The sequence below is a fragment of the Roseovarius sp. genome (assembly GCF_027019125.1).
Classification (GTDB): Bacteria; Pseudomonadota; Alphaproteobacteria; order Rhodobacterales; family Rhodobacteraceae; genus Roseovarius.
Window position 1 is genome coordinate 56,175 of the sequence record NZ_JALUXE010000014.1, and the last position, 55,629, is coordinate 111,803.

At 63.2% G+C, this 55,629-nt stretch carries 56 protein-coding genes, 1 tRNA gene and 1 riboswitch (2 of these 58 running past the window's edge); of the genes, 26 read left to right on the forward strand and 31 right to left on the reverse strand.

The annotated features are described in order from the left end of the window. Positions 1–630, reverse strand: partial view of a TRAP transporter small permease subunit gene (locus MVC20_RS06325; protein WP_297539500.1) — the 5' portion only. The gene continues 261 nt to the left of window position 1, outside the view; only the first 630 of its 891 coding nucleotides appear in the window; the start codon lies at positions 628–630; its stop codon lies off the left edge, out of view. Positions 631–732: 102 nt separating this feature from the next. After that, complete coding sequence (locus MVC20_RS06330; RefSeq protein WP_297539502.1) at positions 733–1,818, reverse strand: TRAP transporter substrate-binding protein; 1,086 nt, start codon at positions 1,816–1,818, stop codon at positions 733–735. A gap of 244 nt (positions 1,819–2,062) precedes the next feature. On the opposite strand from MVC20_RS06330, the gene MVC20_RS06335 reads away from it, so the two are divergent. The 3 genes from MVC20_RS06335 to MVC20_RS06345 are packed head-to-tail and all read left to right on the forward strand — an operon-like array spanning position 2,063 to position 5,432. Beyond that, on the forward strand, positions 2,063–3,313 hold the full coding sequence (locus MVC20_RS06335; RefSeq protein WP_297539504.1) for a SulP family inorganic anion transporter: 1,251 nt from the start codon (positions 2,063–2,065) through the stop codon (positions 3,311–3,313). Between the two features lie 47 nt (positions 3,314–3,360). Then, complete coding sequence (locus tag MVC20_RS06340) at positions 3,361–4,788, forward strand: cache domain-containing protein (RefSeq protein ID WP_297539506.1); 1,428 nt, start codon at positions 3,361–3,363, stop codon at positions 4,786–4,788. Next, positions 4,785–5,432 (forward strand): response regulator transcription factor, encoded by a 648-nt coding sequence (locus MVC20_RS06345; RefSeq protein ID WP_297539508.1) that lies wholly within the window; start codon positions 4,785–4,787, stop codon positions 5,430–5,432. Before MVC20_RS06340 ends, MVC20_RS06345 begins: the two co-directional genes overlap by 4 nt. Before the next feature lie 30 nt (positions 5,433–5,462). Here MVC20_RS06345 and MVC20_RS06350 read toward each other — a convergent pair whose 3' ends face one another. Then, on the reverse strand, positions 5,463–7,343 hold the full coding sequence (locus tag MVC20_RS06350; RefSeq protein WP_297539510.1) for a PhoX family phosphatase: 1,881 nt from the start codon (positions 7,341–7,343) through the stop codon (positions 5,463–5,465). A 353-nt stretch (positions 7,344–7,696) separates the two neighbouring features. On the opposite strand from MVC20_RS06350, the gene MVC20_RS06355 reads away from it, so the two are divergent. The 4 genes from MVC20_RS06355 to MVC20_RS06370 all read left to right on the forward strand — a co-directional run bounded on the left by MVC20_RS06355 (position 7,697) and on the right by MVC20_RS06370 (position 11,548). Beyond that, positions 7,697–9,451, forward strand: a complete 1,755-nt coding sequence (locus MVC20_RS06355) for an acetolactate synthase 3 large subunit (protein WP_297539512.1) — start codon at positions 7,697–7,699, stop codon at positions 9,449–9,451. 53 nt (positions 9,452–9,504) lie between these two features. Next, complete coding sequence (gene ilvN / locus MVC20_RS06360; RefSeq protein WP_297539513.1) at positions 9,505–10,065, forward strand: acetolactate synthase small subunit; 561 nt, start codon at positions 9,505–9,507, stop codon at positions 10,063–10,065. A 116-nt stretch (positions 10,066–10,181) separates the two neighbouring features. Continuing rightward, positions 10,182–11,339: an aromatic ring-hydroxylating dioxygenase subunit alpha gene (locus tag MVC20_RS06365; protein ID WP_297539514.1), complete on the forward strand. Its 1,158-nt coding sequence runs from the start codon at positions 10,182–10,184 to the stop codon at positions 11,337–11,339. After that, a complete protein-coding gene (locus tag MVC20_RS06370) occupies positions 11,336–11,548 on the forward strand; it encodes a hypothetical protein (RefSeq protein ID WP_297539515.1) in 213 nt (70 codons plus the stop codon). Before MVC20_RS06365 ends, MVC20_RS06370 begins: the two co-directional genes overlap by 4 nt. A gap of 21 nt (positions 11,549–11,569) precedes the next feature. Here the strand turns inward: MVC20_RS06370 and MVC20_RS06375 are convergent, their stop codons facing one another. The 4 genes from MVC20_RS06375 to MVC20_RS06390 all read right to left on the reverse strand — a co-directional run bounded on the left by MVC20_RS06375 (position 11,570) and on the right by MVC20_RS06390 (position 15,551). Next, positions 11,570–12,379: a DUF2189 domain-containing protein gene (locus tag MVC20_RS06375; protein ID WP_297539517.1), complete on the reverse strand. Its 810-nt coding sequence runs from the start codon at positions 12,377–12,379 to the stop codon at positions 11,570–11,572. Positions 12,380–12,478: 99 nt separating this feature from the next. Then, on the reverse strand, positions 12,479–12,940 hold the full coding sequence (locus MVC20_RS06380; protein ID WP_297539519.1) for a TspO/MBR family protein: 462 nt from the start codon (positions 12,938–12,940) through the stop codon (positions 12,479–12,481). Further along, entirely contained in the window at positions 12,937–13,986 is a 1,050-nt protein-coding gene (gene crtB, locus MVC20_RS06385) for a 15-cis-phytoene synthase (protein WP_297539521.1), read from the reverse strand. The genes MVC20_RS06380 and crtB overlap by 4 nt, the downstream gene beginning before the upstream one ends. Then, positions 13,983–15,551, reverse strand: a complete 1,569-nt coding sequence (locus MVC20_RS06390) for a phytoene desaturase (RefSeq protein WP_297539522.1) — start codon at positions 15,549–15,551, stop codon at positions 13,983–13,985. The genes crtB and MVC20_RS06390 overlap by 4 nt, the downstream gene beginning before the upstream one ends. Positions 15,552–15,621: 70 nt before the next feature. Here MVC20_RS06390 and crtA point away from each other — a divergent pair, with 70 nt between their 5' ends. From crtA to bchO, 4 genes are read left to right on the forward strand one after another with little or no spacing between them, the layout of a single operon-like run. Further along, the gene (gene crtA, locus MVC20_RS06395; protein WP_297539524.1) at positions 15,622–16,368 is read left to right on the forward strand and encodes a spheroidene monooxygenase; all 747 of its coding nucleotides are present in this window, start codon (positions 15,622–15,624) and stop codon (positions 16,366–16,368) included. Next, entirely contained in the window at positions 16,365–17,369 is a 1,005-nt protein-coding gene (bchI, locus tag MVC20_RS06400; protein WP_297539526.1) for a magnesium chelatase ATPase subunit I, read from the forward strand. Before crtA ends, bchI begins: the two co-directional genes overlap by 4 nt. Next, the gene (locus MVC20_RS06405; RefSeq protein ID WP_297539528.1) at positions 17,366–19,024 is read left to right on the forward strand and encodes a magnesium chelatase subunit D; all 1,659 of its coding nucleotides are present in this window, start codon (positions 17,366–17,368) and stop codon (positions 19,022–19,024) included. Before bchI ends, MVC20_RS06405 begins: the two co-directional genes overlap by 4 nt. A 3-nt stretch (positions 19,025–19,027) precedes the next feature. After that, positions 19,028–19,900, forward strand: coding sequence for an alpha/beta fold hydrolase BchO (gene bchO / locus MVC20_RS06410; RefSeq protein WP_297539530.1), 873 nt, complete (start codon positions 19,028–19,030; stop codon positions 19,898–19,900). Positions 19,901–20,064: 164 nt separating this feature from the next. On the opposite strand, the gene MVC20_RS06415 is transcribed toward bchO, so the two are convergent. Further along, a complete protein-coding gene (locus tag MVC20_RS06415) occupies positions 20,065–21,075 on the reverse strand; it encodes a diguanylate cyclase (protein ID WP_297539532.1) in 1,011 nt (336 codons plus the stop codon). Then, positions 21,072–21,674 (reverse strand): heme NO-binding domain-containing protein, encoded by a 603-nt coding sequence (locus MVC20_RS06420; RefSeq protein ID WP_297539534.1) that lies wholly within the window; start codon positions 21,672–21,674, stop codon positions 21,072–21,074. The genes MVC20_RS06415 and MVC20_RS06420 overlap by 4 nt, the downstream gene beginning before the upstream one ends. Before the next feature lie 127 nt (positions 21,675–21,801). Continuing rightward, a riboswitch (TPP riboswitch) is annotated at positions 21,802–21,901 on the forward strand. 42 nt (positions 21,902–21,943) lie between these two features. Here MVC20_RS06420 and MVC20_RS06425 point away from each other — a divergent pair. The 3 genes from MVC20_RS06425 to MVC20_RS06435 are packed head-to-tail and all read left to right on the forward strand — an operon-like array spanning position 21,944 to position 24,078. After that, positions 21,944–22,669, forward strand: a complete 726-nt coding sequence (locus MVC20_RS06425; RefSeq protein ID WP_297539536.1) for an ABC transporter ATP-binding protein — start codon at positions 21,944–21,946, stop codon at positions 22,667–22,669. A 12-nt stretch (positions 22,670–22,681) separates the two neighbouring features. Then, entirely contained in the window at positions 22,682–23,338 is a 657-nt protein-coding gene (locus MVC20_RS06430) for a TenA family protein (RefSeq protein WP_297539538.1), read from the forward strand. Beyond that, positions 23,335–24,078 carry an ABC transporter permease gene (locus tag MVC20_RS06435; RefSeq protein WP_297539540.1) on the forward strand — a complete coding sequence of 248 codons (744 nt, stop codon included), beginning with the start codon at positions 23,335–23,337 and terminating at the stop codon, positions 24,076–24,078. The genes MVC20_RS06430 and MVC20_RS06435 overlap by 4 nt, the downstream gene beginning before the upstream one ends. A gap of 97 nt (positions 24,079–24,175) precedes the next feature. Here MVC20_RS06435 and MVC20_RS06440 read toward each other — a convergent pair whose 3' ends face one another. Continuing rightward, a complete protein-coding gene (locus MVC20_RS06440) occupies positions 24,176–24,646 on the reverse strand; it encodes a VOC family protein (RefSeq protein WP_297539542.1) in 471 nt (156 codons plus the stop codon). Positions 24,647–24,926: 280 nt separating this feature from the next. Between MVC20_RS06440 and MVC20_RS06445 the strand changes: the two genes are divergently transcribed. Continuing rightward, positions 24,927–25,655 (forward strand): NYN domain-containing protein, encoded by a 729-nt coding sequence (locus MVC20_RS06445; RefSeq protein ID WP_297539544.1) that lies wholly within the window; start codon positions 24,927–24,929, stop codon positions 25,653–25,655. A 129-nt stretch (positions 25,656–25,784) separates the two neighbouring features. On the opposite strand, the gene MVC20_RS06450 is transcribed toward MVC20_RS06445, so the two are convergent. The 4 genes from MVC20_RS06450 to MVC20_RS06465 all read right to left on the reverse strand — a co-directional run bounded on the left by MVC20_RS06450 (position 25,785) and on the right by MVC20_RS06465 (position 29,299). Further along, a complete protein-coding gene (locus tag MVC20_RS06450; protein WP_297539546.1) occupies positions 25,785–27,347 on the reverse strand; it encodes a trimethylamine methyltransferase family protein in 1,563 nt (520 codons plus the stop codon). Between the two features lie 100 nt (positions 27,348–27,447). Continuing rightward, entirely contained in the window at positions 27,448–28,335 is an 888-nt protein-coding gene (locus MVC20_RS06455) for a DMT family transporter (RefSeq protein WP_297539548.1), read from the reverse strand. Beyond that, on the reverse strand, positions 28,332–29,024 hold the full coding sequence (locus tag MVC20_RS06460; protein WP_297539550.1) for an HAD family hydrolase: 693 nt from the start codon (positions 29,022–29,024) through the stop codon (positions 28,332–28,334). The genes MVC20_RS06455 and MVC20_RS06460 overlap by 4 nt, the downstream gene beginning before the upstream one ends. Continuing rightward, positions 29,021–29,299 carry a DUF3572 domain-containing protein gene (locus tag MVC20_RS06465; protein ID WP_297539552.1) on the reverse strand — a complete coding sequence of 93 codons (279 nt, stop codon included), beginning with the start codon at positions 29,297–29,299 and terminating at the stop codon, positions 29,021–29,023. Before MVC20_RS06465 ends, MVC20_RS06460 begins: the two co-directional genes overlap by 4 nt. Positions 29,300–29,391: 92 nt before the next feature. On the opposite strand from MVC20_RS06465, the gene MVC20_RS06470 reads away from it, so the two are divergent. Next, on the forward strand, positions 29,392–30,777 hold the full coding sequence (locus MVC20_RS06470; RefSeq protein WP_297539554.1) for a diguanylate cyclase: 1,386 nt from the start codon (positions 29,392–29,394) through the stop codon (positions 30,775–30,777). Here the strand turns inward: MVC20_RS06470 and MVC20_RS06475 are convergent, their stop codons facing one another. Continuing rightward, complete coding sequence (locus MVC20_RS06475) at positions 30,778–31,692, reverse strand: AraC family transcriptional regulator (protein WP_297539556.1); 915 nt, start codon at positions 31,690–31,692, stop codon at positions 30,778–30,780. A 129-nt stretch (positions 31,693–31,821) separates the two neighbouring features. On the opposite strand from MVC20_RS06475, the gene MVC20_RS06480 reads away from it, so the two are divergent. The 4 genes from MVC20_RS06480 to MVC20_RS06495 all read left to right on the forward strand — a co-directional run bounded on the left by MVC20_RS06480 (position 31,822) and on the right by MVC20_RS06495 (position 34,707). Continuing rightward, the gene (locus tag MVC20_RS06480) at positions 31,822–32,634 is read left to right on the forward strand and encodes a cysteine hydrolase (RefSeq protein WP_297539558.1); all 813 of its coding nucleotides are present in this window, start codon (positions 31,822–31,824) and stop codon (positions 32,632–32,634) included. 139 nt (positions 32,635–32,773) lie between these two features. Next, the gene (locus MVC20_RS06485; protein WP_297539560.1) at positions 32,774–33,649 is read left to right on the forward strand and encodes an S-methyl-5'-thioadenosine phosphorylase; all 876 of its coding nucleotides are present in this window, start codon (positions 32,774–32,776) and stop codon (positions 33,647–33,649) included. A 77-nt stretch (positions 33,650–33,726) separates the two neighbouring features. Next, positions 33,727–34,107 carry a hypothetical protein gene (locus tag MVC20_RS06490; RefSeq protein ID WP_037270865.1) on the forward strand — a complete coding sequence of 127 codons (381 nt, stop codon included), beginning with the start codon at positions 33,727–33,729 and terminating at the stop codon, positions 34,105–34,107. A 60-nt stretch (positions 34,108–34,167) separates the two neighbouring features. Further along, positions 34,168–34,707, forward strand: coding sequence for an adenine phosphoribosyltransferase (locus MVC20_RS06495; RefSeq protein ID WP_297539563.1), 540 nt, complete (start codon positions 34,168–34,170; stop codon positions 34,705–34,707). Between the two features lie 66 nt (positions 34,708–34,773). Here the strand turns inward: MVC20_RS06495 and MVC20_RS06500 are convergent, their stop codons facing one another. The 6 genes from MVC20_RS06500 to ruvC form a co-directional block, all read right to left on the reverse strand. After that, positions 34,774–35,796, reverse strand: coding sequence for a transporter substrate-binding domain-containing protein (locus MVC20_RS06500; RefSeq protein ID WP_297539565.1), 1,023 nt, complete (start codon positions 35,794–35,796; stop codon positions 34,774–34,776). Positions 35,797–35,800: 4 nt separating this feature from the next. Next, entirely contained in the window at positions 35,801–36,883 is a 1,083-nt protein-coding gene (locus MVC20_RS06505) for a transporter substrate-binding domain-containing protein (RefSeq protein ID WP_297539567.1), read from the reverse strand. Positions 36,884–36,971: 88 nt separating this feature from the next. Further along, a complete protein-coding gene (locus MVC20_RS06510) occupies positions 36,972–37,643 on the reverse strand; it encodes a hypothetical protein (protein WP_297539569.1) in 672 nt (223 codons plus the stop codon). Positions 37,644–37,723: 80 nt separating this feature from the next. Further along, entirely contained in the window at positions 37,724–38,752 is a 1,029-nt protein-coding gene (ruvB, locus tag MVC20_RS06515; RefSeq protein WP_297539571.1) for a Holliday junction branch migration DNA helicase RuvB, read from the reverse strand. A gap of 3 nt (positions 38,753–38,755) precedes the next feature. Then, positions 38,756–39,421, reverse strand: a complete 666-nt coding sequence (ruvA, locus tag MVC20_RS06520; protein WP_297539574.1) for a Holliday junction branch migration protein RuvA — start codon at positions 39,419–39,421, stop codon at positions 38,756–38,758. Beyond that, a complete protein-coding gene (ruvC, locus tag MVC20_RS06525; protein ID WP_297539576.1) occupies positions 39,418–39,924 on the reverse strand; it encodes a crossover junction endodeoxyribonuclease RuvC in 507 nt (168 codons plus the stop codon). Before ruvC ends, ruvA begins: the two co-directional genes overlap by 4 nt. Before the next feature lie 310 nt (positions 39,925–40,234). Here ruvC and MVC20_RS06530 point away from each other — a divergent pair, with 310 nt between their 5' ends. Next, the gene (locus MVC20_RS06530) at positions 40,235–40,432 is read left to right on the forward strand and encodes a DUF1127 domain-containing protein (protein ID WP_297539578.1); all 198 of its coding nucleotides are present in this window, start codon (positions 40,235–40,237) and stop codon (positions 40,430–40,432) included. Positions 40,433–40,510: 78 nt separating this feature from the next. Here MVC20_RS06530 and MVC20_RS06535 read toward each other — a convergent pair whose 3' ends face one another. The 4 genes from MVC20_RS06535 to MVC20_RS06550 all read right to left on the reverse strand — a co-directional run bounded on the left by MVC20_RS06535 (position 40,511) and on the right by MVC20_RS06550 (position 45,397). Continuing rightward, a complete protein-coding gene (locus MVC20_RS06535; protein ID WP_297539579.1) occupies positions 40,511–40,855 on the reverse strand; it encodes a hypothetical protein in 345 nt (114 codons plus the stop codon). A 92-nt stretch (positions 40,856–40,947) separates the two neighbouring features. Beyond that, the gene (locus MVC20_RS06540; protein WP_297539581.1) at positions 40,948–41,835 is read right to left on the reverse strand and encodes a 50S ribosomal protein L11 methyltransferase; all 888 of its coding nucleotides are present in this window, start codon (positions 41,833–41,835) and stop codon (positions 40,948–40,950) included. A 26-nt stretch (positions 41,836–41,861) separates the two neighbouring features. Then, on the reverse strand, positions 41,862–43,094 hold the full coding sequence (locus MVC20_RS06545; protein WP_297539583.1) for an MFS transporter: 1,233 nt from the start codon (positions 43,092–43,094) through the stop codon (positions 41,862–41,864). A 101-nt stretch (positions 43,095–43,195) separates the two neighbouring features. Further along, entirely contained in the window at positions 43,196–45,397 is a 2,202-nt protein-coding gene (locus MVC20_RS06550; protein ID WP_297539585.1) for a primosomal protein N', read from the reverse strand. Between the two features lie 92 nt (positions 45,398–45,489). Between MVC20_RS06550 and fsa the strand changes: the two genes are divergently transcribed. Together fsa and MVC20_RS06560 are read left to right on the forward strand one after the other, a co-directional pair. Next, entirely contained in the window at positions 45,490–46,143 is a 654-nt protein-coding gene (fsa, locus tag MVC20_RS06555; protein ID WP_297539586.1) for a fructose-6-phosphate aldolase, read from the forward strand. Between the two features lie 127 nt (positions 46,144–46,270). Then, a complete protein-coding gene (locus MVC20_RS06560) occupies positions 46,271–46,741 on the forward strand; it encodes a copper chaperone PCu(A)C (RefSeq protein ID WP_297539588.1) in 471 nt (156 codons plus the stop codon). A gap of 330 nt (positions 46,742–47,071) precedes the next feature. On the opposite strand, the gene MVC20_RS06565 is transcribed toward MVC20_RS06560, so the two are convergent. The 6 genes from MVC20_RS06565 to pdxH form a co-directional block, all read right to left on the reverse strand. Next, positions 47,072–47,605 carry an ImmA/IrrE family metallo-endopeptidase gene (locus MVC20_RS06565; protein ID WP_297539590.1) on the reverse strand — a complete coding sequence of 178 codons (534 nt, stop codon included), beginning with the start codon at positions 47,603–47,605 and terminating at the stop codon, positions 47,072–47,074. An 11-nt stretch (positions 47,606–47,616) separates the two neighbouring features. Then, the gene (locus tag MVC20_RS06570) at positions 47,617–51,291 is read right to left on the reverse strand and encodes a vitamin B12-dependent ribonucleotide reductase (RefSeq protein ID WP_297539592.1); all 3,675 of its coding nucleotides are present in this window, start codon (positions 51,289–51,291) and stop codon (positions 47,617–47,619) included. Positions 51,292–51,795: 504 nt separating this feature from the next. Beyond that, a tRNA-Pro gene (locus MVC20_RS06575) sits at positions 51,796–51,872 on the reverse strand. A 64-nt stretch (positions 51,873–51,936) separates the two neighbouring features. Continuing rightward, positions 51,937–52,401: a DUF192 domain-containing protein gene (locus tag MVC20_RS06580; protein WP_297539594.1), complete on the reverse strand. Its 465-nt coding sequence runs from the start codon at positions 52,399–52,401 to the stop codon at positions 51,937–51,939. Beyond that, positions 52,401–52,913, reverse strand: a complete 513-nt coding sequence (locus MVC20_RS06585) for a cold shock domain-containing protein (RefSeq protein WP_297539724.1) — start codon at positions 52,911–52,913, stop codon at positions 52,401–52,403. The genes MVC20_RS06580 and MVC20_RS06585 overlap by 1 nt, the downstream gene beginning before the upstream one ends. Positions 52,914–53,056: 143 nt before the next feature. After that, entirely contained in the window at positions 53,057–53,659 is a 603-nt protein-coding gene (gene pdxH / locus MVC20_RS06590) for a pyridoxamine 5'-phosphate oxidase (protein WP_297539596.1), read from the reverse strand. Positions 53,660–53,825: 166 nt separating this feature from the next. On the opposite strand from pdxH, the gene fabI reads away from it, so the two are divergent. The 3 genes in view from fabI to MVC20_RS06605 are tightly spaced (at most 11 nt apart) and all read left to right on the forward strand, a layout consistent with a single transcriptional unit that may run on beyond the window. After that, a complete protein-coding gene (gene fabI / locus MVC20_RS06595) occupies positions 53,826–54,653 on the forward strand; it encodes an enoyl-ACP reductase FabI (RefSeq protein WP_297539598.1) in 828 nt (275 codons plus the stop codon). Then, positions 54,653–55,267 carry a LysE family translocator gene (locus MVC20_RS06600; protein ID WP_297539600.1) on the forward strand — a complete coding sequence of 205 codons (615 nt, stop codon included), beginning with the start codon at positions 54,653–54,655 and terminating at the stop codon, positions 55,265–55,267. Before fabI ends, MVC20_RS06600 begins: the two co-directional genes overlap by 1 nt. 11 nt (positions 55,268–55,278) lie before the next feature. Then, positions 55,279–55,629: the 5' portion of a LysE family translocator gene (locus MVC20_RS06605; protein ID WP_297539602.1), read on the forward strand. It continues 255 nt past the right edge of the window; only the first 351 of its 606 coding nucleotides appear in the window; its start codon is at positions 55,279–55,281; its stop codon lies beyond the right edge, outside the window.

Genomic DNA, 55,629 nt, shown 5'->3' on the forward strand with positions numbered 1-55,629 from the left:
GCTGGCCGACGGGTTGGGCACAATCAGGTGTCGCCACATGAAGAACCAGCCGTACATCCACGTCAGAACCGCCATCGGCATCATGAAAATCAGGCTGCCCGCCATGTCGATGATCTTTTTGGTGGCATGGCTTACCGGCGCATAGATCAGGTCGACCCGCACATGCCCGCCTTGCACAAAGGTGTATGTGGCACAGAGCGTGACGATCAGCGCGTTGTAGAGCTTGAGTTCTTCGGAATACCAGCTGATGTCGAACTGGAGCGGAATGCCGATGCCGAACACCATGTCGGGTCGGGCAAAGATCCGCTGGATAAAGACGATGAGTATCTGCTGGATCACCATGATCAGCCCGGCCCAAGCGAAAAAACGGCCGACCGTGTTGGCCATTCCCTCCAGCCCGCGCACACACCCCCACATAAATTCGTTTTTCCACATGCCCACGGCGGTAAGCACCAGAAACACCGTGAAGGCCACAAAGAAGAACTCGACCGAGCCGCCGTAGTAAACGACGCGCATGATCGCCTCTTTGTCAGACCAGTTCAGCCAGCTTGCGGGATGGCTGAGGGCATAGGCCAGATTGTAAAAGGCCATGCCGATGTTCTGGAAAATCCAGAGAATTGCGTCCAGCATCCTGTCCCCCTGACGCGCGGTGCTGCGGGTCCGCGCGGCCCTTCATTCGATTGCGGCAGGCCCCGGAATCCGGGACCTGCCAATCAAGCCTTTGTCCGAGGATCAGCCCAGAACGCGGTCGCGCTGCGCGGTATAGGCACCGTCCGACTTGTTGATCCAGGCCGACGAGGATCTCAGGGACGCCATGTAGCTGTCATAGACGCGCTTGTAGATCTCGTCGCCCATGTTCTCCTGATGCACGGCATCGGAGGCCTGCCCGAACGCATCCCAGACGCTGTCGGGGAATTCCAGCGTCTTGACGCCGTTCGATTGCAGACGCTGCAGGGCCGACGAGTTGTTGGACAGGAACTGGGCGAGGTTCCACTGATGCGCCTCGGCGCAGCCGATCTCGACCATCTTCTGCTGGGCAGGGGTCAGGCTCTCGAACACTTCGCGGTTCATGCCGATCGACAGACCCGCACCCGGCTCGTGGAAACCGGCGGTGTAATAGAACTTGGTGATCTCCTGGAACCCGGCCTTTTCATCGGCCCAGGGACCGATCCACTCGGTGCCGTCAATCGCGCCGGATGCAAGCGCCTGATAGACTTCGGCACCCGGAATGTTCTGAACCGATGCGCCCAGCTTGCCCAGCGCCTTGCCGCCCAGACCGGGCATGCGGAATTTGAGACCGTTGAAATCCTCGGGTCCGTTGATCTCTTTCGAGAACCAGCCACCGGCCTGCGCGCCCGTGTTGCCCGCGAGGAAAGACTTGAGACCAAAGATCTGACCCAGCTCGTCATGGAACGCAGCACCGCCGTCGTGGTAGTACCAGTTCACCAGTTCCTGCGCGGTCATGCCGAAGGGCACCGATGTAAAGAACGCATAGGCAGGGTGCTGGCCAACGAAATAGTAATCGGCCCCGTGATACATATCAGCCTGACCGGCGGTCACGGCGTCGAACACCTCGAATGCACCCACCAGCTCACCGGCACCCTTGACGTCGATCACGATGCTGCCATCGGCCATGCCGTTGATGTTGTCGGCGACGCGCTGAGCGGCGTCAAACACACCCGCAAGGCCCCGACCCCATGTCGTGACCATGGTCAGATTGCGCACGCCTTGCGCATAAAGCGGCGCCGCCAGCGTCGACGCGGCAACTGCAGCCCCGCCACCCAAAGCGGTGTTTTTCAGAAAAGAGCGACGATCCATGTGGTTTCCTCCCCATTATTTGACAGTGCCGCCACCTCTCTGACAGCACCCGGATCCTGTGTAGTGGGCAGACCTTAACGGCGGGTCTCGCATCTGCAAATACCGATTACTGCGTAGAAACCGGCGTGAGGCACAAACTTTTCGTGATGATTTTCGGGGTCTGGACGGGTCTTTGCATACAATTGCGCACCCAGCACGCTCTTTGCACTTGAAACCAGATCGGCGCGGGTGTTGAGATTCGCGCATGACACCCAAAATCTTTTCCACCATGCCGGGCTATACCGGCGCCCTCCTTCGTGCGGACCTCTTCGCAGGCATCAGCGTGGCCATGGTGGCGCTGCCACTCAGCATCGCCATCGCCATCGCGTCGGGGGCAGACCCGGCATCGGGGCTGACAACGGCGATCATTGCCGGCTTTCTCATTTCGGCCTTGGGTGGCAGCCGGGTGCAGATCGGCGGCCCGACCGGTGCTTTCATCGTCGTGGTTTACGGCGTCATTTCCGAACACGGGCAGGACGGGCTGATCATCGCCACACTTATGGCCGGCGTGATCCTCGTGGTCGCGGGCCGATTGCGCGCGGGCAGCCTGGTGCGCCATATCCCCGAGGCGGTGATCAACGGCTTTACCATAGGCATCGCCATCATCATCGCCACCAGCCAGATCAAGGACTTTCTCGGCCTCAGCACCGAAAGCCTGCCGGCTGAATTTCTTGAGAAGATCGAAGCGCTCTGGCACGCCCGAGACACGTTCAACCCGCAAGCGCTGGTGATCGGCCTGGCAACCATGGTGCTCATCGTGGTTCTGCGCCGCGCAGCCCCGCGCTATCCGGGCCTGATCGTGGCGGTCGGCCTCACCTCCGCTGCCGTGGCGCTGTGGCACCTGCCGATTGACACGCTCCTGTCGCGCTTCGGGCCTCTGCCCAACACGCCCAACTTGCCCAGCATCCCGCATCTCAGCCTTGAGCGGATGATCGACCTGCTGCCGTCGGCCCTCATCATCGCCTTTCTGGCAGGGGTGGAATCGCTGCTCTCCGCGGCCGTTGCAGACCGGATGATCGGCGACACATCGCAACCCAACGCCGAGGTGATCGGCAATGGCGTGGCCAATATCGGCTCGGCGCTCTTTGGCGGGTTGCCAGCCACGGGCGCGATCGCCCGCACCGCCACCAATGTGCGCGCAGGCGGACGCACACCTGTGGCGGGGATGATCCACGCGCTCGTCATCCTGCTTGTCATGCTGCTCGCGGGCTATTTCGCCATGCCCGCCCTTGCCGGTCTCTTGATGCTGATCGCGTGGAACATGTCCGAGCCGCACAAATGGCGCGGCTATATGGCTGACCGCCCGTCGGATCGGGTGCTGCTCTTGCTCACGCTCGTGCTGACCGTGCTGGCAGATCTGACCGTCGCCATCGGGGTTGGTGTCGCCTTGGGCCTCGCCCTGCGCCTGCGCCGCCGCGATGCCCCCCCTGCCGAGTGGCACCCGCCCGAGCATTGAAACACGAGAGGCTGGAAATGCCGCGCGTTTGGGCCTATCGCTGATCCATGCAACGCTTGCTCGCTCGCATTCGGCTGAATTACGGCCAAAAGCTCTTTCTGGTCGCCACCCTGCCGCTGATCCTCACGGCACTGGCGATTTCGGTCGTGGTCACGTTGCAATCACGCCAATTGGCGGAACGCGAGATCGAAACGCTCGAGGCGCAACTGATCGAGGCCAAGCGCGCCGAACTCAAGAATTACCTCTCCATCGCCCGCACCGCCTTTGTGAACATCTACGGGCGGGCTGCGCCCAACGACGAGCGCGCCATGGAACAGGTCAGCCAGATTCTCGCGGGCATGCTCTACGGGCAGGACGGATATTTCTTTGTCTTCGACTATGACGGCACCAACCTTGTCAGTCCTAGACGCACGGAACTCATCGGCCGCAACTGGACGGGGCTCGAGGATGATGGCGGCCAGCCGATCACGGATGAATTGATCCGGCTCGCGCGCAGCGGCGGCGGCTATCACAGCTATGAATGGCCCAAACCCTCGACCGGCGAACGCGCGCAGATGGTGACCTATGTGATCGGGCTGCAGGATTGGCGCTGGGCCGTGGGCACCGGTGTGTTCATCGACGATGTGGTGGCCACCGTTGCCGCCTCGCGCCGACAGGTCGAGGCGCGGGTGGAACGCACCTTCTTCTACATCGGCGCGGCGATGCTGGCGGCGCTCTTGCTGGTGTTCGTGTCGGGCCTCTTCATCAATATCCGCGAGCGCCGCCTCGCCGATGCCAAGCTCAAGAAACTGACCCAACGCGTGTTTGACGCCCAGGAAGAAGAGCGCGGCCGCGTCGCGCGCGAGCTACATGATGGCATCAGCCAGATTCTCGTCGGCGTGCGCTACGCCCTCGACACCGCCAAGCGGCGATTGGCGGCGGGGGACGCGCGCGCCGCCGATACGCTGGAGCGCGGCATCACGCACCTGTCGGGCGCCATTCAGGAGGTGCGCCGCATCAGCCGCGACCTGCGCCCCGGCGTTCTTGATGATCTGGGCCTCGGCCCCGCACTCAAGACGCTGGCCGAAGAATTTGGCAAACGCACCGGCATCGTGACCGAATTCAGCACCGTGGTCTTTCGCAACCGGCTGGATGACGAGGCCAAGATCGCACTCTACCGCGTCGCGCAAGAGGCCTTTACCAATATCGAGCGCCACTCCGGTGCCACCCGCGTCACCGTCGATGTGCGCGGCCATGCGCGCGGCGCGACCTTGCGCATAGCGGACAACGGCTGTGGCCTCGACCGCGCCAAACCTTCGGGCACGCCCGGTGGCGGGCTTGGCCTGCGCAATATGCAGGAACGTGTCGAACAACTCGACGGAACCCTCACCGTGCTCTCGGGCAAGACCGGCACGACGATCGAGGCCACCGTGCCGCTCACCCACCTGTTGCCGCCACAAGAGCGGCTCAACCCCAAGGAAAAGGCCCGCGCATGAGCCCCAAACCCATCCGGATCGTGATCGTGGACGACCACCCTATGGTGGCCGAAGGCATCCAGTCCATTCTCGAAAGCTATGACGACGTGGAAATCCTCGCCACGCTGGGCAACGGTCAGGCCATCATCGACCGGGTCGAAGCGCTCTCCCCAGATGTGATCCTGCTCGACCTCAACATGCCGGGGCTGGGCGGGCTGACCACGACCGAAATCATCCTCGAAAAACGCCCCGACACCCGCATCCTGATCCTCAGCATGCACGACAGCCCCGAATATATCTCCTCGGCACTCAGTCACGGCGCCGCCGGCTATGTGCTCAAGGACGTGCCGACGGACGAAATCAAACGCGCCATTGACGCGGTGATGAGCGGTCAACGCTATCTCTGCACCGGGGCCAAGGGCTCGCTCGAACCCTATGAAAACCCGGACCGCGAACAACTGACCAACCGCGAGCAGACGATCCTGCTGCAACTGGCACAAGGCAAATCCAACAAGGACGTGGCGCAGGCGCTCGATATTTCCGTGCGCACGGTCGAAACCCATCGCAAGAACATCAAGCGCAAACTCGGCATCGCCTCGACGGCCGGTCTCACGCGCTATGCCCTGGAACATGGCGTGCTGCAGGGCACTGGCGTCCAGATCTGAAAGCAGGTGCCCCGCAGCCCGAAAAGCGCCTCAGCCCAGCACCGCGCCGTCGCGGCGGGTGATCACGACGATGGACGAGCGCGGCAAACGTCCCTCACCGTCCGGAAACGGCGCATCGGGATGCTGGATGCCCACGAACATCGCGCGCCGGTCGGCAGACCAGCACAGCCCCGTCACCTCGGAACCTTTCGGCCCCGTCATGAAACGCTCGATCCGGCCTGAAACCGGGTCGCCAACCAGCATCTGGTTGTTGCCCATGCCCGCGAAATCACCGTCGTTTCCATCGTCCCCATCGGTCTGAATCCACAGCAACCCGCTGCTGTCAAACGCCATGCCGTCAGGCGAGTTGAACAGATTTCCGGCATTGATATTGGCGCTGCCCGCCCGCGCATCCTGATGCAGCGCCGGATTTCCCGCCATGACGTAGAGATCCCAATCGAACGCCTCCGCGGCATGATCCGCCCCTTTGGGCCGCCAGCGCACGATCTGTCCATACAGGTTCTCGGCACGCGGATTTGGGCCGCCCACGGGTGTCTCATCGCCTCCCGCATTGGGCTTGATGCCGCGGTTCTTGTTGTTGGTCAGCGCGCAATACCCCTCTGCCATGACCGGGTTGACCGCAACCCATTCCGGCCGATCCATCGTCGTCGCCCCCACCTTGGACGCGGCTTGCCGCGTCAGAATGCAGATTTCAGGCAGGGTCATCCCCGTTGTCTCTGGCGTCAGCGGCAACCACCGCCCCGTGCCATCCTCGTGAAACTGCGCCACATGAAGCGTGCCCTCGTCAAGCAGAGCGGCGGTATCGCCGCCCGGCACATAGGCCGCATCCGAGACGAACTTGTACAGGAACTCGCCCCGCTCATCATCGCCCATATAGACCACGACGCGCCCGTCGCGAGCCAGCACAACTTCCGCGTTCTCATGCTTGAACCGACCAAGTGCGCTACGCTTCACCGGGACCGACTTTGGGTCTGCGGGATCGATTTCGACCACATAGCCGGCCCGGCGCGGCTCGCCGGGGTTTTTCGAGACATCGAACCGTGCATCGTACTTGTGATAGTCATAGCCCCGCCCCTCGGCCCGGATACCGTAGCGCGCGTAATCTTCCGCCAGGGCGGCGGCCTCATCGGTCGCACCGAAGTAGCCGTTGAAATTCTCTTCACACGTCAGATAGGTGCCCCAGGGCGTGCGCCCCGATCCGCAGTTGTTGAACGTGCCCAACGCCTCCGATCCGCTGGGATCGGCGTCTGTCCTCAACAGATCATGCCCTGCCGCCGGTCCGCTGATCCGCATCGGCGTCAACTGTGTGATCCGCCGCGTATAGGGGCTGTCCTTGACAACCTGCCAGCCGTCCGGCCCCTGCGATACCTCCATCACGGTGACACCCTGAAGGTTCTGCAACTTGCGCACATCCTCCAGTTTCTCGGGCACGCCATCCATGCGTTGTGGCAAATTCACGTCGCGGTTCACATACTCATGGTTCACCGCGATGAGATGCCGGTCGCCCACGGTAAAGAGCTCCATCCCGTCCGTATTCTCGCCGAATACCCGGTCGGCATCCCCCGCAGCCCCACCCACCGCATTGTCGAATGCCGCCACATCCTCGAACAGCGGGTCGCCCCACCGGACCAGAACCTGCCAGTCGTAGCCCTCGGGCACATGCACCGTGCCGTCGGTCTGCGCCGGGATCGGGGTGAACCCGAACCGCTCCGAAGCCTCTACCGCGCCCGGCAGGACCGCGCCGAACCCCATCGCAGCCGCCCCCGACCCAAATGCGACAACCCCGGACAAGAATCCCCGCCGCGACATGGCCAGAGCCACGACACGGTCGAAATCACAGTCCCCGGGGCGCGGGTCGTGCAATTCGTCCCACTCGTCCGCAGAGAGGGAAAGGACATCTGGATCATGCATGGCGGGCCTCCGTGGCTGGGTGAACTCTCATCACCACTCAAGATCGCTGATTCCTGTAACAGAGACGCATATCCGAGGGCTGCAACGAAAATCCTGCCACTTGCGCAATAAATGCAAAGAAATGCGCTGTCTCGCGACATTTTATCCACCAAATCGGCTTGACGCTCCCTGCCCCCGCACCTAATGTCCGCGCCACGCAGAACGGAGTCGCCCACGTGGACACACTAGTATTCATTGTAGGTCATTGGCGCATGGGCCGGTAACGGACACCCGTAGGGTCCCCCATGCGCCCCCGGAAAACCGGGGGCTTTTTTATGCGAACTGAATTGACGTCATATACGGAGCACGAGCACATGACACGTCAGATGACCGGAGCGAAAATGGTAGTCCAGGCCCTCAAGGATCAGGGCGTGGATGTCGTATTCGGATATCCCGGTGGCGCCGTGCTACCGATCTATGACGAGATCTTCCAGCAGAACGACATCCGCCACATCCTCGTGCGCCACGAACAGGCCGCCGTCCACGCGGCCGAAGGCTATGCGCGCTCGACCGGCAAACCGGGCGTTGTGCTTGTGACCTCCGGCCCCGGCGCAACCAACGCGGTCACGGGTCTCACCGATGCGCTGATGGATTCCATTCCGCTGGTCGTCCTGACAGGTCAGGTGCCGACCTTCATGATCGGCAATGACGCCTTTCAAGAGGCCGACACCGTCGGCATCACCCGCCCCTGCACCAAGCACAACTGGCTGGTGAGCGACACCGCGCGCCTGGCCGATACGCTGCATCAGGCCTTTCATGTCGCAACGACCGGCCGCCCCGGCCCGGTTCTGGTCGACATTCCCAAGGATGTACAATTCGCCTCGGCCACCTACACCCCGCCGCAACAGGCGCGCGTGTCGCATTACCAGCCGCAGGTGAAAGGCGACATAGAAGGCATCACCGATCTGGTGGCTGCGCTTGAAAAGGCCAAGCGCCCGATCTTTTACACCGGCGGCGGCGTCATCAACTCCGGACCGGAGGCCACCCGCCTCTTGCGCGATCTGGTCGAGGCCACGGGCATCCCAACCACCTCCACCCTGATGGGGCTCGGGGCCTATCCCGCCAATGGCGCGAACTGGATCGGCATGCTCGGCATGCATGGGCTCTACGAGGCGAACATGGCCATGCATGGCTGTGACCTCATGATCAACATCGGCGCACGGTTTGACGACCGCATCACCGGGCGTCTCGACGCGTTCAGCCCCGACAGCATCAAGGCCCATATCGACATCGACCCCTCGTCGATCAACAAGGTCGTGCGCGCCGACATTCCGATCGTCGGCGACATCGCCAATGTTCTGGCCGATGTGATCGAGGTCTGGAAGGCGCGCGGCTCCAAACTCAACCGTGAAGGCATCGCCAAGTGGTGGGAGCGCATCAACGAGTGGAAAAAGGTCGATTGCCTCAAGTTCACGCAAAAGGGCAAGACGATCAAACCGCAATATGCCCTCGCCCGGCTCGAGGCGCTGACCAGGGATCACGACCGCTATGTCTGCACCGAAGTGGGTCAGCATCAGATGTGGGCGGCGCAGTATCTGGGCTTCAACGATCCCAACCGCTGGATGACCTCTGGCGGGCTCGGCACCATGGGCTATGGCTTTCCGGCCTCCATCGGCGTGCAGATCGCCCATCCCGAGGCGCTCGTGATCAACGTCGCGGGCGAGGCGTCGTGGCTGATGAACATGCAGGAAATGGGCACGGCGATGCAATATCACCTGCCCGTCAAACAGTTCATCCTCAACAACGAGCGTTTGGGCATGGTCCGTCAATGGCAGCAATTGCTCCATGGCGAGCGCTATTCGTCAAGCTGGTCGGAATCCCTGCCCGATTTCGTGAAACTGGCCGAGGCTTTCGGCGCCAAGGGCATTCTCTGCTCGGACCCCGCCGATCTCGATGACGCGATCATGGAGATGCTGAACCACGACGGCCCGGTGATCTTTGATTGCCTCGTGGAAAAGCACGAAAACTGCTTCCCGATGATCCCGTCCGGCGAGCCGCACAACAAGATGCTGCTGGGTGAGGCAAGCACCAAGGACGCCATCAAAGAGGGCGGCGCGGTGCTGGTGTGACGGTGGGTTTCACCCACCCCCCCTCAACGCCCGACAATAACAAGGAAACCACGATGTCAGCCCTGCAAATCAAAAAAGGCTCGTCCAAACATTCCGCCTACAACCTGCGCCCGACCTTTTCGGACGTGCAGGAAACCCATACCTTGGCGGTGCTGGTCGATAACGAACCCGGTGTTCTGGCCCGCGTCATCGGCCTCTTCTCGGGTCGCGGCTATAATATCGACAGCCTGACCGTGGCCGAGGTGGATCACACCGGCCATACCAGCCGGATCACCATCGTGACCACCGGCACGCCGCAGGTGATCGAACAGATCAAGGCACAGTTGGGCCGCATCGTGCCTGTTCACAAGGTCAATGACCTCACCGTCGAAGGGGCCAGCGTCGAGCGCGAATTGGCGCTGCTGAAGGTCGAAGGCACCGGCGACAAGCGCGTCGAGGCACTGCGCCTGGCCGACATCTTCCGCGCCAATGCGGTGGACAGCACGCTCACCAGCTTTGTGTTCGAGATCACCGGCGCGCCCGAGAAAATCGACGCCTTCGCCGAATTGATGCGCCCGCTCGGCCTTGTGGAAATGGCGCGCACCGGCGTCGCGGCCCTGCCACGCGGTCTCTGACACGGGCCGCGGACTCAGGTTTGTCGCGGGTTTGACGCGCCGCGTCGCAGACAGGCGCGTGGGGGCAAGGGGCACTGGCGCAATATGCGCCAGCCCTAACCTCCGGAGACGCCAAAATGCCCGCGCTGACCGATCTTTCGAATGTCCGTACATCCGTTGACCAGGCAAACGGCCTGCCCAATGCCCATTACATAGATCCCGGCGTCTTCGAGGAAGAAAAGCACGCGCTGCTCTTCAGTCAATGGGCCGGTCTTGCCGTAGGGGCCGATGTGCCGGAACCGGGCGATGCCAAACCGATCGAATTCCTTGGCATGCCGCTCTTGCTTCTGCGTGACAAGGACGGTCAGGTGCGCGTGTTTCAGAACATCTGCCGCCACCGCGGCATGATCCTTGTCGAGGAACCGCGCAAGATCGAGGGGGCCATCCGCTGCCCCTATCATTCGTGGTGCTATTCGACCAAGGGCGCGCTCGTCTCGACCCCGCATGTCGGCGGACCGGGGCACAACACCCACGAGAGCATCAAGCGCGACGATCTGGGCCTGACCGAGATCCGCAGCCATATCTGGCGCGATGTGGTCTGGATCAATGTCTCGGGCGATGCTCCCGCGTTTGAGGTCGCGATGGCCGATCTCATCGCCCGCTGGCGCGAGTTCGACCTCCCTGTCTACCATGGCGGTGCCGACAGCCGCTTTACGCTCGAAGTCAAAACCAACTGGAAACTGGCGGTCGAGAACTATTGCGAGAGCTATCACCTGCCATGGGTCCACCCCGGCCTCAACAGCTATTCCCGGCTCGAAGATCACTACCACATCGAAAAGCCCGGCGCATATTCCGGTCAGGGCACCATGGTCTATCGCCAGCTGACCAATGAGACCGGCGCGAAATTCCCGGACTTCGCCGAAGTGGGCGCGAAATGGAACGAACAGGCCGAATATGTCGCGGCCTATCCCAATGTTCTCTTGGGCGTCCATCGCGACCACGCCTTTGCCATCATACTGGAACCCAAGGGGCCAGAGCGCACGGTCGAACATATCCACCTCTATTACGCGGTTCCCAATGCCGATGGCGGGCTGCGCCTCCGCAATACCCAGCTTTGGAAAACCGTGTTCGAAGAGGATATCTTTGTTGTCGAAGGCATGCAGCGCGGCCGCCACGCGACCTATTTCGACGGTGGCCGCTTTTCACCGGTGATGGACAGCCCCACGCATTGTTTTCACGCCTGGGTGGCAGACCGCGTCGAGGCACATCGCGCCATGGCCCGCGCAGCAGAATGACCGACCTCGACAGCGCGATGATCCGCGCCCATGACTCGGGCGACCTGAAAGCGCTGATCACGCTCTATACGCAGGCGGCAGACCGGGCCAAAACCCTTGACGCCGCCTGCTTTTTTCTCACCCATGCCTATATCTTCGCCCTTGAGGCCGGCGCGTTTGAGGCCGCAGACCTGCACGCCCGCCTGATCGCCCACGGGCGCGAGGCATAGCGCCTCCTGCTTCTTTTTGGCTCAAATACTCCGGGGGGTCCGGGGGGCAGCGCCCCCCGCCTCACAAATCAGCGTATAGAGATGCCATGTCGCATGCCCCAAAAGCGGCAGCGCGAAAAACAGCCCCAGGAACGCAGGCAACATCGCCAGAAACGTCAGGCCCGCGACCAGAGCCGCCCAGGCCAGCATCGGCACCGGGTTTTCGATCACCACCCGCAGACTCGTCAGCATTGCGGTGACGAAATCGACCTCCCGGTCCAGCAACAAGGGCAGCGACACCACCGTCAGGCCATAGAGCAAGAGGGCAAAGACCGCGCCGACCCCTGTTCCCACCGCCAACATGCTCAGCCCCTCAGGCGTGAAGTAAACCTGCAACGAGGTTGAGACATTGGTCATGGTCGACAGCCCCATGAAAAGCGCAAAGATCATATGCGCGAGAAAGAACCAGAACAGGAACACCATGATGATGATGGCGCAGATCGAGGGCAATTGCCGCCGCCTCTGATGCGCGATCACGCCAAAGATCTCCGATGCCACAAGGGCGCGGCCCGTGCTCAGCCGATGACTCACCTCATAGAGTCCCACCGCCGCGAACGGCCCCACCAGGGGAAATCCCACGGCGGCAAAGATCAGCCAGTAACTCTTGCCCGTGACCCATGTGATCCACGCAAGCGCCAGCCCGATCACCACGTAGACCCCGGCAAAAATGACCGCAAAGCCCGGTGCGCGGCGCATGTCCGCCCAGCCGCGGCGCAGCGCCTCGGCCAGCATGTCAAAGCGGACATCGCCCATTTCCGGCACGCCCAGCGGCTTGATCTCGTTTTGCTGCATGGCGCCATTCCTCCCCTTTTTGGGGGAGCCTAGAGCAATTTCACGGCCATGGGATAGGGGCTTTCTGCGCAAACACCCTTGGGACGCATGGACGAGGCGTTACCGCGCCCCATCCGGGTTGAGGCGCAGAACCGCGAGGTTGAGCATGCCCGCGACGCTGACCCATGCCAGATACGGCACGAAGAGCAGCCCGGCAATCCAGTCCACCGACCAAAGCGCCACCAGCGTCACCGCCACCGAAGCCCAGAGCGCGCAGAGCACGATCAGCCCCAGTTTCATCCGTTGCAGCCCGAAAAACACCGGAGTCCAGAGACCGTTGAGCGCGATCTGCAAGGACCAGAGCGCCATGGCAATGCCGTTTTCGGGGCTCACCGCCGCCCGCGCCCCCGCCGCCGCCATACAGATATACAGCGTGGTCCAGGCGACCGGGAACAACCAGTTGGGCGGTGTCCAAGACGGTTTTTTCAGCCGCGCATACCACTCACCCGGCGGAAAGAGCCCGCCGGTCGAGCCTGCCGCGAAACAGGCCGCCAGAAAAATCCCGAAGGTAATCCATATCATGCGGTCTCTCTAACCCGCCCGGCATCCCGGCTCAAGCCTGACTCGCGTGCCATATCCTGTGCCTTCAGACGGGCAAGCGCCTCGTAGAGCGTATCGCTCCAATCCGCGGCGCGCGGCGCGTCCTGGGCTGCGGCGCGGACCAGAAATTCCGTCTCGGGCAGTGACCGGGCATAGATCACCGGCGAACCGGGCAGGATCGTACTGCCCCCTGCCCGCAACATGGCCAGCATCAGCCAGCCCAGTTTTTGGGTGCCATTGGTGCGCGCCCGGCGTGTGACACTGTCATGGCCCGCGCGGCGCACCTGCGCGCCGATACCCGCGTAAATATAGCGCGCGGCGAAAATACCGGGTCGCGCCGACAGCGGCAGCGCGGCAATCCCCGCCTCTGACCGGGTATAAAGCCTGTCCGCCTCGATCAGCAATCGGCGCACCATGCGACGCACCTCAGCATCAGGGGCAGGCGCGCGCAGAAAACCCTCCGGCGTCAGCCCCGCTTCGGACAGCCAGTCCAGTGGCAGGTATAGCCGCCCTTCGCGCGCGTCCTCGCCCACGTCACGGGCGATATTGGTCAGTTGCATCGCCACGCCCAGATCGCAGGCCCGCGCCAGCGCATCGCGCGCGCGCACCCGCATCAGCACACACATCATCGCCCCCACCGCAGAGGCCACACGCGCCGAATACCCGCGCAACTCGGACAGGGTCTCGTAGCGGCGGCCTTCAGCATCCCACGCCAGCCCTTCCAGCAACGCTTCGGGCAGGGCGCGCGGCATGTCGAAACCGTCGATGATGGCAGCAAAGGCGCGGTCAGCGGGCGCATTGCGCGGCCGCCCGGCATAGGCCAGATCGAGCCGCTCGTGCAGCGCCAGCACCGCCGCCGCCTTTTCGCGGTTCTCATCCACCGCGTCATCGGCCAGACGGCAAAAGGCGTATAGCGCCAGCGCCGGTTCGCGCACGCTGCGCGGCAGTAATTTTGACGCGGCATGGAACGAACGCGATCCGTGGCGGATCGCCTCGGTGCAATGCGCCAGATCCTGCGGCGCGATCATCGCATCCCCCCGACCGGCGCGCCGACCGGCACCGCATCGGGCACCAGTTGCGCCAGAACTTCGGCGCTGGAAATCACCCCCGGCAGACCTGCGCCCGGATGCGTGCCCGCCCCTACCAGATAGAGACCACGCAGCTCTTCGCTGACATTATGGGGACGGAACCACGCGCTTTGCAGAATACGCGGCTCGATCGAGAAACCCGCGCCATGCGGGCTCAGGTATCGGTCGCGAAAGGTCTCGGGCGTGAACACCTCGGAGGCCGACAGATGCGCCCCAAGCCCCGGAAGCAACTGATCTTCCAGCACCTTTTGCACCTTTTGGCGATAGGGCTCGGCCTCGGCCGCCCAATCCACCGGATCGGCATGGCCCAGATGTGGCACCGGGCTGAGGGCGTAGAACGTATCGCCCCCCGCCGGTGCCACGCCCGGATCGGTGACAGAGGGGCGATGCACATAAAGGCTCATGTCATCGGCCAGAACGCCCCGGCGAAAAATGTCCTGCACCAGCCCCTTGTAACGGGGGCCGTTCAGAATGGTATGATGGCCCACATCCGGCCACATCTCGCGCGTCCCTTGCGTCCCAAAGTACCACACAAAAAGACTCATCGACCAGCGCGACCGCTTGAGCCGCGCCGTGGTCCAGCGGCGTTTCGCGTGATTGCGCAAGAGGTGATCATAGGTATGGCCCGCATCCGCATTCGAGATCACGATATCGCCGCTGATCCCCTCGCCCCCGGTCAGGCGCACGCCCATGGCACGCCCGTCCTTGATCACGATTTCATCGACCTCGGCCCCTTGCCGGATCATCCCGCCCTGCCCTTCGATCACCCGGACCATGGCACGGGCGATGGCATCGACGCCACCGATGGCATAATGCACGCCAAAGGCCGCCTCGAGATGGCTCACGAGCGCATACATCGACGTGACATTGAACGGATCACCGCCGATAAAGAGCGGATGAAACGACAGCGCCATACGCAGGCGTTCGTCCTTCATCCGGCCCGCGGCATGGGCATAGACCGAGCGGTCGGCGCGCAACCAGGCGAACTTCGGCAAGACCTTGATCAGGTCGATCAGCCGGTGCATCGAGCGCCGCCCCAGATCCTCGAACCCGAACCAATACCGCGTCTCGCTGTCCTTGACGAAGCGGTCATAGCCCGCCAGATCCCCAGGCGACAGGCGCGCCACCTCGGCGCGCATGGCATCCCGGTCCTGCCGCGCGGTAAAGGTAGACCCATCCGGCCAGCGAATTTCGTAAAAGGGATCAAGCGCGCGCAGATCGACATCCGCGTCGAAATCCCGCCCGCAGGCCGCCCATAAGTCACGAAAGAGCTGCGGCACCGTCACAATGGTCGGCCCCAGATCGAACCGGTGCCCATCCTTGGTGATGCTCGAACCGCGCCCCCCGGGGCTATCCAAACGATCCAGAACCGTGACCCGGTATCCCTTGGCCCCCAAACGCATGGCCGAGGCCAGACCGCCCAGCCCCGCCCCGATGACCAGCGCATGCGGGGCGTCGGCGCGTGTGGCCTGTTCAATCAGGCGCGGATCGACTCTTGTCAACATAGGTTTAGACTACAGGTGTCTAGTTTAATTGACAATCCTTTCTCGCGGCTCTTTTCTTGGAACAAAATCCGTGTCAAACTTGCCTGACAGTCCGTCAAGGAGCGGTGCCATTCAGACCGTCAGCCTCAGTTTCTTTCGCTTTTCCCGCGGTATCGACCGGCTCTGGGCGCTGACGATGATGGGGGCTGCGCGCCTTTTGCTGCCGCGCGTTCAGGGGATAGGCTTTTGGAAGCTGCTTGGATCAGGCACCGGCGAAGGCTTTACCCCTATCCCCAACACCGGCGTCTACGCCATTCTCGCGGTTTGGCCCGATGCTGCCACGGCACGCGCGCAAACTTTGGGGGCCGCTGTCTTTCGCCGCTATCTCGCCCGCGCGAGCGAAAGCTGGACGCTCTTTCTCGCGCCAACCTCGGTGCGCGGGCAATGGTCCGGGGCCACGCCCTTTGAGGTTACAACCCCCGTCGAGAAAGGCGCCCTTGCCGCGCTGACCCGCGCCACCGTGCGCCCGCGCAAGGCGCTGCAATTCTGGCGCCGCGTGCCGGATATCAGCACGGTGATCGGTGCCGACCGCAATGTCGCGTTCAAGATCGGCGTGGGCGAGGTGCCGCTCTTGCATCAGGTGACCTTCTCGATCTGGCCGGACAGCCGCAGCATGGCCGACTTCGCCCGCCGTGACGGCCCTCATGCCCGCGCCATCGCCGCCGTGCGCGATGGCGATTGGTTCCGCGAAGAACTCTACGCCCGGTTTCGCGTGATCGGCGAGGCGGGCACATGGGGCGGCAAGAGCCCGCTCGACCACATCAAGGAATTCCAATGACCGCAGCCTTTCCGTTTTCCGCCATCGTCGGTCAGGACGACATGAAACGCGCCATGATCCTCACGGCGATCGAACCGGGGCTGGGCGGTGTGCTGGTGTTCGGCGACCGTGGCACCGGCAAATCCACCGCCGTGCGCGCGCTGGCCGCCCTCTTGCCCCCGATCCGCTTGATCGAGGGCAGCCCGATCAACGCCGAACGCCCCGAGGATACGCCCGACTGGTCGAGCGCGCCCCTGGGCGAGATCGTCGAGCGGCCGACGCCCGTGGTCGATCTGCCCCTCGGCGTGACCGAAGACCGCGTGACCGGCGCGCTCGACATCGAACGGGCGCTGACCCTGGGCGAAAAGGCCTTTCAACCCGGCCTGCTGGCGCGGGCCAACCGGGGGTATCTCTATATCGACGAGGTCAATCTGCTTGAGGATCACATCGTCGACCTGCTGCTTGACGTCGCCCAATCCGGCGAGAACGTGGTCGAACGCGAGGGGCTCTCGATCCGCCATGCCGCGCGCTTCGTGCTGGTGGGCTCTGGCAACCCGGAAGAGGGCGAATTGCGCCCGCAACTGCTTGACCGCTTCGGTCTCTCGGTCGAAGTGCGCTCGCCCCAGAACATCGACGAACGCATCGAAGTCATCCGCCGCCGCGATGCCTATGAGCGCGACACCGACGCGTTTATGGCCACATGGCAGGCCGAGGATGCCCTGATCCGCGACCGGATTCTGGCGGCACGCCGCGCCCTGCGCGAGGTCAACGCCCCCGACGACGCCCTGCGCGACTGCGCCACGCTCTGCATCGCCATCGGCGCGGACGGGCTGCGCGGCGAGTTGACCCTGCTGCGCGCCGCCCGCGCGCTTGCGGCCTATGAGGGCGATGCCGCCGTCACCCGCGCGCACCTGCGCCAAGTGGCGCCGTTGGCGCTCAGCCACCGGCTGCGCCGTGACCCGCTGGACGAGGCAGGCAGCGCCGCGCGCATCGCCCGCGCCATGACCGAGGTCTGGGGATGACGCCCAGCCCCGCATGGGCGCGCGCCCTGCGGGCGCTTACCCTTCTGGCGGTTGATCCCGAGGGCCTGCGCGGCCTGACCCTGCGCGCCCGCGCAGGCCCCGTGCGCCAGGCCTTTGATGCCGCCCATGCGCGTCTGCCCGGCCCCGCCCGACGCATCCATCCCGATCTCAGCGACACGCAGCTTTTTGGCGGCGCGGATATTGCCGCCACCCTTGCCGCCGGTCGCCTGATCCAGAGCGGCGGGCTGGCCGAAACCCCGGCACGGCTGATCCTGACCATGGCCGAGCGCACGCCGCCCGCCCTCGCCGCCCGGCTGGCGCAACTGCTGGATCAAAGCCCGGGCCATGCACTTGTGCTCTTGGACGAAGGGATCGACGCCGAGGAGACAGCCCCGCAAACCCTCTGCGAGCGGCTGGCGCTTAATGTGACTCTCGACGACATCCGCCATGATGCGGCCCCCGCCCTCATGCCCGCCGCCGCCGATCTGGCAGAGGCGCGCGCGCGGCTGGGCGGCGTCAGCCATACGCCCGAGGATGTCGCCACCCTGACGGCTCTGGCCGCCAACTTTGGCATCGACAGCCTGCGCGCGCCCTGGCTTGCGCTGCGTGCGGCCCGCGCCCTTGCGGCGCTCGCGGCCCATCCACAGGTGACACCGGACGATCTGCGCGAGGCGGCAGAGCTGGTCTATCCCGCCCGCGCCACGCAACTGCCGCAAGAGCCGGAACCAGAGCAGCCCGATGCCGCGCCCGAACCCGAAGAACAACGGCAGAGCGATACACCCGACATCCCCGACGACGTGCTCATCGCGGCGGTGGCGGCCCTCCTGCCACCCGCGCTGCTGGATCAGCTGACCCAACGCGGGGCCATGCGACGTGCCGCGGGTTCGGGGGCCGGTGCCCGGCGCAGGGCGCATCAGCGCGGCCGCCCCCTGCCCGCGCGGCCCGGTGCCCCGGACGGGCGCGGGCGGATTGACCTCATCGCCACGCTGCGCGCCGCCGCACCATGGCAGCCGCTCCGCCGCAGCACCCGACCCGACGCGCCGGGCGTGCTCATCCATGCCGCCGACATTCACCTCAAACGCTACGAGGATCGCGCCGACCGGCTTGTGATCTTCGCGGTCGATGCCTCTGGCTCATCGGCGCTGGCACGGCTGGCCGAGGCCAAGGGCGCGGTCGAGCTTTTGCTGGCCGAGGCCTATTCCCGGCGCGATCAGGTGGCACTCATCGCGTTTCGTGGGACGGGCGCGGACCTGATCCTGCCGCCCACCCGCGCCCTGGTGCAGGCCAAGCGACGACTGGGCGCCCTGCCCGGCGGTGGCGGCACGCCGCTGGCGGCGGCCCTTGGCGCGGCACTCACCCTCGCGCGGCAATCGCAGGCCCATGGGCTGAGCCCCACACTGGCGCTCCTGACCGATGCGCGGGCCAATATCACGCTCGACGGGCGCGGCGACCGTGCCGAGGCGACCAAGGACACCACCACCATGGCCCGCCTCTGGCGCGCGCAAAACCTGCCCGCGATCGTGATCGACATTTCTGCGCGTCCGGGGCCGGAACCGGCACAGCTTGCCGCAGAAATGAACGCCCGCCACCTGCCCCTGCCGCGCGCCGATGCCCGGCGCATCTCAACGGCGGTCACCCTGGCCCTCGGGGGCTGAGCGATGGACTGGCAGCGCGATCTGGCGACATGGCCGCTCAATGACCGGTCACGCCGCATCCATCACCCCCCGCATCACTGGCATGTGCAAGAGATGGGGCACGGGCCCTTGGCGCTCTTGCTGCATGGGGCCGGAGCCTCGACCCATAGCTGGCGCGATCTGATGCCGCTTCTGGCCCAGAGCCACCGCGTGATTGCCCTTGATCTGCCCGGTCAGGGATTTTCCCGCGCCGGCAACCGGCGGCGTCTGGGCCTGCCCGGCATGGCCACGGATATTGCCGCGCTCTGCAGCGCGCAGGGCTGGCACCCGGATCTGATCCTCGGTCATTCGGCAGGGGGCGCACTCGCGCTCGAACTCGCCACGCGGCTGGTCACGGCCACCGGCCAGCCACCCGATATTGCCTGCGTCAACGCAGCCCTCGGCCCGTTCGAAGGCGTGGCAGGCTGGCTGTTTCCGGTTCTGGCCAAGGTGCTGGCGCTCAACCCGCTCACCCCCACGCTTTTCACCCTTGGGGCGGACAAGGTCGCGCGCGCCCGCCGCCTGATCGAGAGCACGGGATCGCACCTCACGCCCGAAGGTCTCGCGCTCTATGCGCGGCTGATCGGCGACCGCGCGCATGTTGATGGGACATTGCAGATGATGGCGCAGTGGGATGTGGCCCCGCTCCTGAACCGTTTGGGCACGATCCCCAATCGCTGCCTCTTGATCACTGGCACCGGCGATCTGGCGGTGCCGCCCGAAACCTCTGCCCGCGCCGCCGCGCAAATGCCGCGCGCGCGCAAGCTGTCGCTCGACGGCCTGGGCCATGTGGCGCAGGAAGAGGATGCCGCGCGCGTTCTGGCCGCGATCCGCGATCCGGGGAACTGGCCCGCCTGACGCAGGTTGCATCTGATCGGGATCGTGTCGCCCCGGCCCCCAAGCCGGGGCCTAGGCAGATCCCTTGTCAGCCCGGGGCGGGTGTGGTTTCGATGGCGCGCATGGCGCCCGAAGAGATTTGGCGCCGTTCGACGGATCAGCGAAAGACCAGAACACCCGCGCGCTCAGGCAATGCCGCGCATTGGAGCCACGTCTTGATCGGGCGGCTCGTGAAACCGCGCACAGCCCCGCCCCACCCCCTTGGCGGCATAAAGGGCCAGATCGGCATCGGCCATCATCCGCGCCGGATCAGGGCTGTCGTAGGCACAGCTGAGCGTGATGCCGATGCTGCCCGAAATCCGACACTCCTGCGCACGGTAGAGCACCGCCTCTTCCAGCCGGGCAATCATCCGCTCTGCCAAGTCGCGCACCGGTGCCCGCTCGGTCATACCGAGCAACAGAATGACGAATTCGTCGCCCCCAACCCGCGCGATCAGGTCATCCACGCGCACCGTGTCGCGCAGGCGTTGCGCCACCTCTTGCAGCACGTGATCGCCCGCCGCGTGCCCCAGCGTATCGTTCACCTGTTTGAAGAAATCGAGATCGAGATGCAAAAGCGCGAAATCCTGCTCGCTCTGCATCAGCCGGTCCAGGACATGATCGAGCGCGCGGCGATTCCTGAGACCCGTCAACATATCGGTAAAGGCCTGCTCTTCCGCTGCAATGCGCGCGCCTTGCAGGCGCAGGTTCAACTTGCGCGAGGCCTCCATCGCGGCGGATTTCGCCTCGATCAGATAGAGCATTTCCGTCGTCAGGTCCGTCGCGGCAAAATCGGCACCCGTCAGGCCAAAGTCGCGCACCGCCTCAACCACGGAAAACCCGAACGAGAGGTTCACCACCGCGCCCCCGCCGGGCAAGGCCAAGAGCACGCCCTTGAGCGCCGTATGGGGGGAGGCGCGCAGCCGCAGCCGCAGCCGCGCGCCCGCACAGGCCAGCAGAGCCACCATATCCTCCGCCTGATGCGGGCGACGCAGCTCGATGAGGTCGAGAAATCGCATGCCGAGAGGGGGCTGCGCGCCAAAGAGCTTGGCAAAGGTCGGCCCCGCCTGCACCACATGGCCTTGGGTATCCAGAACAGCGTGCATCGGGCAAAGGCCCGCGAGCAGGGGCAACAGCGTTTTCTCTTGCGCCGTCATGCCGCGCTTCCCCCAACTCCCAATGCAAAGGCGCGCCCATGAGCAAACCCCTCTTCCAGCAATCGCACCGCGATGATCTCATGGTCCGCGCCGTCGCCCTGATGCTCGACCAGCGCCAGCGCACCATAGTCGTCCGCCATGGCACGCAGAATTCCCACCACCACCGGCCCAAGCCTCAGATCGTGCCCCTCGGGAAGCCCGACGTGCAGATGATAGAGCCCGCCGCCCCTGTCCTGCAATTCCAGCCCCGGCAACCCCAGATCGGCAACCGCAAGGCGCGCACGCTCTGGCAGATCATCGAGAGAATGCAGAAAATCCACGTAATCCACCCCGCCAAAGCGCAGCAGGCGGCGCAATGCCTCGGTCGCGGGATGCGAGACCAGATAGGTGCCGATATCCTCCAGCAGATCGTCGCGCCCGCGCGCCAGCCGGTTGCCCACCACCGTCAACACCTGTTCGGTGATGCGTGGCTCGTAGGTCATCATCGCCTCGAACTCGGTAAACCCCAGATCCAGCTTGTGAATGGTGCCGATCCAGACATCGCGCCCATAGGTATCCCTGACAAATCGCTCGATGGCGCGGTTGACCAGCCCGTGCATGAAATTCTCCCCTCAGATGCCCGCATCCTGACACCCAAGGGTTAACGCACCCTGAACATCTAAAATGCCCGGCATTTGGCAGACCCTATCGCGCCCTTGTCATCGCGGGGCGCTGCCGCTACATCTGGCCTATCCGTTGGGGTGCCCCTTGGGGCTGAGAGGCTGTGCGCCAACCCATCGAACCTGATCCGGCTCGCACCGGCGGAGGGAACGGAATTTTCGCAACCGGTCCATCCCCCTGCCTGCGGCCCCCTTTGAAAAGGCCGTGCATGACCGTCCCGCCCAGTCTGACCCTCGAGGGCCACGCCAAGATCGGCGCTCTGCCGGTCTTTGGCCCGCTGCGCCTGTCGCTGGCGGCCGGGCGCATCACCTGCCTGCTCGGTCCCTCGGGCGTGGGCAAGACCACGCTCCTGCGCCTGATTGCCGGGGTGGATGAGGTGACAGAGTTCACCGGCACGATCACCGCCTCGGACGGGCTGCCCCTGCCGGGCCGCATGGCGCTGATGGCCCAAGGCGACATGCTGATGCCGTGGCTTGACGTGCTGGGCAATGTGACCCTTGGCGCGCGGTTGCGTGGAATGCCGCGCGATTTAGATCGGGCGCGCGAGATGCTGGCGCGGGTTGGTCTGGCGGATCATGCCGACAAGCGGCCCCATGCGCTCTCGGGCGGGCAGAAACAGCGCGTGGCGCTCGCCCGCACCCTGATGGAAGATCGCCCCATCGTGCTTCTGGACGAGCCCTTTTCAGCCCTCGATGCCCGCACCCGCGCGCAGATGCAGGATCTGACCGCCACCCATTTGGCGGGGCGAACGGTGCTCATGGTCACCCATGACCCGGCCGAGGCCGCGCGCATGGGCCACGCCATCCATATCCTCACCGAAACTGGGCTGGAGGATGTGACACCCCCAGCGGCGCCGGTGCCGCGCGCCGTGGATGATCCCGAAACCCTCGCCGCACAGGGGCGTCTCTTGACCCGCCTGCGCGCGCCCGCCTGAACGGAGACAAAGATGCGCCCCACCGACCACCTCAAATCCCTTGTGGCCAACGATTGGCAGGCCGCCACCCGGCACGCTTTCACCGATCAGCTTGCGGCGGGCACCCTGCCCGAAACGCGCATGTTGACCTATCTGCAACAGGATTACCTCTTCATCGAGGATTTCGTGCGCCTCTTGGCCTCTGCCATCGCCCATGCGCCCAGCCTGCCCGATGCCATCCCGGCCGCACAGTTTCTGGGGCTGATTTCCGGGCCGGAGAACACCTATTTCCTGCGCGCGATCGCGGCCTTGGGCGGCACGACCGAACCGCCCGCCACCCCGCATCCTGTAACGGCCGAGTTTCAGGCGCTGATGCGCGCGGCTGCCAGATCAGGGCGCTATGCGCAGATGATTGCGGTCCTCAGCGTGGCGGAATGGACCTATCTGGATTGGGCCAGCCCGCATGCGGACAAGGCGGCAACTCTGCCGTTCTGGTTCGGGGAATGGATCACGCTGCACAGCGGGCCGGGGTTCGAGGGCGTGGTCGCCTATCTGCGCGGCCAGCTTGATCAGGTCTGGCCTATCCTCTCGCCCGAGGATCAAGCTGCCGCACAATCCGCCTTTGTCACAGCCACAAGGCTGGAGCGCGCGTTCTTCGATGCGGCCCTCGCCGGATACCCGGCCCCATGAGCCGTCTTGTCACCATCGCCACCTCTACAGCGCTCGCGCTTGTGCTCTGGCAGGCGCTGGTGACGCTCGCGGCCTTGCCGCCCTTCATTCTGCCTGGGCCGGCGCGCGTGGCCGAAACCCTATGGGCCAGCCGCGCGCTGATTGCGCACCACGCGACCATTACGGCGGCAGAGGTGTTGATTGGCCTCGCTTTGGGGTCGATCCTCGGCGGCCTCTCGGCGATTGGCCTCGCGTCCTCGCATGTGGCTCGGCGTCTGATCCGCCCGATGATGGTGTTTTCGCAGGCGATCCCGGTCTTTGCCCTCGCGCCCATTCTCACTCTCTGGCTGGGCTATGGCCTCTGGTCCAAGGTCGCGATGGCGCTCCTGATCATCTATTTCCCGGTGACATCGGCGTTCTTCGACGCGTTGATGCGCACACCGCCGCATTGGCTCGACCTCGCGCGCGTCATGGGCGCGAACCGGGCGCGGCTCATGTGGCATATCCGCGTGCCTGCCGCGCTGCCGGGTTTTGCCTCGGGTCTGCGCCTCGCGGCGGTCTATGCGCCCATAGGGGCGATCATCGGCGAATGGGTGGGCGCGTCCAAGGGACTGGGCTATCTCATGCTGCTGGCCAATGGCCGCGCCAAGATCGACCTCATGTTCGCCGCCCTGATCGTGCTGGCAGTGCTGACGCTCCTCCTGCACGCGGGGGTGGACCGGGGCTGTCGGCGGTGGCTGGATGGCAAGGCGGTGGGGTGAAGGCGGGGGGCTGCATAGATAGCCACGTCCGGTTCGCTTTCCCTTTGATCCAATAAGATGCCGATTGCTCTCTGAGCGAGCATCGGCGGCACACCACTTACACGGTCTGCGCGTCCTGATTTTTATCATCGGCTGGGTCCAAGGGGCGCGTCCCGATGCTTTGCGCGAAGCGCAACACATAGCCGTCAGGATCAGAGATCAGGAACTGGCGGCGCCTGTCCATGCAATCGGTCTTCCATATTTCATCTTCATAGATTTCCACGAGCGGCTTTACGCCCGCCGCAAGGACCCTCTCGTATAAGCCGCGCACCTCGGGCACAAAAAATTGCAGGTTTATCCCACGACCATAAGGCCGATTCATTTCTTGTCGACGCCACGGCACCCAAGTGCCATCGAGCGTCCAGTGGGCAATCATGATCTGCGCGCCTTGCAACGATAGATAAGCATGCGGATCACACCCCCGCCGCTGCGCGACATCAAACCCAAGAATGTCGGTGTAGAACTTAAGCGAAGCCTCGAATTCCGAGCACCACAACTCCGGGACGAGCGCGTTGATCACAAAGGTCATCGTGTTCCTCCAATGGTCTAGCGCATCTCTCGTATTCCGATCCGTATTGGGGCTGCGCAAAATTCAATCCATCGCAGATGGGCACGGGCCGCGTCGGCGCGAACGACAAGATGCTTGCGCATTGTCACTCAGTCAGCAAGCATGCCCAAGCCCCATCTTCTTCTTGGTCCAAATACTCCTCCCAGCCTCCGGCCCCGCAATCACCCGCCTGACGTGTGCGCCATGAAAAAGATCGCCTGATGCCGCAAATCCATCCGGATTGCCATCCTAGGCTTGGGCCATGAGCACCTTGCCCCCGACCCGCCTTAGCCCTGCGCCGCGCCTCTCGGTCTTTGTCGATGCCGAGAATATTCCCGTGACGCACGCTCGGAGCATCCTCGATCTGGCCCGCCGCTACGGTGACCCCGACCTTTTGCGTGCCTATGGCAATGTCAGCCTTCTGCCTGATTGGGACAAGGTCGCCGGCTTTCAGTTCATCCATTCCGGCAGCGGCAAGAATGCAACCGACATGCTGATCTGCGTTGACGCGATGGAACGCGCGCTCTCGGATCAATGCGCGGCGGTGCTCTTGGCCAGTTCGGATCAGGATTTCACCCATCTCGCCACCCGCTTGCGGGGCTATGGGCTGGCTGTGATCGGCGTCGGAGAGGCCAAGACTTCCGAGCGGTTTAGGGCGGCGTGTTCGGAGTTTCATGAACTCGTCAGCATCCCAGCCTGTGTCACGCCCGCCCCAGAACCAGCAGGTCAGAGATCCACAGATGCGCCAACAGACCTGGATCACAAGATCAGGATTGTGATCAGGTCCCATTGTACCGATAACTCAGGGTACGAGATTAATTTGCTCTCGGTGCACATGCACAAGCTGCACGGGGTCATGATCAGCAAGAGTCCAGAGAAGTCCTGGCGCGCCTATCTTGCAAAACGCCCCGCGCTCTACTCGCTCGACCCCAAAGGGCCCAAAGCCAAGGTTCGCTACAGGCCGGACGCTTTCAAGACCGTGACCGCCTAAATTGCAAAGGCTCTGTTCGAGATTTTCTCCGCTTCCTGCCAGACGCGGCTACTGGACAATCGTCTGTTCCCCATCGTTGCCCGAGCACCGACGCGATACCGACAGAATACCGACGCCGACATCACTGCCTCAAAAATCCGTCGGTGCTCCACCTTCAGCCTTGCGGCGGGCCACGAAATCCGCCAGCTCCTCGCGCACCGCGTCCTCCATCGGCGGCGCCTCGAAACCTGCGATGATGTCCTGAAACACCTGATGCGCCCGCGCCGGTGTCCAGACGGCACCCGCCGATTCCCAGGCCTCGTAATTGCGCCAATCGCTCAGGAAGGGCTGATAAAAGGCTGTGGTATAGCGGTCCTGCGTGTGCTGGATGCCAAAGAAATGCCCCTTGTCGCCCACTTCGCGGATTGCCTCGACGGCGATCTCATCGGGGCCGGTAGCCCAGAGCATCGGGTCCATATAGCGCTGAATCTGTTGCAAAATCTCGCAATCCATGACGAATTTCTCAGGGCTTGCGATCAACCCGCCCTCCAGCCATCCGGCGGCGTGATAGACCATATGCGCGCCCGCCTGCACGGCGGACCAGAGGCTGTTCGAGGTCTCCCACATGGCCTGACCGTCCGGCACGTTCGCCGCACAGACACCCGAGGCCCGCATCGGCAGCTTGTAGAACCGCGCCAGTTGCCCGGTCATCTGCGTGGCGCGCATGTATTCCGGCGTGCCAAAGGCAGGCGCGCCGGATTTCATATCGACATTCGAGGTGAAGGTGCCAATCGCACAGGGCGCGCCGGGCCGGATTAGCTGTGCCAGCACCACCGCACAGAGCGCCTCGGCGATGGATTGCGCCACCGCCCCCGCCATCGTCACCGGCGCCATGGCCCCGGCGAGTGTAAAGGGCGTCACAACCAGCCCCTGACCGCGCCGCGCCAGACGCATCCAGCCATCCAGCATCGGATAATCATGCTTGAGCGGCGAGGTCGAGTTGATGTTGGTATACATGCGCGGGCTGGCCTCGAATTCCTCGTGGGTCAGACCCCCGGCAATCCGCACCATTTCCATCACGTCATCGACCCGCTCGGCACCCAAGCTATAGGCGTGCATCGCCTTGTCGGTCAGCGTCAGCTTGTCATAAAGCACGTCAAGGTGCCGGACGCTGGCATGAATATCCTGCGGCTCGACCGGATAGCCGCCTGCGAAATGGATGCAGTTGAAATATTGCGTCAATTTCAAGAGGTTCTGGCACATCTCGCGCGTGCCCGCGACCTTGCGCCCGATCTTCATATCCCAATAAGAGGGCGGCGAGGACACGTTGCCGAAGTTCAGGTGGTTGCCCCCGATGGTGATGGTCCGATCCGGGTTGCGCGGTGTGATGGTCCAGCTTTCGGGGGCCTTGGCGATCATCTCCATGACGAAATCGCGGCCCATGCGGACATTCTCGCCATTGATCTCGCAGCCGCCCGAGGCGCGCAGGATGGCCACCGCCTCGGGGTTGAGAAACTCGATGCCGATCTCTTCGAGGATCCGCATCGCGCCGTCGTGAATCGCCAGCACGCCCGCATCGGTGAGCGGTTCGGTGGGCCGATCCCGGTTGATGGGAGGGTTCCACGGCATCTGCTCGATAACTGCGCTGCCGCGCCGGGCCGCCCCGCCTGCGCGCCCGCCGCTGCGTGTCCTGCGTTTGAGATCTTCAGCCATCTGATGCCCCTCCGGTGCTCGTTTGACCTCACGAAACACCGCCCGGGGCGGCCTCACATGCCGCTTAGCGACCTATGCTGTCGTTTTTGCTTTTCGCGGATCACGATTGCCGCGCCATGCGCCGCCGCCCGGTCTGCCAGAGGTAAATCGCCAGCGTGACCACCACGATGATGCCGCCTAAAAGCATCATCGGCGTCGGTCCCTCACCCGTTCCCAGCCAGACCCAGAGTGGCCCGAGCACCGTCTCCAGCAGCAGCAGCAGGCTCACATTCGAGGCATGGGTATAGCGTGACGCAAGCGACAGGGAGAAAAACGACACCGGCAGAATCACAAGGCCACAGATCGCGATCGCCCAGACCTCGCCTTGCATCATGGTCGCAGGCCCGGTCACGATCACGCCAGTGGCCCCCGCCAGCACCGCGCCCAACCCGATCACCAGAAGGATCGGCACCTGCGGCTGTGCCCGCAGGATGACAAAATTCAGCGCCAGCACCATCGCCACGCCCAATCCCGCCAATGCCCCCCAGAGCGCGGCGCGGTCCAGCGTCACATCCCCATGTCCGCCGCCAAAGACCGCCAGAGCGATGCCCGCCATGACCACGACAATGGCGATCCATGTCGCCCTGCGCGTCGGCTCTCCGATGATGAGCCGTGCAAAGAGCGCCGCGAAAATCGGCACTGTGGCCACGGCAAAGAGCACGACAGCGACCGGCGCATTGGCGATGCCGAGGCTGAAGAGCGTTGCATTGGCATATTGGCAGATCACGATGCCAACCCCATACCCACTGACCAGAACCCCCAGATCGCGTACCCTGTGCCTGGAGGTCGCGGCCCAGAAGACCATGAAAACAAGGCCCATCATCAGGCCGCGCCAGCCGACCATCTGATAGCCGCCCATGTCCGACCACCGCATGAAGAGCGCATCGGGCGTAAGCATCAGCGCGCCGAACGTCGCCAGCGCCAGACCGAACAGGGGATGTTGCCTCATGCGGTCAGCCAAGCCGGGATATGACCAATGTCAGGCAGCACGATATCGGCGAGCGACTCCAGATCGGCGCGGCGCGCCGTGCCGGTCAGCACGCCCACGCATTGCATGCCTGCCGCGCGCCCCGCAATCAGGTCATGCGTGCTGTCGCCCACCATGACCACGCGCGCGGGCTCAAGCGCCATGGCGCGTGCAAAGGCCAAGAGCGGCCCCGGCGCGGGCTTGGCCCCATACCCTGAATCAAACCCGGCGACGAAATCGAAATGCCCAAGCACACCCGCCGCGCCCAGGTGCGCGCGCGCACCGTATTCGGTGTCATTGGTCATCACGCCCAGCCGCAGGCCCCGCGCGGCCAGCCCTTCGAGATAGGGGGCGAGCGGCACGGCAGGGGCCAACGGCGCCGTGCCGGAACTCATCATCAGATGATCCTCGATCTCTTCGACCGCACGCCCCGGCAGGGCGCGGCCCAGACACTCGGCGGCCTCGCGATTGGTGCCGGCGATGATCGGGCTGGTGGGTCGAAATCGGCGCGCGTCCAGATCGTAATGAATTTCCTGCGCGAGGCGGTCCATGACGGCGGGATCGCCGGTGGCCAGCTCGTGAATGACCCCATGCGCCCAGACACTCCATGTGGCATGGAAATCAAAGAGCGTGCCGTCCTTGTCAAAGAGGATTCCGTCGGCGCGGCTCATGTCCAGCTCATCTGTGCTCCGCCCGGCAAGGCCGCGCGTGCCATCATCGGCGTCTCGTATTTCAAGCCCTGCGCGTCGCAGAATCCCACGACCCAAGCATCGTCCATCATCAGAAAGTCCAGCACCGCGCCCAGAAATTCCGGCTCTGTCGCGCGCGTGCGGACATCCTGTTCCGACGCCCCCGTCGCCCCGAGGAAAACCGGCAAAAGCTCGTCTTGCGCCGCGAGCCAGCCCAGCGCCTGCAAGGCTATCGTTTCGGCGGTTTCTTGCTGCATCGTGATCCCGGTTAATTTCTGGAAAGGTTTTCTTAACCTCTGCCATGGATAGTGAACCAATCGTAAAGGGCAAGAGCAAAGGCGTCGCGTCCATGTCAGGAAGAATTCTGATCGTCGACGATCTTGCGACCAACAGGATCGTGCTCAAGGTCAAACTCTGCCACGCCCATTACGAGGTCGTGCAGGCGGCATCGGTCAAGGAGGGGCTGCGCCTTGCCGCCGTTCAGCGCCCGGATCTGATTTTGGCCAATGCGCGCTTGCCAGATGCCACAGCGGCAGAGTTCATCACAGCGCTGCGCCACGCCGAAGGGGCGAGGTCAACGCCGGTCATGGTCCTTCAGACGACGGACTGTCCGATAGAACGCCGCACCGCCCTCAGCGCCGGGGCGGATGACGTTCTGAGCAAACCGGTCCCCGAGACGCTGCTGCTCGCGCGTCTGCGCAATCTGTTACGCCAGCACCATGCCGAACAGGAACTCAGCCTGCAAATCAGCGGCGCACAGGCTCTGGGCTTTGCCGAGGCTTCTGCGGGGTTCGATGCGCCGGGCTGCGTCGGGATCATCGCGCGCACCCGCGCCGGGGCCTACGGCCTGCAAACCCTGCTCGCCCGCCATTCTTCTCATGCCACGACAGTGATCGACGCCGACCGGGCGCTGTCGCTCTCGGAAACGCAATCGCCAGCCGATGTCTATCTGCTGCACATCACCGGAGCAGAGGCAGAAGAGGGCCTGCGCCTTCTGGCGGAACTCAAGGCCGCACCACGCAGTCGCGCCCGTCCGATCATAGCGCTGGTTGATGCCGATGCCGCGACCCTTGGCGTGACCCTGCTCGACATGAGCGCTGATGACGTGATCATCGGCCTTCCTGACGCGCGCGAACTGATCTTGCGCCTCTCGGCACAACTGCGCCGCAAGCGGCGCGCCGAACGTCTGCGCGCGGCACTGCATGACGGTCTCAACGCGGCCATCCGCGATCCACTGACGGGCGTCTATAACCGCCGCTTTGCGCTGCCTTTTCTGCAACGGCTGATCGACAGCAGCCAGCTTTCGGGCGAGAATTTTGCCGTGATGCTGGCCGATCTCGACTTTTTCAAGCAGGTCAACGATCGTCATGGCCACGCTGCGGGCGATCAGGTGCTTTGCGCGGTCACGCATCAGCTGCGCGCCCATCTGCGCCAGGACGACATGCTCGCCCGGATCGGCGGCGAGGAGTTTCTGATCGTGACCCCCGCCACCAGCCGCAGGCGCGCCCAGCGCAGCGCTGATCGGCTCTGCGCCGTGATTGCACAAACCCCTATCGCGGTTGCGGCCAAGACAACTCCGTTGCACGTCACCATCTCCATCGGTGTGACCATGGCCACCGCGATGGGTCAGACCCTCAGCGTCGCCCAACTGCTCGAAGAGGCGGATCGTGCGCTCTATGCCGCCAAGGCGCAGGGGCGCAACATGGTCACCTTTTGCGCCCGCTCGCCCGCGTGATCACCGATCTTGCCCCAGCCGAAAGGCGCGCGGCGATTGTCCCCAGACCTCGACAAAGGCGCGCGTGAATGCGCTACGGCTGGCAAAGCCCACCATTTGCGCCACACGTTTGACCGGCACGCGCTGATCCACCAGGAGATGCGCCGCACGCGCCAGCCGCAGCGCCCGCAGAAAGCCAATTGGCCCCTGCCCGTAAGCGGCCTGAAACCGCTCGGCAAATCGCGACCGGCTCATGCCTGCGGTCTCGGCAAGGCTCTCGAGCGCATGGGGCGCGCCGGGATCATCGAGCATCGCGCAGAGCGCCCTCCACAGGCCCGGGTCGGCCAGCGCCCCGAGCCACATAACCGCCGGGTCCCTCGCCTCGAGCCGCCCGCGCAGCATCTCGATCACGCATTGCAGGAGAAGCACGCGCACCATGGCCCGCCCGCCGGTCCGCTGCTGCGCCACCTCGGCCAGCAACGCCTCCATCGCCCGCGCGGCCCCCGGAGCTGCATTCAGGTCAAGACTGAGCGGCGCGCGCATAAGATCAACCAGCCCATGCGTGCCGCGCAGGCCCAGATGAAGCCGCGCACAGAGCACGACCATCGTGCCCTCGCCCTCGCCGCGCGCCACATGTTCCTCAAGATCAAGCCCCGCGGGCTTGCACTCGGGCACCGCAGTCGCGCCTTTGCCATTATGACTCAGCGAATGGCGCGCGCAGGATGGCACCAGCACCAGCCGCCCCGGTGCAAGCGAAATGGGCGCGTGCCCTTGCAGGCTCAGATGCCCCTCCCCGCTCAGGACATAATGCAAGGTCGCGCCCGGCACCCGCCCAAGTCCGAGACTGCACATCCCCTCCAGTGCACAGAGCGCAAAGGGCTCTGGCCGGATGTCGAGCTCGCTCAGGATTCGGTCATGGGTCTCGGTGATCTGCATGGCGTGCAGCGTGCCATGACTCGGGCAGGATTGGCACTGAATTTATGCCGTGCGCCACGTATTCGGGACGCAAAGGCACATGGCCTCTGCCAAGTTCGCTCTATTCAACCGCCACTCAGGAGAGAGACCATGTGCAACTGTCATGACCACAACCACGATCCGAAACTCACCCGCCGTCAGGCGCTGACCGGCACCGTGGCCCTTGCCGCCGCCGCGACCGGCCTTACCGCCACCGGCGCCAAGGCGCAGGACAACCCCTATGCCGAGCCCGCCGAACCCGCCCTGCCGCCCAGCGACATGAAAATCGACCCCGCGCGCGTCGCGCTTGTCGTCACCGACCCGCAGAACGATTTTCTCAGCCCCAATGGCGTGACCTGGGGCGTGGTCGGTGCCAGCGTCGAGCGCAACAACACCGTCGCCAATATCGAAAGCCTGTTCAAGGCGGCCAAGGCCGCTGGCATCACCGTCGCCGTGTCACCGCATTACTACTATCCGAGCGATCACGGCTGGAAATTCGAAGGCGCGCTGGAAAAGCTGATGCACAAGATCGGCATGTTCGACCGCAAGGATCCGCTGTCGCTCGAAGGGTTCGAGGGCTCGGGCGCCGATTTCCTCGAAATCTACAAACCCTATATCAACGACGGCAAGACCATCGTCACCTCGCCGCACAAGCTCTACGGGCCAGAGCATAACGACCTTGCCCTGCAACTGCGCAAACAGGGCATCGATCAGGTGATCCTCGCGGGCATGTCCGCCAACCTCTGCACCGAAAGCCATATGCGCGAATTGCTGGAACAGGGCTTTGAGGTCGCGGTGATCAAGGACGCCACCGCCGCCGCCATGCTGCCCGAAGGGGATGGCTACCTCGCCGCCCTGATCAACTTCCGCTACATGGCCAACGCCGTCTGGACCACCGAAGAGGTCGTGGCGATGCTGGGCTGACGCTCGCCGCCATTGCACCTGCCTGCCGGGGATGACAGGCAGGGCAGCCCGCGCGGATCACGGACCCGCGCGGGCATTTTCATTTGCCACGAACCGTCGTAACCATGACCCCAAATGGTATCAGACAGGACAGCAGAACATGACAGAGACAATGATCGGGGTAATCGGGGGCTCCGGGCTCTACGAGATCGACGGGCTGCAAGGGGCCGAATGGCGCGCGGTGGAAACCCCGTGGGGCGCGCCCTCGGACGCAATCCTCACCGGCACGCTCGACGGGGTGCCGATGGCCTTTCTGCCCCGCCACGGGCGCGGCCATTTGCATAGCCCCACCTCGGTTCCCTACCGCGCCAATATCGACGCCCTGAAACGTCTGGGCGTGACCGACTTGATCTCGGTCTCGGCCTGCGGGTCCTTTCGTGAAGACATGGCACCGGGTGATTTCGTGCTTGTCGATCAGTACATCGACCGCACCTTTGCGCGTGAGAAAAGCTTTTTCGGTCCCGGCTGCGTGGCCCATGTCAGCGTGGCGCATCCCACCTGCCCGCGCCTCTCGGCAGCCTGCGCCGTCGCGGCGCGCGATGCCGGCATCACCCTGCACGAAGGCGGCACCTATCTCGCCATGGAAGGCCCACAATTCTCGACCCTCGCGGAATCGAAGCTCTACCGCGATGTCTGGAGCTGCGACGTGATCGGCATGACCGGCATGCCCGAGGCCAAGCTCGCCCGCGAGGCAGAGCTCTGCTACGCCGCTGTCGCCATGATCACCGATTACGATAGCTGGCACCCGGATCACGGCGCGGTCGACATCACCGCCATCATCGCCACACTTACCGGCAATGCCGACAAGGGGCGCAATCTCGTGCGCCGCCTGCCTGCGCTGCTCGGCCCCGAGCGCGATCCCTGCCCGCACGGCTGCGACCGCGCGCTCGACTTTGCCCTGATCACCGCCCCCGAGAAACGCGACCCCGCGCTTCTGGCTCGGCTTGATGCGGTGGCGGGGCGGGTTCTGGGCTGATCGCCAACCGCTCAACTCTTCGCGCGCGGGCTGTCACACCACTGGACGCCTGCGCGCGTCACGCCCAATAAAAGGGCATGACGCATCTTATCGACAAACTCGCGGATCAGAACTGGCGCTATGCCATGGGCCGCCGCTTTGAGGCGCTCACCGATGAGATTTTTCAGGTCATCCGCTGGGTTCTGGTGGTGGGCTTTGCCAGTTATCTGGCGCGCACCAATGACCAGCCGATCATTCTCGTCACCTACTGGGGTCTCTCTGCGCTGCTCTTTGGCTATATCGCGTCGCGCTTTCTCTTGCGGCCCGAGATCGCCTTTCTCGGCAATCCGGCGGGGCGGTTTGGTCGGCTGGCCCAATCGGCGCTCAATTTCCTTCTCTGTATCGTGGTCTTTGGCCTCACCCTCTGGGCGATCAGCGCCCTGACCGAGGTCATCGCCCAATATCGCACCACGCACTGAGCGCTTGCGCCTGCGCGCGCCCTGCGCCACAACCCTGCCGCAGCCAACCGGAGCCACGCCATGCCGCCCCTCAAGACCGTTCAGGACTATATCCGCACCATCGTCGATTTCCCGCATGAGGGGATCCTCTTTCGTGACGTGACCACGCTCTTTGCCGATCCGCGCGGCTTTCGCATGGCCATCGACCAGATGCTGCACCCCTATGCCGGCCAGCCCATCGACAAGGTGGCGGGGCTCGAGGCACGCGGCTTCATCCTTGGCGGGGCCATCGCGCACCAATTGTCCGTGGGCTTTGTGCCGATCCGCAAGAAAGGCAAGCTGCCCGGCGCTGTGATCTCGGAGGAGTATCAGCTCGAATATGGCGAGGCGGTGGTTGAAATCCACGATGACGCCATTCAGCCCGGCGAGCGCGTGCTTCTGGTTGATGACCTTCTGGCCACAGGCGGCACGGCGGCGGCGGGGATTCGCCTGATCGAGCGTCTGGGCGGGGTGATCACCGGCTGCGCCTTTGTCGTCGATCTGCCAGACCTGGGCGGGCACAAGCGGCTGACCGACATGGGCATGGACGTCCACACGCTCTGCGCTTTTGAGGGGCTCTGAGCGCCCCTTTCATCGTTCTTCAAATACTCAAATGACAACGCCTGCCACGAAACAGGCCGCGTCCAGCTATTTCAGCGCCTCCCAAAAGAGCGCCAGATGCCGCTGGACGATCTCGCCATAGCGCCCGCTCTCGTGCAATTTGGCGAGCCCCGCATTCAGCCGGTAAAGATGCGTCGTGCCGCGCCAATGCGTCTTGGAAATCACCGCATGGAGCGCCTCGCGCGACAGCGGCTGATCGACGGGCACCACCTGACCGCGCAGCCCCATGGCCACGATCTTGGCCGCGCCCTCAAAGACATCCAGACTGACCGCATCCACCGCCCCCGCCATCAAAAGCGCAAAACATTCCTCCGGGCTGCCGGGCTGGTTCAGGCTGATCTTGCCCTCTGCCAGCCAACGCCGGTCGGCCCGATCGAGATCATGGGTAAAACGCCCCGCCGGACGACAGAGCCGCTTGCCCAGAATATCCGCATCCTCGGTGTAGCGAAAATCGCTGTCAGCGCGCCGGAACAGCATCACCGGCAAATCCATCAAGGCCTCGGAAAAGTGAAACGCGGTGCAGATGTCGTCTTCCGGCGTCAGGCTGCAATCCGGCTTGATCCAGGGAAAGCCCATATCATAGCGCTTTTGCCCCAAGAGCGGGCCCAGATGCTGGCTGCGATCCGGCTCCCACACGATTTCATAGGGCACCGGTGATGGGCTCAGCTCCAGCGCGGCATTGACCAACTCGGTGACCATGCCGCCGCCCGGCCAATCCTGATCGGCAAAGGGCACGTCCCCCCCGGCGGTGAGCAGGGTCAGTTCCGCCCCGCTTTGCCGCAGCGGTGTGGCGTCAGGCTCGGGGTTCTCCGCGGGACACGGGATATAGATGTCGCGCCCGGAGACCAGCGACTGAACCTGCCCCGCCAGTGTCGCCTGATTGGCGTAATAGATCAGCGTCCATTGCTCTGCATCCTCGTAATGCGTCTGGGCAATCGAGGCGAGCGTATCTCCGGGCTGAACCCGGTAGGTCACATCGCACAGCGCCTGCGCGCCCCCCGGCAAAAGCAAGCCCGCTGCGAACAGTGCAACTGCGAAGCCGCTCCGCATCGCCTCAGAACTCCGCCCAGACGCGGCTCATATGCGCGTCGATGATTTTCTGATAGGTGCCGTTTGCACGTATCTCAGCGAGGCCCTTTTCGAAAACGGCCAACAACGCCGGCCCGTCGGGATGCGATTTGTGAACGACCATGTGATTGCCATCGACCGAGATCGGCTGTCCCTGGGCCACGACGACACGGTCTTCAAGCCCAAGTTCCTTGATCTTGCCCCGCCCCAGAAACTCGTTCAGGACAACACCATCAACCTCTCCCTCCACCAGCAACCGCAGGCAATCGCCGGGGGATGCGGGCGTCTTGAGGGTGATCACCCCGTTCTTGAGCCAGTTCCGTCCATGCTGATCGAAAATATAGGTGGAGTATCCGGAGGGCCGGCACAGGGTCTTGCCCTGAATATCGGCGTCAGAGGTAAAGGCCATGGGCCGCGTCTTGTCGACAAAGAGCAGCATCAGCACTTCGAACATCGACTCGGAAAAGAGCAAGTTGGCACAGCGATAGGTCTCGGGGTCACTCTCGCAATCTGGCTTGAACCACGGAAACCCGATGTCCAGCAGCGCATTGGACAAGAGTGGTTCGTGATGCGCCGCCCAGTCATCGACCCAGTGAATGGCAAACCCCTGCTCCGGAGCGGCCGCCTCCATCGCGGCTTGCACCACCTCCGCAAGCATCCCGCCATTCGGCATGGCCTTATCCGTGAATGGCCAGAAATCGCCCCCCGTCAGGATGTTGATCTTGCGCCGGGTTGCGGCATTGCCGGGGGCCACAATCAATGGCGCGGCGGCGGCAAGCGTCGCCTCGGGGGCCGTGGTTCCCCCGTCCAGCCCGGTGGGCAAACCGTCGATACAGCGCAGCCGCAGCCGCATACCGGCCCGGATATTGTTTGGATTCTGGCCAATCTGATCCATGTTGGCAGAGTGGATGGCGGTCCACTTTCCGGCATCCTTGTATTGGCTATCCGCGATCAGCGAGAGACTGTCGCCGCGTTTCACGACGTAGTTGCCGCCACAACCCTGCGCTTGGGCTTGTCCGGCGAATACCCCGGCCAGCAGCAACACAACCCCACAAATAGCGCTCTTCATAATACAATCCCCCAGATAATGAGGGCACTAAGGCCAATCCGGCAGATTCGGTCAAGTCGTTTCCGCCCCGCCACGCCGCTTTGCGGGCTCAGTGCGGGCCACCCGACCCGGTCCGCGCCGCCAGTCGCAGCGCGTGGCTCGCATCCTGACTGACCGACGGCAATACCGGGTCATAGCTTGCCCGGATCAGCGCCCCGATCTCGGGCCGCAGCACAACGCCGCCCCCCGGCAGCACCGCCAGCGCCGAGCGGTCCTGAAACGCCCGGTCCGACCACAAGAGCACGCTTTGCACGATCTGGCTCAGCGCCAATGTCTCGGCGGGCACCGCGCTCAGATGCGCGTCCATCCGCAGGAACACAAAGCACGCCCGAATGGCCCCCGCCGGATCAAAGCGGAAAATCCGGTACTGATTGGCCTCCGCCGCCTCCAACCGTGCCACCAGCGGGCCAAGGTCCGGGATCAACCGATCCAGCCCCGGCACCTCTGGCAACTCCTTCCAGTCGCGAAAGAAAAAGAGCATGAGGTTCGCGCCCAGTTCCGGGTCGGTCTCGGCCATCTGATGCCCGGCCAAGGCCACCACCGCCTCGACCGCGCCCTTGATCACGCTCAGCGTCGCGTCATCGGTGCCGAACACCACCGGCACAATGGGCCGCCCCCAGCGGGCAAAGAGAAATTCCCCATCCGTGCGGGTAAAGAGCGCCGCGATCTCGTCGGGGGTCAGGGTATCGGTCATGGGCAGGTCTCCGGTGTTTGCGCCCATGTATCAAGCCGAGTTGTGTCTCGCAAACCCGTCATTCTTCTTGGCAAAAATACTCACCCTCAGCGCCTGCCGCCGGCGGGTCACTTGCCGAAAAGATCGCTCTGCCCTTTCGGCCCCGGTGCCGCCAGCCCCAGATGCGCCCAGCCGCCCTGCGCCAGCATCCGCCCGCGCGGCGTGCGTTGGATCAGCCCCTGTTGCAGCAGAAACGGCTCGATCACCTCTTCCAGCGCATCGCGGCTCTCGCTCAGCGCCGCACTGATAGTCTCGATCCCGACCGGCCCGCCCTGATACGCCTCGGCAATGAGGCGCAGATAGCGCCGGTCGGCGCCATCCAGCCCCAGATGATCCACACCCAGGCGGGTAAGAGAGGCATCCGCCAGTTCCCGGCTGATCCGTCCGCCCCCCTCGACCACGGCAAAATCGACCACCCGGCGCAAGAGGCGGCCCGCGATGCGCGGGGTGCCGCGCGCGCGGCGCGCAATCTCGCGCGCGCCATCAGGGTCGGTGGGGATGTTCAAGAGCTTTGCGTTGCGCGTCACGATCTCGTGCAACTCGTCGATCTCGTAGAATTGCAGCCGGGTGGGAATACCAAAACGGTCGCGCAGAGGCGTGGTCAAAAGACCCAGACGCGTCGTCGCCCCCACCAGTGTGAAAGGCTGCAACTCGATCCGCACGGTGCGCGCCGCAGGCCCCTCGCCGATCACCAGATCCAGCTCGAAATCCTCCATCGCGGGATAGAGCACCTCTTCCACCGCCGGGTTGAGGCGATGGATTTCGTCGATGAAGAGCACATCATTGCGCTCAAGATTGGTGAGGATCGCCGCGAGATCCCCAGCCTTGGCCAGCACGGGACCAGAGGTCATGCGAAACCCCACCCCCAATTCGCGCGCCATGATCTGCGCCAGCGTGGTCTTGCCCAGACCGGGGGGGCCGTGAAAGAGCGTGTGATCCATCGCATCCCCGCGCTGCCGGGCGGACTGGATGAATACCGCCAGATTGGCCCGCGCCTCGCGCTGCCCGATGAATTCGGACAGCGCCTGTGGTCGCAGGCTACGGTCCTGATCCTCGGGCAAGGCCGCGCCGCGCAATGTCGGGTCCGGTTCAGCCATGCTTTACCCTTTCGGCGCCAGCCGCCGCAGCGCGGCGCGGATCAGATCAGAGGTTGTGCCCTCGGGCATCTCGCCCGCCACCTGCGCAACCGCGCCCGCCGCCTCGCCGGGGGAATATCCCAGATTGGTCAGCGCCGACAGGGCTTCGGCCTGTGCGCCGGGACTGGGCGGAACGGGGGTGGGTGTGACCACCGCTGCGCTTTCAATCACCTCGCCTGCATCCGGCGCAGGCGGAGCGGCAGGCGATGCCGCCCCCATCGCCATCACCATCGGCACCTTGTCTTTCAACTCGTTGACCACGCGCTGCGCGGTCTTGGCCCCGATCCCCTTGGCCGCCGTGACCGAATGCCAATCTCCAATCGCGATCGCGCGCCCCACGCCCTCTGGCCCAAGCGCCCCCAGAATGGCGAGCGAGGCCTTGGCCCCCACCCCCTGCACGCTCATCAGCAAGCGGTGCCATTCCTTTTCCACCAGGGTTGGAAAGCCGAAAAGCTGCAAGATATCCTCGCGCACCAGCAAATCCGTGTAGAGCGCGGCCATCCCACCCACGCCCGGCAGCGCCGAAAGCGTCCGCTCTGAACAATAAACGAGATAGCCCACCCCGCGCACGTCGATCAGCACATGATCCGTGCCGCGATAATCAATCCGCCCGGCGACGCGCCCGATCATGCGCTGGCCCTCGCCACTGCACGCGCCAGCACATCGCCCGAGCGCGCGTGATGCGCGTGGCAAATCGCAATCGCCAGCGCATCCGCCGCGTCCGGCCCCGCCAGCACGACACCGGGCAATTGCACCTTGACCATATGTGCCACCTGCTCCTTGGCGGCATGGCCCACGCCCACCACCGTTTTCTTGACCGTGTTGGGCGAATACTCGCCCACAGCCAGCCCGTATTGCGCAGGCACCAGCAGGGCAATGCCGCGCGCCTGGCCCAGTTTCAGCGTGCCCGCTCCGTCCTTGTTGACAAAGGTCTGCTCGACCGCCGCCGCCTGCGGATCAAACCGGTGCAGAATGTCCGTGAGCTGCTCGTAGAGCGACAAGAGCCGCGCGGCGAGGTCCGGACCGCTTGAATGACAGATGCCGTTGGCCACATGGCTCAGCCGGCTGCCCTCGACATCGATCACACCCCAGCCGAGGTTACGCAACCCCGGATCAATGCCCAATACCCGCATCTCGCTGCCCTGCCCGTTTTGATTTTTCCCAGCATTAGCACGAAACGAGAACAGACACCAAGCGGAATGCGCGTTCACAAACTGCCTGTTTTGCCATCGCTGCGTTGCAGAAATGTCGCGCATCCACTTGGCACGCGACCATAGTGAAATCTAAAATCGTTTAAAAACAATATGCTTAAGCCTTGTTATACCCATGCATAAAATGCATAAGAACTATGCAATAAACTCGCCTTGCGAGAACGATAGGTGCGGATTACCTGCGGCTCAGAAACAGACACGCTCTGTCCCCTCATTCAATAGGAATAAAATCATGGCCGCTCTCGACAGCACCCGCTCTCACGCTTCTCACGCCGGTTTCGGCGCATTCTTTGCCCGCGCTTTCTCGGTTCTCGCCGCTTGGAACGAGCGTCGCGCCACCCGCGCCGCCCTGTCGCGTCTTTCGGACCGCGAACTTGACGATATCGGCCTTAGCCGTGGTGACATTGATCTGGTCGCACGCCAGATCTGATCTCGCCATGAGTTTCAAGCAATAAACCCGCGCCGGTCTGCACCGCGCGGGTTTTTTCATGCGTCAACGGTATAAGGCTCAGCGCAGGATCGGGCGCAGATAGGCCGAGAGCTTCTGGCTGACCGGATCGGATTGCATCACCACAGCCCCTGCCTGTTCGACAATGCTGCCCTGCGCCAATTGCGCCAACCGATCCTCATAGAGCGGTGCGCCCAGATGCGCGATGATCACAGCCTTGAAAAACGTAAAGCCCAGAACGAGATACAGAAGCCCACGCAGAGGAAGCCCGCTCTTGCGGCGCTTGGGGCGGAAAATGATCAGCCCATCCTTGCCGACCTTGCTCGCATATCCCTGCGCCAGTTTCGTGCGCTTGCGATCAATAGAGTTGAGGCGCGAGTCGAACTCTTGAAATGCGTCACTCATTTCGAAAAAATCCCGTTATCACGACCCCCACCGCGATGAGGAGAAGATAGGTCCGAAATGTGGCAAAACCAAGGCAGCGTTCGGGATCAGCCCTAATCCTGACGCATTCTATGGTTTTTCGACAGGGTCAGCGTGGTCCAGTCACCAATCTCTTCGCGATGCTCAACACTGTTTCCAAGCGCGCAATAAACGTCGCGCACCTCGTCGGCCTGTTCGTTCAAAATGCCCGAGAGAATCACCTTGCCCCCCGGCATCAACGCCTCTGTGATACCCGGTGCCAGCGCAATCAGCGGGCCTTTGAGGATATTCGCAAAGACCAGATCATAAGGCGCCGAAGCCTTGAGGCGCGGATGCTCCAGCCCTTCGGCCTCGATACAGTCCACCCGCCCCTCAAGAGCATTGGCCGTCACATTGGCGCTCGCCACTTCGATCGCCACCGCGTCGATGTCGCTGGCCAGCATCACACCGGGCCAGATCCGCGCCGCCGCCATCGCCAGAACCGCCGTGCCGCATCCCAGGTCCAGCACGGACCGCCCGACAAAGCCCTGACCCGCCAGCCGGTCCAACGCCTTGAGACAGCCCTGCGTCGTGCCATGGTGCCCGGTGCCAAAGGCCATTGCCGCCTCGATCAACAGCGGCTCGCATTCCTCGGGCACCTTGTCGGCATCATGGCTGCCATAGACAAAGAACCGCCCCGCCACTACCGGGGTCAGGTCACGCCGCACCTTGGCCACCCAATCCACCTCAGGCAATTCGGAAATGACAAAGGGCTTGGCCCCATGCGCCTTGGCCAAAAGCGCCAGCGCCACCTCGTCGGGGGCCTCTTCAAAATAAGCGCCAATCTCCCAGAGACCCGATCCATCCTCCATCTCGAACGATCCGATGCCGGTCGGTTCCGGCTCGAGATGCTCCAACGCTTCGGCCATCGCTTCGGCGTTGGCCTTTTCGGGAAGGGTGGTAAGGGCAGTATAGGTCGGCATTGGTTTTCCTTCTCGGAGGATCGGGATCATTCCGCGGGGGCGGGAAGAAACCGCGCAAAAATCGTCTCATTGCCCGGCTCTGGATGGCGCGGGATCAGCAGCGCAAGGCAGAACGAGATCCCCGCCATGCCCGCCGCGCCAAAGAACACGGCCGCAGGCGACACCAGCCACAGATACCCCAAGGCCGCAGGCAGGAACACCGCCGCGATATGGTTAATGGTAAAGGCAACGGCCGCCGTGGGCGCAATATCGCCGGGATCGGCAATCTTCTGGAAGTAGGTCTTGAGCGCCAAAGCCAGTGAAAACAGGATATGGTCGATCACATAAAGCGTCGCCGCCAGCACGACACCCCAGCCAAAGAAATAGATGCCGCCATAAGCCAGAAACACGATCGCCAATCCGGCATATTCAAAGAGCAGCGTGCGCCGCTCGCCAAAATGAAACACCGCTTTGCCCATCAGGGGCGCGAAAATCATGTTGACCACGAGGTTGATGAGAAAGAGCGCTGTCACCTCATGCACTTCAAAGCCGAATTTCTCGACCATCATGAAGCCCGCAAAGACGATGAAAATCTGCCGCCGCGCCCCGGCCATGAATTGCAGCGCATAATAGAGCCAATAGCGCCGCCGCAGCACCATCTTCTTGAGCTGCGGATTGGGGGCCTCGAACCGGGGATAGGCGACCAGGCAGAACACCGCGACCAATGCAGTAAAGCCGCCCGACACGAGATAAACGAAATTGTAGCTCAGATCGAACGCCTGCCAGGTCAGCACGATCAGCACATAGGCCACCAGCGTCGCCGCCGACCCGCCCGCCATCAACCAGCCCAGCATCTGCGGCGCGCGCAGTTTGTCCAGCCACTGCAATTGCAGCGACTGGTTCACCGTCTCGTAATAGTGAAAGCCGATGGAGCTGAGCATGGTGATCATCAGAATCCCGCCCAGTGTCGGGAAATGCGCCGTGATTGCGGTCGCCACCCCCAAAAGCAGCAAGGCAACCAGCGCCAGCACCTGCTCATGCAAGAACATGATCAAGACAATCACCCCGATGGCGAGGAATCCCGGAATTTCCCGCACCGTATGCAACCAGCCGATGTCAGAGCCGTTGAACCCCGCCACCTCGATCACGAAGTTATTGAGCAGCGCCGACCATGTGGCAAAGGCCACCGGCATGGCGGCAGCCATCAGGAACAGCAGCGCGACAGGTCGTCGCCAGAATGGCAGCTCTTGCGCTCTGCCCAAGGGAAATTGCGGTCTCATGACTTCCCTTTACGCCCAAGTCTCCGCCTTGGCGAGAGGCTGCGCCATGGTCCAATCGAAATCTTGAAAAGATTTCTACCCGCTTTCTTTTCAAGAAAGCGTCAATAAAAACTCTGCGGATCAATATCGACTGTAAGGCGCATCTGTGCGGGCAACTGCACCTGCGCGACCCACTCGGATACCGCCGCCTGCAACGCAGCACCCTTGGGGGCCTTGACCAGCAGCCGCACCCGGTGCCGCCCCCGGATACGGGCGATCGGTGCCGGGGCCGGGCCAAAGACCTGCGCCCCCACCGCCCGAATGGGCCCATCGCGCCGTGCAAGGGTCTCGCCCAGATCGAACACCGCCTGCATGTCGGGCGAGCTGAGAATGATTCCCGCCATCCGCCCAAAGGGGGGCACGCCCGCCTGCCTGCGGCCCTCGGCCTCGGCGCGCCAGAAACCCTCCTCGTCCCCGGCCAGAATGGCGCGGATGACGGGATGCTCTGGCTGAAACGTCTGCAAGAGGGCGCGCCCGGCGCGTTCGGCCCGCCCGGCGCGCCCCGCCACCTGCCGCATCAATTGAAATGTGCGTTCGGCGGCGCGCAGGTCAGACCCTTGCAAGCCCAGATCGGCATCAATCACCCCAACCAAGGTGAGCAGCGGAAAATTATGCCCTTTTGCAACCAGTTGCGTGCCGATGATGATGTCCGCCGCCCCTTTGGCAATCTCGACGATCTGCTCTTTCAAGGCCCGCGCCGAGCCGAACAAATCCGACGACAGCACCGCGATCCGGGCCTGTGGAAAGAGCGCCGCCGCCTCTTCCGCGAGCCGCTCCACCCCCGGGCCGACCGCCGCCAGTTTGCCCGTCACCCCGCAGGACGGGCAGGCTTCGGGCATGGCAGCGCTCTCGCCGCATTGGTGGCACATCAGCCGCTTTTGGAACCGATGCTCGACCATCCGCGCATCGCAATGCGGGCATCCGATCTGATGCCCGCAGGCGCGGCAAATGGTGGTCGGCGCATAGCCGCGCCGGTTGAGAAACAAGAGCGCCTGCTCCCCCGCCGCCACACGCGCATTGACCGCCGCCTGCAACGTGGGCGAAATCCAGCGGTTCGAGGGCAAGGTTTCCGCCCGCATGTCGATCGCCGCCAGGTCCGGCAACACCGCCTCGCCGAACCGCGCCTTGAGATCCAGCCGCTCGTATTTCCCCGCTTCGGCATTGACCCAGCTCTCAAGGCTTGGCGTGGCCGAGGCCAGCACCACCCGCGCCCCACACAGGCTTGCCCGCAAGACCGCCATGTCGCGCGCATGATAGAGCGCGCCATCCTCTTGTTTATAGGACGTGTCGTGTTCCTCATCGACCACGATCAGCGCGAGGTTCTGAAACGGCAGGAACAGCGCCGAGCGTGCGCCCACCACCATTTGCGCCCCCCCCTGCCCGACCATTTTCCACACCCGCCGCCGCTCGGTCATGGTGACACCGGAATGCCACTCTGCGGGGCGCGCACCAAACCGCGCTTCGACCCGCATCAGAAACTCTGCCGTCAGCGCAATCTCGGGCAAGAGGACAAGCGCCTGCCCCCCTTGGCGCAGCGCCTCGGCCACGGCCTCCAGATACACCTCGGTTTTGCCCGACCCGGTCACACCGCGCAGCAGGGTCGTTCCATAGCCCTGCCCGCGCAGACCCGCGCGCAAGTGCTCCGCCGCCGCCGCCTGATCCTCGGTCAGCGCCTTGGCCGGCAACTCGGGATCAAGCCGGGCAAAGGGCGTATCGCGCGGCGTGTTCTCTTCCAGCACGGCCCCCTGCGCCACCAACCCCTTGACCACAGAGGATGTCACCCCTGCCAGATCGCTCACCTCCCTGAGCGTGAAGCCCAGACCGCCATGATCGCGCAAGACCTCCAGCACACGCGCCCGCGCATCGGTCAGGCGCGCAGGGGCCGAAGCGCCCAGACGGTAAATCTTCTGCATCGAGGGCGGATCGCTCAGCCCCGGCGCCCGCGTCGCCAGCCGCAGCATCGCGGGCAGCGGTGTCAGTGTATAATCCCCCGCCCGGCGCAGAAATTCCTGCATCTCGCCGCGCATCGGTGCCACATCGAGCACCCGCCCGATGCTGCGCGCCTTCTTGAGGTCAAATCCACCGCGCCCCGGCCCCCAGACCACACCCAAGACCCGGCGCGGCCCCAGCGGCACCTCGACAAAGGCACCGGCCATGACCCCGCCCTCGGGGGCCAGATAATCCAGCGGCCCGTCCAAGGGCTGCGTCGTCAGCACGGCCACCAACGCCCCCTCGTCGTAAAAGTCGGGCAAGGCTTGGGTCAACGGGCGGCTCCTGTCGCAAGAGGGGTTTCGGCGGACGCCCCCATGAGGTAAACGCTTCGCCAAGCAAACCCAACCCGCCACAGAGGCCCCCCATGAAATTCTTTGTCGATACTGCTGAAACCGATCAGATTGCCGAACTCAATGCCCTCGGCATGGTCGACGGTGTGACCACCAACCCCTCGCTCATCCTGAAGTCAGGCCGCGACATTCTCGAAGTCACCAAAGAGATCGCCGAAATGGTCGATGGCCCGGTCAGCGCCGAGGTTGTCGCCCTCAACGCCGACGAGATGATTGCCGAAGGGCGCAAGCTCGCCGCCATCGCGGGCAATATCGCCGTCAAGGTGCCGCTCACATGGGACGGTCTCAAGGCGTGCAAGGTGCTCTCGGGCGAGGGTCACATGGTCAACGTGACGCTCTGCTTTTCCGCCAATCAGGCGCTCTTGGCGGCCAAGGCCGGGGCCACGTTCATTTCCCCCTTCATCGGGCGGCTGGATGACATCAACCTCGACGGGATGGAACTCATCGCCGACATCCGCACGATCTATGACAATTACGGGTTCGAGACCCAGATCCTCGCGGCCTCGATCCGCACCGTCAACCATGCCTTTCAGGCCGCCCATATCGGCGCCGACGTGATGACCGCCCCCCCCGCCGTGATCAAGAAAATGGCCGAGCATCCGCTGACCGATCAGGGGCTCAAGACCTTCATGGCCGATTGGGAAAAGACCGGTCAGAAAATTCTCTGACCAGCCTGGCGCAGATCAGGGGCACTCACGGGTGCCCCTTTTTCATGGTCGCGCGCACGCGGAGGGGCGCAGCCCCCGCTGAATGGCGCGGCCCGGACGCAACGCATTATAGTTAAACGAGGATTTCATGAAACGGTTTGCCCTTGCCCTTCTTGGCACGCTCACTCTCTGCGGGATGGCCCAAGCCCATAGCGTCAAGAATGACACGATCGAAGTCATCCATCCCCATATCAACGAGCCCTTCGCCGGGGCCAGATCAGCCGCCGCCTATATGGCCATCAGCAATGAGGGGGCCACCGCGATTCGCCTGATCGGCATAGAGAGCGCCGCGGCGAAAAAGATCACCCTGCACAACACCGAGCATGGCAGCGACGGTGTCGCCCGGATGCAGCCGGTTGCAGGGATCGAGATTCCGGCAGGCGAGACCGTGGTTCTGGAACCAGGCGGGCTGCATGTGATGCTGATGGGCCTGACCGGCCCGCTCAAGGAAGGGGATATGGTACCCGCCACCTTCCATTTCGAACCTGCGGGGCCGATTGCGGTCGAGTTCATGATCGACCCGGCGGATGGGGCGGACCATTCCAAGATGGGTCACTGACCCCCCCTGTTGGGCACCAGCACTTTTCCTCCGATCAGGCTTCTGTCGCCCCGGCCCCGAGGCGGCGCTTCTGATCTGCATCGGCGAGGTTCCGGGTCAAGCCCGGGGCGGTTTTGATTGGGCGCGACACGTCCCTGACGAAAAAGAGGGGGCACAGGGCCCCCTCAAGTCTCGCGGATCGGGTGTCATTCACTGCCCGACTGTGGTTGTTGCCTGCTTCCGATCCGCGTCCGGGGCGAGCGCACCCGCCCCGTGTAAGTAAAGGCAAACACAAGAAACTTTATCTTGCGACACCTAATCTTAAAGCACTCTAGCGAAGACCCTTTACTTTCAGCGCACTTTAAACTTGCTAAGCGCTATTTCTATCATCCTGTCTGTGACGCCAAAGTAATTAGCCGTCTTTTCTACATCACGAGCAAACAGCGAGAAAGCTGCACTAAGCGCGCCATCTCCAAAAAGCAGAACATCAGCGAAATCATTCGCTTCGCGTTCCTTAATTTGATCGAAGTAGAACTCTTCATCGCTCCTGCTAAGTAGCATGGGGTCGGCAAGCGGGTCTGATCGGTCAATATGAAGCAAAAAGTGGCCAATCTCGTGAAGAAGCGTGAACCGTCTACTCCGAACATCATGCGATCTGTTTATCTCAACCGCGTATCCGCTATCGGAAAACGGATCTGATACTAGCCGCCCTGCCATACCTCTTGGCAAATCAACTTGGTGGACATCTAGACCGAGTTGCTCCGCCAGATGCTTAACTGAGACAGCCTTTCCACTACGGAAGGGTGCTAAATTAAAGTTTCTGAGAGCATGGAGCAGCTGCCCATCAGGAGGAAGTCGTCTGAACAGGTCTCGAAGCGTTCTCATAAAACTTCTCCTCAGCTACACCCGCTCGTGGCACCACAGGTGTTGCACTTCATGCAGGTGCCGTTGCGCACCAGCGTGTAGTTGCCGCATTCGCCACAGGCCTCGCCCTCGTAGCCCTGAAGCCGCGCCTTGGTGCGGGCGTCCATGCTGACCGAGCCAGAGGCGACCGCCGTCGTCGTGGTCATCGCCGCCGAAACGGTGGCCGTCTCGGGCACCAGCGTGGCCAGCATCGTCATCGGGTCCATGCCATCGCCCGAGGCCCGTGCCATGGTCTGACCGCCCTGGAACACCACCAACTCCTGCGGCAGACGCTTGCGCAGATAACCGGTCGAGCTGATCTGCTTGAGCACCTCCAGAGAACGGCTCGCAGCTTCGCCCGACATCTCCTTGATATTGCTCACACCTTCCTCTTCACCGCGGCCCAGATCGTCAAAGGACGCGCCCGAGGGTTTGACATGCGCCAGATCGGTGCGGTCCAGATAGCTCACCGCCAGTTCGCGGAAGATATAGTCGAGGATAGAGGTGGCATTCTTGATGCTGTCATTGCCCTGGACCATGCCCGCCGGTTCGAACTTGGTAAAGGTGAAGGCGTCGACGAATTCCTCCAACGGCACCCCGTATTGCAGGCCAACCGACACCGCGATGGCGAAATTGTTCATCATCGCACGGAAGCCCGCACCTTCCTTGTGCATGTCGATGAAGATCTCACCGAGCTTGCCATCCTCATATTCGCCGGTGCGCAGATATACCTTGTGCCCGCCGACAATCGCCTTTTGCGTATAGCCCTTGCGCCGCTCGGGCAGCTTTTCGCGGTGCGATTTCTGGATTTCCTTGATGATCACCTTTTCGACGATCTTCTCGGCCAGCACCTGTGCCTTTTGCTGCGGCGTGCCGGATTCCAGAATATCGGCGGCCTCGTCATCATCCTCGACCAGACTTGCCGCGAGCGGCTGGCTCAGCTTCGATCCATCACGGTAGAGCGCGTTGGCCTTGACGCCCAGGGACCACGACAGCTCATAGGCCTTCTGGCAATCCTCGATGGTGGCGTCATTGGCCATGTTGATGGTCTTGGAAATCGCCCCCGAGATGAACGACTGCGCCGCCGCCATCATGGTGATATGGCTCTCGACGCTGAGATAGCGCTTGCCCTTCTTGCCGCAGGGATTGGCACAGTCAAAGACCTTGTAATGCTCCACCTTGAGATGCGGTGCGCCCTCGAGCGTCATCGTTCCGCAAACATGGTCATTGGCCACTTCGATATCGCGCTTGGAATAGCCAAGATGCGCGAGCAGATCGAAGGTCGGATCGTTCAGCTTTTCCGCCGGTATCCCCAGCACATTGGTGCAGAACTCCGTGCCAAGCGTCCACTGGTTGAACACGAAGCGGATATCGAACGCCGAAGCAAGGGCCGCATCCACCTTGGCCAGCTCATTGGGGCCAAACCCGTGACCAATCAGCGACGTGTGGTTGATCCCCGGCGCGTTGCCGATAGTGCCATGGCCCACAGCGTAGCTCACGATTTCCTCGATCTCGGCCGATCCATAGCCCAGCGTTTCCAGCGCAGCCGGAACCGACTGGTTGATGATCTTGAAATAGCCCCCGCCCGCCAGCTTCTTGAACTTGACCAGCGCAAAGTCCGGCTCGATCCCGGTGGTGTCGCAATCCATCACGAGACCGATGGTGCCCGTGGGCGCGATGACCGACGTTTGCGCGTTGCGATACCCGTTCTTTTCGCCCAACTTGAGCGCCTCGTCCCAGGATGCCATCGCCAGGTCGATCAGCCGCGCATCGGGGCAATTCTTGTGGTCGAGCGGCACGGGTTTCACCGCCAGCCCCTCATACCCCTCGGTGGCCCCATAGGCCGCGTTGCGGTGATTGCGGATCACGCGCAGCATATGTTTGGCGTTGCGCTTGTAGCCGCCAAAGGCGCCCAATTCGCCAGCCATCTCGGCGCTCGTGGCATAGGCCACGCCGGTCATGATCGCCGTCAGCGCCCCGCAGAGGGCGCGGCCCTCATCGCTGTCATAGCCCAGCCCCATGTTCATCAAGAGGCCGCCGATATTGGCATAGCCCAGACCCAGGGTGCGGAACTCGTAGCTGAGCTGTGCAATCTCCTTGGACGGGAACTGCGCCATCGTCACCGAGATTTCCAGCGTCACGGTCCAGAGGCGTGTCGCATGCATATAGGCGTCGGCGTCAAACTTGCCATCCGCGTAGAACTTCAACAGGTTCATCGAGGCCAGGTTGCAGGCCGTATCGTCGAGGAACATATATTCCGAACAGGGGTTGGACCCGCGGATTTCGCCATCTTCCGGGCAGGTGTGCCAGGCGTTGACCGTGTCGTGATACTGAATCCCCGGATCGGCGCAGGCCCAGGCCGCATGACCCACGTCTTCCCACAGATCGCGTGCCTTGATCGTCTTGGCGACCGAACCATCGGTGCGGTTGATCAGCGCCCAATCGGCATCCTCGCGCACCGCCTTGAGAAAGGCGTCGGTGACGCGGATCGAGTTGTTCGAATTCTGGCCCGAAACTGACGCATAAGCCTCTGAGTCCCAATCGGTGTCATAGGTCGGGAATTCAATGCTCTGATAGCCTTGCCGCGCATAATCGAGCACCCGCTTGACGTAGGTCTCAGGGATTTGCACCTGCTTGGCACTGCGAATGGCAGCCTTGAGTTGCTCGTTCTTCTTGGGATCGACAGAATCTTCGGAACTGCCATCCCAGGCCCGGATCGCGGCAAAGATCTGGTTCAGCTTCTGCTCGTGCATCTTCGACCCTGCGACGATGCTGGCAACCTTCTGTTCTTCCTTGACCTTCCAGTTGATGAATTCCTGGATATCGGGGTGATCGGCATCACAGATCACCATCTTGGCCGCCCGTCGCGTGGTGCCGCCCGACTTGATCGCCCCAGCCGCACGGTCGCCGATCTTCAGGAACCCCATCAGGCCAGACGACTTGCCACCACCCGACAGCTTTTCCCCCTCGGCGCGCAGGCTGCTGAAATTGGTGCCCGTGCCAGAGCCGTATTTGAACAGACGCGCCTCACGCACCCACAGGTCCATGATCCCACCGTCGCCCACCAGATCATCCTTGACCGACTGGATAAAGCAGGCATGCGGCTGCGGATGCTCATAGGCCGAGCTGGATTTGGTCAATTCGCCGGTCTGGAAATCGACGTAGTAATGCCCCTGGCTCGGGCCGTCGATGCCATAGGCCCAGTGCAGGCCGGTGTTGAACCACTGCGGGCTGTTGGGCGCCGCCATCTGGCGCGCCAGCATATAGCGCATTTCATCGAAATAGGCGCGGGCGTCGGATTCCTTGGTGAAATAGCCGCCCTTCCAGCCCCAATAGCACCACGCCCCCGCGAGCCGGTCAAACACCTGCTTGGCACTTGTCTCGCCACCAAAGCCGTCATTGTCGGCCGCCGGCACCGAGCGCCACAGGAATTCGGGCACGCCCTCTTCCTTGACCTTTTCGATCCGGTTCGGGATGCCTGCCTTGCGGAAATACTTCTGCGCGATCACATCGCTTGCAACCTGGCTCCAGCCGCGGGGCACTTCGATGTCATCCAGCCGGAAAACCGTCGTGCCATCCGGGTTACGGATTTCGGAACTCGTGGTCACGAATTCGAGCGCTGCATAGGCGTCTTGTCCGGCGGTGGTGAATTTTCTTTCGATCTTCATCTCTTCTGCCCCATCGCAATCGTTTTATGGCCTTTTGGCCCAGTGTGATCTTCAGGCGTCTGGCCTGATGTGAGTTGGTCGTTTCCCCATGGACGGCGGCGATCAGGCGTTGCGAAACGCCGTCTGGCCCTGCCGTGCGGAGTGGTCACTGTCTGGTCGTCCTGAGTGTCGGTGTCATGTCCCCGCCGGGGCGAGCCACTATATGTTGTGGCCTTTCTGCCCGCTCACACAAACTGACGTATATTGCCCTAGGCGGTCAACGAAAACTTTTCGGATTTTGGCAGAAAAAATGTTTGACTATGTCTCAGGTCGCGCCCCCTCGATCGCGGACGTGATTCATCCACAGGCGCCCCCTCGAAGAACCCGTTATTTCCGGCACATTTGCCGGGCGTAGCTATGACAGTGGTTGAACTTTCGCGCTGTGCCTGCCCGCGGGCGAATGCACAGAATTCAGGCAAAGCGACCCGCTAATTCGGGGCTCATGCGTGCGAAGAAGGAAAGAAATGGTCGGGGCGGCGAGATTCGAACTCACGACCCCCTGTACCCAAAACAGGTGCGCTACCAGACTGCGCTACGCCCCGGACCGTGCGTCTCCATACTGGTGATTACCCAGCTTGAAAAGCCAAAAACCGGCCTCGTGACGTATTATTGGCTTTCGGCGCAGGGCCAGGCCGCCTTGCTCTGATCGATCGCGGCATGCCGCATGGTCCAACCTTCACGAATGCCGATCTTGCGCGCCAGACCACCGTTGATTTCGAGCACTGCCAGAATGTCATCGCCACCGAAAATCGGCGACTCGTCCAGCGGCTGCGCCTCGTGATGCACTTTCTTCACGGTGCCTGTCTCGTCCATGAAAATCATGTCGAGCGGAATCAGGGTGTTCTTCATCCAGAAACCCACCGGCTGCGGCTCGGGATAGACAAAGAGCATGCCCGCGCTCATCGACATCGTCTCGCGATTCATGAGACCCTGCGCACGCTCGGTCTTGTCATCGGCCACCTCGACACGGAAACGTGCGGTGCCGGCATCGCTGCGCAGCATCACCACGTCTTCGCGGCAACTTTCAGCCGCTGCCGTGCTTGCCAGACCGGCAAGCACGACGGCCGCCATCACTCGGATACTTTTACCGCCGTTTCCCATCCACACACCTCGGTTGCCATTCGCCCCCTTTTACCATCAATCACGCGAATTGCCAGCGCCTCGCCGGGCTGAACATCCGCAAGACCGGAGCGGCGCAGAACCTCGATGTGCACGAACACATCTTCTTCCCGACCAAAGGTATTGGCAAAGCCAAATCCCTTGCCCTTGTCGAACCATTTCACCCGGGCCGGTTGCAGCGGCGCGTTGCGAATGATCTCGGGATCAATCTCGTCGAGATCGGCAAGCCCCGTGTGTTCTAGATCATCCGGCGGGCTGATCACATGCACCGCAACGGCCTGACGACCGCGCTCGGTCTGCTGCACGTCCAATTCCACCCCGGCGCGATCCGCAACCGAGCTTTGGCCAAAGTTCCGAAGAACATTGGCATGAAGCAAAATATCCGGGCCACCCTCATCGGCGATCACAAACCCAAACCCTTTGACAGGGTCAAACCACTTAACACGTCCCTTCACTCTGCGAATATCATCATCCTGTGTCGTCACTTTTTTCCTACCTAACAGCCTTCATCCCCAAGACTGCGTAACACTTGCTTTAAATTCGCCCCCGCTTGCAAGCAGTTAATATTATTAATTTTCAGCGCCTTGCATTTCACGCAACGTGAAATTCATGGGTTCAGACGTTGAATTTTCCAGCTTTGGCCTATGTCCGGCCGCCTCCAGACAAACCGATCATGCAGCCGAAAAGCCCCGTCAGCCCAAAATTCTATTTCGACAGGGGCGATCTTGAATCCGCCCCAAAATGGCGGGCGCGGAGGATTCGGCCCTTTCTGCGCCGTGATCTTGGCCACCTTCGCCATCAGCGTCGCCCGACTGTCGAGCGGCTGCGACTGCTCCGAAGCCCAGGCGCCAAGACGGCTCTTGAGCGAGCGCGAGGCATAATAGTCATCCGCGCGCACGCCCTCTTCTCGACTCACCATACCACGAATCCGCACCTGACGACGCAGGGATTTCCAGTGCAACACCATCGCCGCCTTGGGATTGGCCGTCAGTTCCCGCCCCTTGGCGCTGTTGTAATTCGTATAGAAGATGAAGCCGTCCTCGGAGATCTCCTTGAGCAGCACCATCCGCACATTCGGCATGCCATCGGCGTCCACCGTGGACAACGCCACGGCATTGGGATCGTTCGGCTCTGATTTCTCGGCCTCGGCCAGCCAGCCCCGTGCAATCTCGAACGGGTCATCCCCTGCAAATAGTCCGTCGCGTTCCATGACCTTCCCTTGATGATGCCTGCCGGATTTGGCCGATATGTTTCGATATGTTTCAAACTAGTGTTCTGGACGGCATTTGACACCCTGCTTTCGAAAATGACCAGCCCTTGATGCAATCCCCCCAATCGCCTAAAGGTCAGAAAAATCTGATGGTCGGGGGCTGGGAATGTCGAACAATCTGATGGCGGGAAAACGCGGGCTGATCATGGGGCTCGCCAATGACAAATCAATCGCCTGGGGCATTGCCCGCGCTTGCGCCGATGCCGGCGCGGAACTGGCCTTCAGCTATCAGGGCGATGCGCTGAAAAAGCGGGTCGATCCTCTTGCCGCTGAACTGGGGTCGACCATCGTTCTGCCCTGCGACGTGGGCAACATGGCCTCGGTCGACCAACTCTTTGTCGATCTCGGCGCCCATTGGGACAGCCTCGATTTCGTGGTTCACGCCATCGGCTTTTCCGACAAGAACGAATTGCGCGGGCGTTACGTCGACACCAGCCGCGACAATTTCCTGATGACGATGGACATCTCGGTCTATTCCTTTACCGCCGTGATGCAGCGCGCGGAAAAGATGATGGGCGAAGGCGGCTCGGCCCTGACCCTCACTTATTACGGCGCGGAACAGGTGATGCCGCATTACAATGTCATGGGCGTCGCCAAGGCAGCGCTCGAGGCCTCCGTCAAATACCTGGCCGAAGATCTGGGCAAGGACGGCATTCGCGTCAACGCCATCAGCGCCGGACCGATCAAGACGCTCGCCGCTTCCGGCATCGGCGACTTCCGCTATATCCTGAAATGGAACGAGCTGAACTCGCCGCTGCGCCGCAACGTGACCATCGACGACGTGGGCCGCTCCGCACTTTACCTGCTCAGTGATCTGGGCTCTGGCGTGACCGGCGAGACGCTGCATGTCGATGCAGGATACCATATCGTCGGCATGAAGGCGGTAGACGCCCCCGACATCGACGCCAGCGGCGGACGCAAGGAACAGGAATAATGACCCTCGCCGCCTTCCTCGCAATCTGCGTCCTGCACCTCATGGCAGCGATCAGCCCCGGACCGGCGGTCTTGATGGCCGCGCGCACCGGCGTGACAGAAGGGCTGCGCACCGGCACCTTTCTGGCCATGGGCATCGGCCTCGGCGGTGTGATCTGGGCCGCGGCGGCGCTCTTTGGCCTGGGTCTTGTGTTCGAGGCCGCACCGGCCCTGCTCTGGGCGCTCAAGATCATCGGGGCCGCCTATCTGATCTGGATGGCATGGGGCCTGTGGCGCGATGCCGACCGCCCGCTCGACATGGGCGCGGAAACGCGCCTGCCCCGCTCTGCCGCCTCGGCCTTTCGGCTGGGAGTGATGACGCAACTGGCAAACCCGAAACCGGCGGTGCTCTTTTCCGCGATTTTCATCGGCACCGTGCCTCCCGGCACCTCGCCCTTGATCTTTGCGGCGCTGCTTGCTGTGGTGTTCCTGAACGAAACGCTGTGGAATATCCTCGTGGCGCGCATCTTCTCGCTCGAGCGTAGCCGCACCGCCTATGTCAGCCTCAAATCCATCCTGGATCGAACCTTTGGCGGGCTTTTGGCCCTGCTTGGCATCAAGATCGCGAGCACCTGAAAGGACAGCCCATGACCGCGCTCGATCTTCTGGCTTTCAACGCGGTTCTGGCCGCAGCCATCCTCAGCCCCGGTCCGGCCCTGCTCTTTGCCCTGCGCACCGCCTTGGCAGATGGTCGCGCGGCGGGAATCGCCGCGGGCATGGGCCTTGGTCTTGTCGCGGCGCTGTGGACATTGGCAGCACTTCTGGGGCTTGAGGCGCTCTTTACCCTCTTTCCATGGGCCTACGCGACGCTCAAGATCGCAGGGGCGGCCTATCTCCTATATATTGCATGGAACACCTGGCGCGCAGCCCGTCAGCCCGTGACCGAAGGCCCGCGCAAACCGCGCGGGCGGGCCTTTCTCGACGGGGTGCTGATCAAC

Bases quoted from the DNA above. Each gene is read 5' to 3' on its own strand.
- pdxH (WP_297539596.1), bottom strand. From the start codon at position 53,659: ATGGAACGCGACGGACTATTTGCAGGGGATGACCCGTTCGAGATTGCA.
- MVC20_RS06560 (WP_297539588.1), top strand. From the start codon at position 46,271: ATGAAACGGTTTGCCCTTGCCCTTCTTGGCACGCTCACTCTCTGCGGG.
- MVC20_RS06460 (WP_297539550.1), bottom strand. From the start codon at position 29,024: ATGAGCCGCGCCGACGGAATCCTCTTTGACAAGGACGGCACGCTCTTT.
- MVC20_RS06480 (WP_297539558.1), top strand. From the start codon at position 31,822: ATGTGCAACTGTCATGACCACAACCACGATCCGAAACTCACCCGCCGT.
- MVC20_RS06380 (WP_297539519.1), bottom strand. From the start codon at position 12,940: ATGATATGGATTACCTTCGGGATTTTTCTGGCGGCCTGTTTCGCGGCA.
- ruvA (WP_297539574.1), bottom strand. From the start codon at position 39,421: ATGATCGGGCGCGTCGCCGGGCGGATTGATTATCGCGGCACGGATCAT.
- MVC20_RS06435 (WP_297539540.1), top strand. From the start codon at position 23,335: ATGAGCCGTCTTGTCACCATCGCCACCTCTACAGCGCTCGCGCTTGTG.
- crtB (WP_297539521.1), bottom strand. From the start codon at position 13,986: ATGATCGCGCCGCAGGATCTGGCGCATTGCACCGAGGCGATCCGCCAC.
- MVC20_RS06465 (WP_297539552.1), bottom strand. From the start codon at position 29,299: ATGCAGCAAGAAACCGCCGAAACGATAGCCTTGCAGGCGCTGGGCTGG.
- MVC20_RS06420 (WP_297539534.1), bottom strand. From the start codon at position 21,674: ATGCACGGGCTGGTCAACCGCGCCATCGAGCGATTTGTCAGGGATACC.
- MVC20_RS06425 (WP_297539536.1), top strand. From the start codon at position 21,944: ATGACCGTCCCGCCCAGTCTGACCCTCGAGGGCCACGCCAAGATCGGC.
- MVC20_RS06370 (WP_297539515.1), top strand. From the start codon at position 11,336: ATGACCGACCTCGACAGCGCGATGATCCGCGCCCATGACTCGGGCGAC.
- ilvN (WP_297539513.1), top strand. From the start codon at position 9,505: ATGTCAGCCCTGCAAATCAAAAAAGGCTCGTCCAAACATTCCGCCTAC.
- MVC20_RS06355 (WP_297539512.1), top strand. From the start codon at position 7,697: ATGACACGTCAGATGACCGGAGCGAAAATGGTAGTCCAGGCCCTCAAG.
- MVC20_RS06495 (WP_297539563.1), top strand. From the start codon at position 34,168: ATGCCGCCCCTCAAGACCGTTCAGGACTATATCCGCACCATCGTCGAT.
- bchI (WP_297539526.1), top strand. From the start codon at position 16,365: ATGACCGCAGCCTTTCCGTTTTCCGCCATCGTCGGTCAGGACGACATG.
- MVC20_RS06530 (WP_297539578.1), top strand. From the start codon at position 40,235: ATGGCCGCTCTCGACAGCACCCGCTCTCACGCTTCTCACGCCGGTTTC.
- MVC20_RS06430 (WP_297539538.1), top strand. From the start codon at position 22,682: ATGCGCCCCACCGACCACCTCAAATCCCTTGTGGCCAACGATTGGCAG.
- MVC20_RS06510 (WP_297539569.1), bottom strand. From the start codon at position 37,643: ATGGGCGCAAACACCGGAGACCTGCCCATGACCGATACCCTGACCCCC.
- MVC20_RS06390 (WP_297539522.1), bottom strand. From the start codon at position 15,551: ATGTTGACAAGAGTCGATCCGCGCCTGATTGAACAGGCCACACGCGCC.
- MVC20_RS06545 (WP_297539583.1), bottom strand. From the start codon at position 43,094: ATGAGACCGCAATTTCCCTTGGGCAGAGCGCAAGAGCTGCCATTCTGG.
- MVC20_RS06445 (WP_297539544.1), top strand. From the start codon at position 24,927: ATGAGCACCTTGCCCCCGACCCGCCTTAGCCCTGCGCCGCGCCTCTCG.
- MVC20_RS06365 (WP_297539514.1), top strand. From the start codon at position 10,182: ATGCCCGCGCTGACCGATCTTTCGAATGTCCGTACATCCGTTGACCAG.
- MVC20_RS06335 (WP_297539504.1), top strand. From the start codon at position 2,063: ATGACACCCAAAATCTTTTCCACCATGCCGGGCTATACCGGCGCCCTC.
- MVC20_RS06580 (WP_297539594.1), bottom strand. From the start codon at position 52,401: ATGGCGGCCGTCGTGCTTGCCGGTCTGGCAAGCACGGCAGCGGCTGAA.
- fsa (WP_297539586.1), top strand. From the start codon at position 45,490: ATGAAATTCTTTGTCGATACTGCTGAAACCGATCAGATTGCCGAACTC.
- MVC20_RS06485 (WP_297539560.1), top strand. From the start codon at position 32,774: ATGACAGAGACAATGATCGGGGTAATCGGGGGCTCCGGGCTCTACGAG.
- ruvC (WP_297539576.1), bottom strand. From the start codon at position 39,924: ATGCGGGTATTGGGCATTGATCCGGGGTTGCGTAACCTCGGCTGGGGT.
- MVC20_RS06455 (WP_297539548.1), bottom strand. From the start codon at position 28,335: ATGAGGCAACATCCCCTGTTCGGTCTGGCGCTGGCGACGTTCGGCGCG.
- MVC20_RS06600 (WP_297539600.1), top strand. From the start codon at position 54,653: ATGACCCTCGCCGCCTTCCTCGCAATCTGCGTCCTGCACCTCATGGCA.
- MVC20_RS06490 (WP_037270865.1), top strand. From the start codon at position 33,727: ATGACGCATCTTATCGACAAACTCGCGGATCAGAACTGGCGCTATGCC.
- MVC20_RS06450 (WP_297539546.1), bottom strand. From the start codon at position 27,347: ATGGCTGAAGATCTCAAACGCAGGACACGCAGCGGCGGGCGCGCAGGC.
- MVC20_RS06470 (WP_297539554.1), top strand. From the start codon at position 29,392: ATGTCAGGAAGAATTCTGATCGTCGACGATCTTGCGACCAACAGGATC.
- MVC20_RS06345 (WP_297539508.1), top strand. From the start codon at position 4,785: ATGAGCCCCAAACCCATCCGGATCGTGATCGTGGACGACCACCCTATG.
- MVC20_RS06375 (WP_297539517.1), bottom strand. From the start codon at position 12,379: ATGCAGCAAAACGAGATCAAGCCGCTGGGCGTGCCGGAAATGGGCGAT.
- MVC20_RS06340 (WP_297539506.1), top strand. From the start codon at position 3,361: ATGCAACGCTTGCTCGCTCGCATTCGGCTGAATTACGGCCAAAAGCTC.
- MVC20_RS06540 (WP_297539581.1), bottom strand. From the start codon at position 41,835: ATGCCGACCTATACTGCCCTTACCACCCTTCCCGAAAAGGCCAACGCC.
- MVC20_RS06570 (WP_297539592.1), bottom strand. From the start codon at position 51,291: ATGAAGATCGAAAGAAAATTCACCACCGCCGGACAAGACGCCTATGCA.
- MVC20_RS06330 (WP_297539502.1), bottom strand. From the start codon at position 1,818: ATGGATCGTCGCTCTTTTCTGAAAAACACCGCTTTGGGTGGCGGGGCT.
- fabI (WP_297539598.1), top strand. From the start codon at position 53,826: ATGTCGAACAATCTGATGGCGGGAAAACGCGGGCTGATCATGGGGCTC.
- MVC20_RS06535 (WP_297539579.1), bottom strand. From the start codon at position 40,855: ATGAGTGACGCATTTCAAGAGTTCGACTCGCGCCTCAACTCTATTGAT.
- MVC20_RS06565 (WP_297539590.1), bottom strand. From the start codon at position 47,605: ATGAGAACGCTTCGAGACCTGTTCAGACGACTTCCTCCTGATGGGCAG.
- bchO (WP_297539530.1), top strand. From the start codon at position 19,028: ATGGACTGGCAGCGCGATCTGGCGACATGGCCGCTCAATGACCGGTCA.
- MVC20_RS06475 (WP_297539556.1), bottom strand. From the start codon at position 31,692: ATGCAGATCACCGAGACCCATGACCGAATCCTGAGCGAGCTCGACATC.
- MVC20_RS06405 (WP_297539528.1), top strand. From the start codon at position 17,366: ATGACGCCCAGCCCCGCATGGGCGCGCGCCCTGCGGGCGCTTACCCTT.
- MVC20_RS06440 (WP_297539542.1), bottom strand. From the start codon at position 24,646: ATGACCTTTGTGATCAACGCGCTCGTCCCGGAGTTGTGGTGCTCGGAA.
- MVC20_RS06415 (WP_297539532.1), bottom strand. From the start codon at position 21,075: ATGACGGCGCAAGAGAAAACGCTGTTGCCCCTGCTCGCGGGCCTTTGC.
- MVC20_RS06500 (WP_297539565.1), bottom strand. From the start codon at position 35,796: ATGCGGAGCGGCTTCGCAGTTGCACTGTTCGCAGCGGGCTTGCTTTTG.
- ruvB (WP_297539571.1), bottom strand. From the start codon at position 38,752: ATGGCTGAACCGGACCCGACATTGCGCGGCGCGGCCTTGCCCGAGGAT.
- MVC20_RS06505 (WP_297539567.1), bottom strand. From the start codon at position 36,883: ATGAAGAGCGCTATTTGTGGGGTTGTGTTGCTGCTGGCCGGGGTATTC.
- MVC20_RS06350 (WP_297539510.1), bottom strand. From the start codon at position 7,343: ATGCATGATCCAGATGTCCTTTCCCTCTCTGCGGACGAGTGGGACGAA.